This is a genomic window from Bacillus sp. JJ1566 (assembly GCF_036962685.1).
GTDB lineage: Bacteria > Bacillota > Bacilli > Bacillales > Bacillaceae_L > Ferdinandcohnia.
The window spans coordinates 65,177-113,986 of the sequence record NZ_JBALOP010000038.1 but is presented as its reverse complement, the minus strand read 5'-3'; the positions used below and the strand labels follow the sequence as shown (position 1 = coordinate 113,986).

35 protein-coding genes are annotated in these 48,810 nt (G+C 41.3%); 2 read left to right on the top strand and 33 right to left on the bottom strand.

The window, feature by feature from the left end:
• Nucleotides 1-75: 75 nt before the first annotated feature.
• Both V7112_RS14930 and V7112_RS14925 read right to left on the bottom strand, forming a co-directional pair.
• Nucleotides 76-1,278 carry a PDZ domain-containing protein gene (locus V7112_RS14930; RefSeq protein WP_335421151.1) on the bottom strand — a complete coding sequence of 401 codons (1,203 nt, stop codon included), beginning with the start codon at nucleotides 1,276-1,278 and terminating at the stop codon, nucleotides 76-78.
• 526 nt (nucleotides 1,279-1,804) lie between these two features.
• Complete coding sequence (locus V7112_RS14925) at nucleotides 1,805-3,250, bottom strand: S41 family peptidase (protein ID WP_335421145.1); 1,446 nt, start codon at nucleotides 3,248-3,250, stop codon at nucleotides 1,805-1,807.
• Nucleotides 3,251-3,612: 362 nt separating this feature from the next.
• Here V7112_RS14925 and V7112_RS14920 point away from each other — a divergent pair, with 362 nt between their 5' ends.
• Together V7112_RS14920 and V7112_RS14915 are read left to right on the top strand one after the other, a co-directional pair.
• A complete protein-coding gene (locus V7112_RS14920) occupies nucleotides 3,613-4,041 on the top strand; it encodes a GNAT family N-acetyltransferase (protein ID WP_335421144.1) in 429 nt (142 codons plus the stop codon).
• Nucleotides 4,042-4,715: 674 nt separating this feature from the next.
• Entirely contained in the window at nucleotides 4,716-5,033 is a 318-nt protein-coding gene (locus V7112_RS14915) for a hypothetical protein (protein ID WP_335421142.1), read from the top strand.
• A gap of 42 nt (nucleotides 5,034-5,075) precedes the next feature.
• Here V7112_RS14915 and ftsX read toward each other — a convergent pair whose 3' ends face one another.
• The 31 genes from ftsX to prfB all read right to left on the bottom strand — a co-directional run bounded on the left by ftsX (nucleotide 5,076) and on the right by prfB (nucleotide 48,759).
• Nucleotides 5,076-5,969 (bottom strand): permease-like cell division protein FtsX, encoded by an 894-nt coding sequence (gene ftsX, locus V7112_RS14910; protein ID WP_335421139.1) that lies wholly within the window; start codon nucleotides 5,967-5,969, stop codon nucleotides 5,076-5,078.
• The gene (gene ftsE, locus V7112_RS14905; RefSeq protein ID WP_335421137.1) at nucleotides 5,959-6,645 is read right to left on the bottom strand and encodes a cell division ATP-binding protein FtsE; all 687 of its coding nucleotides are present in this window, start codon (nucleotides 6,643-6,645) and stop codon (nucleotides 5,959-5,961) included. Before ftsE ends, ftsX begins: the two co-directional genes overlap by 11 nt.
• Nucleotides 6,646-7,078: 433 nt before the next feature.
• Nucleotides 7,079-8,059 carry a nuclease-related domain-containing protein gene (locus tag V7112_RS14900; RefSeq protein WP_335421134.1) on the bottom strand — a complete coding sequence of 327 codons (981 nt, stop codon included), beginning with the start codon at nucleotides 8,057-8,059 and terminating at the stop codon, nucleotides 7,079-7,081.
• Between the two features lie 259 nt (nucleotides 8,060-8,318).
• Nucleotides 8,319-8,660 carry a cytochrome c551 gene (gene cccB, locus V7112_RS14895; RefSeq protein ID WP_335421132.1) on the bottom strand — a complete coding sequence of 114 codons (342 nt, stop codon included), beginning with the start codon at nucleotides 8,658-8,660 and terminating at the stop codon, nucleotides 8,319-8,321.
• 55 nt (nucleotides 8,661-8,715) lie between these two features.
• On the bottom strand, nucleotides 8,716-9,582 hold the full coding sequence (locus V7112_RS14890) for a YitT family protein (protein ID WP_335421130.1): 867 nt from the start codon (nucleotides 9,580-9,582) through the stop codon (nucleotides 8,716-8,718).
• Between the two features lie 278 nt (nucleotides 9,583-9,860).
• The gene (locus V7112_RS14885; protein ID WP_335421148.1) at nucleotides 9,861-14,795 is read right to left on the bottom strand and encodes an Ig-like domain-containing protein; all 4,935 of its coding nucleotides are present in this window, start codon (nucleotides 14,793-14,795) and stop codon (nucleotides 9,861-9,863) included.
• A 5-nt stretch (nucleotides 14,796-14,800) separates the two neighbouring features.
• Entirely contained in the window at nucleotides 14,801-15,424 is a 624-nt protein-coding gene (locus tag V7112_RS14880) for a hypothetical protein (RefSeq protein WP_335421128.1), read from the bottom strand.
• Nucleotides 15,425-15,471: 47 nt separating this feature from the next.
• Complete coding sequence (locus V7112_RS14875; RefSeq protein WP_335421125.1) at nucleotides 15,472-17,412, bottom strand: protein kinase domain-containing protein; 1,941 nt, start codon at nucleotides 17,410-17,412, stop codon at nucleotides 15,472-15,474.
• 307 nt (nucleotides 17,413-17,719) lie between these two features.
• Nucleotides 17,720-18,487, bottom strand: a complete 768-nt coding sequence (locus V7112_RS14870; RefSeq protein ID WP_335421123.1) for a PP2C family protein-serine/threonine phosphatase — start codon at nucleotides 18,485-18,487, stop codon at nucleotides 17,720-17,722.
• Nucleotides 18,488-18,615: 128 nt separating this feature from the next.
• Complete coding sequence (locus V7112_RS14865; protein ID WP_335421121.1) at nucleotides 18,616-19,869, bottom strand: DUF6382 domain-containing protein; 1,254 nt, start codon at nucleotides 19,867-19,869, stop codon at nucleotides 18,616-18,618.
• A gap of 244 nt (nucleotides 19,870-20,113) precedes the next feature.
• Nucleotides 20,114-20,416: a pore-forming ESAT-6 family protein gene (locus tag V7112_RS14860; protein ID WP_010676860.1), complete on the bottom strand. Its 303-nt coding sequence runs from the start codon at nucleotides 20,414-20,416 to the stop codon at nucleotides 20,114-20,116.
• A 41-nt stretch (nucleotides 20,417-20,457) separates the two neighbouring features.
• On the bottom strand, nucleotides 20,458-20,760 hold the full coding sequence (locus V7112_RS14855) for a WXG100 family type VII secretion target (RefSeq protein WP_057997877.1): 303 nt from the start codon (nucleotides 20,758-20,760) through the stop codon (nucleotides 20,458-20,460).
• Between the two features lie 644 nt (nucleotides 20,761-21,404).
• A complete protein-coding gene (locus tag V7112_RS14850) occupies nucleotides 21,405-21,596 on the bottom strand; it encodes a hypothetical protein (protein ID WP_335421118.1) in 192 nt (63 codons plus the stop codon).
• A 25-nt stretch (nucleotides 21,597-21,621) separates the two neighbouring features.
• Nucleotides 21,622-23,025, bottom strand: a complete 1,404-nt coding sequence (locus V7112_RS14845) for an Mbeg1-like protein (RefSeq protein ID WP_335421116.1) — start codon at nucleotides 23,023-23,025, stop codon at nucleotides 21,622-21,624.
• A 4-nt stretch (nucleotides 23,026-23,029) separates the two neighbouring features.
• The gene (locus V7112_RS14840) at nucleotides 23,030-23,755 is read right to left on the bottom strand and encodes a hypothetical protein (protein ID WP_335421115.1); all 726 of its coding nucleotides are present in this window, start codon (nucleotides 23,753-23,755) and stop codon (nucleotides 23,030-23,032) included.
• A gap of 488 nt (nucleotides 23,756-24,243) precedes the next feature.
• On the bottom strand, nucleotides 24,244-24,495 hold the full coding sequence (locus V7112_RS14835) for a methyltransferase (RefSeq protein ID WP_335421113.1): 252 nt from the start codon (nucleotides 24,493-24,495) through the stop codon (nucleotides 24,244-24,246).
• On the bottom strand, nucleotides 24,488-29,098 hold the full coding sequence (gene essC, locus V7112_RS14830) for a type VII secretion protein EssC (protein ID WP_335421112.1): 4,611 nt from the start codon (nucleotides 29,096-29,098) through the stop codon (nucleotides 24,488-24,490). The genes V7112_RS14835 and essC overlap by 8 nt, the downstream gene beginning before the upstream one ends.
• 537 nt (nucleotides 29,099-29,635) lie before the next feature.
• Entirely contained in the window at nucleotides 29,636-29,989 is a 354-nt protein-coding gene (locus tag V7112_RS14825) for a hypothetical protein (RefSeq protein ID WP_335421109.1), read from the bottom strand.
• A gap of 764 nt (nucleotides 29,990-30,753) precedes the next feature.
• Nucleotides 30,754-31,734, bottom strand: coding sequence for a LacI family DNA-binding transcriptional regulator (locus V7112_RS14820; RefSeq protein ID WP_335421107.1), 981 nt, complete (start codon nucleotides 31,732-31,734; stop codon nucleotides 30,754-30,756).
• A gap of 303 nt (nucleotides 31,735-32,037) precedes the next feature.
• Entirely contained in the window at nucleotides 32,038-33,072 is a 1,035-nt protein-coding gene (locus V7112_RS14815; protein ID WP_335421105.1) for an aldose epimerase family protein, read from the bottom strand.
• A gap of 12 nt (nucleotides 33,073-33,084) precedes the next feature.
• Entirely contained in the window at nucleotides 33,085-34,566 is a 1,482-nt protein-coding gene (galT, locus tag V7112_RS14810; protein WP_335421102.1) for a UDP-glucose--hexose-1-phosphate uridylyltransferase, read from the bottom strand.
• 10 nt (nucleotides 34,567-34,576) lie between these two features.
• On the bottom strand, nucleotides 34,577-35,566 hold the full coding sequence (gene galE, locus V7112_RS14805) for a UDP-glucose 4-epimerase GalE (RefSeq protein ID WP_335421100.1): 990 nt from the start codon (nucleotides 35,564-35,566) through the stop codon (nucleotides 34,577-34,579).
• 15 nt (nucleotides 35,567-35,581) lie between these two features.
• Entirely contained in the window at nucleotides 35,582-36,745 is a 1,164-nt protein-coding gene (locus V7112_RS14800; RefSeq protein ID WP_335421098.1) for a galactokinase, read from the bottom strand.
• A 188-nt stretch (nucleotides 36,746-36,933) separates the two neighbouring features.
• Entirely contained in the window at nucleotides 36,934-40,086 is a 3,153-nt protein-coding gene (locus V7112_RS14795) for a glycoside hydrolase family 2 TIM barrel-domain containing protein (protein ID WP_335421096.1), read from the bottom strand.
• A 90-nt stretch (nucleotides 40,087-40,176) separates the two neighbouring features.
• Nucleotides 40,177-41,010, bottom strand: coding sequence for a carbohydrate ABC transporter permease (locus tag V7112_RS14790; protein ID WP_335421094.1), 834 nt, complete (start codon nucleotides 41,008-41,010; stop codon nucleotides 40,177-40,179).
• Nucleotides 41,010-41,876 (bottom strand): carbohydrate ABC transporter permease, encoded by an 867-nt coding sequence (locus V7112_RS14785; RefSeq protein ID WP_335421092.1) that lies wholly within the window; start codon nucleotides 41,874-41,876, stop codon nucleotides 41,010-41,012. The genes V7112_RS14790 and V7112_RS14785 overlap by 1 nt, the downstream gene beginning before the upstream one ends.
• A 64-nt stretch (nucleotides 41,877-41,940) precedes the next feature.
• A complete protein-coding gene (locus tag V7112_RS14780) occupies nucleotides 41,941-43,206 on the bottom strand; it encodes an ABC transporter substrate-binding protein (protein ID WP_335421089.1) in 1,266 nt (421 codons plus the stop codon).
• Between the two features lie 238 nt (nucleotides 43,207-43,444).
• Nucleotides 43,445-44,455 carry a LacI family DNA-binding transcriptional regulator gene (locus tag V7112_RS14775; protein WP_335421087.1) on the bottom strand — a complete coding sequence of 337 codons (1,011 nt, stop codon included), beginning with the start codon at nucleotides 44,453-44,455 and terminating at the stop codon, nucleotides 43,445-43,447.
• A 181-nt stretch (nucleotides 44,456-44,636) separates the two neighbouring features.
• Nucleotides 44,637-45,626: an L-glyceraldehyde 3-phosphate reductase gene (gene mgrA, locus V7112_RS14770; protein WP_335421085.1), complete on the bottom strand. Its 990-nt coding sequence runs from the start codon at nucleotides 45,624-45,626 to the stop codon at nucleotides 44,637-44,639.
• Between the two features lie 99 nt (nucleotides 45,627-45,725).
• Complete coding sequence (locus V7112_RS23840; RefSeq protein ID WP_438823894.1) at nucleotides 45,726-46,517, bottom strand: methyl-accepting chemotaxis protein; 792 nt, start codon at nucleotides 46,515-46,517, stop codon at nucleotides 45,726-45,728.
• A 1,140-nt stretch (nucleotides 46,518-47,657) separates the two neighbouring features.
• A protein-coding gene (gene prfB, locus V7112_RS14760) for a peptide chain release factor 2 (protein WP_335421080.1) occupies nucleotides 47,658-48,759 on the bottom strand; the annotation gives its coding sequence in 2 pieces (ribosomal slippage) (nucleotides 47,658-48,686 and nucleotides 48,688-48,759; 1,101 coding nt in all).
• Nucleotides 48,760-48,810 lie beyond the last annotated feature (51 nt).

Genomic DNA, 48,810 nt, shown 5'->3' with positions numbered 1-48,810 from the left:
ATTTTTAGGGGTCACTTCAATATATTAAATAATCTTAGGCTTTTACTATTTTATCTATTTTCTAGATTCCACCAGTTACACCGCTTTACCCTTCCATCCCTTGCCCTCGTTCACAAAAAGGATGCCGAGTTCATGGTGCTCACCCTCGTATAGCGCACGCTGCACGTATCGAACCTCACCGTTAATGTCTAGCACATCGAGCTTACATAGTGCACGATTTTTTTGAAGGGCCATGTAAAATTCTTGGACGGTTTTCACTTGAATGCCGTTGACCTTTGAAATCGTCTCACCAATTTTGATTTGCATTTTTTCGGCTGGCGATTGTGGAATAATCCCAAGAACGAGCAGACCCTGGTTTCGTTGTGAAAAAATTGATGGTTTCGATTCGTCCATGAAATAGTGCTGCAAGGAAATGAGTTCACGTCCAGCTAATGCAAAGCATGCTGCAATAATTGCTGTAATTGGAAACCAAATGCTTGTGATTGCTAAGACTGTAACGATGATGCTTAATAGGATTACGCGCTTTCCAACGACTGGAATACTTTGAGTCGGAAGCATACTTTTTACTTTGTGATAAAAACCGATTCCGAACGGTACCAAAATCAATGAATAAGCTTGGCCGTCTACCGTGAAAACCGGCCACCATTCATAATGTGTGGTAAGAACCTCTCCCGGCATTAGTAAAAATACCGGTGCAAGCCATAGTCTTTGTGAGATGTGCGCACCAACTGGAAGTCCGCGTTTGCTTTTTAAAAGGTCCGGAGATGTACCGATATGACCTTTTTTCAGAATCAGAATTCCTTCTGCAAGTAAAAGGGCTCCTAGTAGTATCGCAATCGATGCTAGGCTAGTGTTGCCCATGTCGTCTAGCAATCTCGTAATAAATTTATTTTCAACTGAAAGATTTGAGAGCAAAATGATTCCAAAAAACGAAACTCCTAAAATGTATGCAGGAGAAAGTAAGCGTGTTTTGATCGGCAAACTGAGTAATAATGTGACGAACGCGATTAGCACGATGCTGCCGAACGGAATGACAACACCTGCTGCGATGGTGAGAACCGATATAAGAAGCCCTGCGAGCCAACCACCTGGAAGGAGTGATCTTAGGTCGAAAAATCCGTCTTCAACTCTTATATGAAAGGCACGACGCTCACGTTTAACGCGAAAATATCCTAATAAAACGCAGTAACCCGCTAAATAGTAAAACAATGGGTGTAAAAAGAATCGCCCAATCCCTTTTACAAATTCTAGTAACCATGCCTCAATCAATCTTTTCACCACCTATGAATTTGACTTTATATGTAAAAATTTTCGCTCAATATACTAACTTTTATTGTACCAAATACTTGACATAAAGTGAAACTCAATCAGCGAGGGAGTTTCTTCCTCCCTCACTGATTGGTAGTTGAACCAATCGGGCTTTTACGGGCAGTTGACACCACCTGATTGGTGGGTCTTACTGCCCGTTAATGCGGGATAAAGCATGCTTTGATTTTTATGGAAAAGGATGTTGGGGGTTTCTGAGTCTCAAAATTTAGTTTTGTCCGTTATATGGTGGTTTCGGTCCGATATATTTAGTTTTTTGTCCGAAATATTTTGATCTTTGGCCGATATCGTGCTAAGTTTTTCGTTATTTTCGAATTTTGGGCCGATTTCCGCGGCGACGACGCATACCCGCACATGACGACGCATATCCGTGCGCAAACGATGCAAAACCCATTCGTTAGTCTGCCTTCCGGATCACCCGGAAGGCTTTTTCCCAATAAAAAAACACCCCTCCGCCTTGGAGAGGTGCAGCTATATCTTATTTAAACAATACTTCCATTGCCTTTTGGAGCTGTTGGTCATTCTTTTGGTCTCTAATGGATTCGATGACCTTTGCTTCGATGGCGCCGGCTGTTTTTTCGTTGATTGTGCCAGTTGCTTCTAAATCATTTGCATGTTGGAAGGCTTTTACTGCAATGACGGTTTCTCCACTGAAGTAGCCGTCCTCACGCCCCGGGTCGAATCCTAATCCCTTCAGCATGATTTGTGCATTTTTGATTTTATCATTGTTCATGTTTTGCGTAAGCTCTTTCTCAAACTGGATTGGGTTCGCGTAGAAGTACTCAGGTTGTTTCGCTTCTACAGTTGGCTCGATTCCTTTTTGGTGAATCCAATTTCCATCCGGAGTTAGCCATTTGAACATGGTTAATTTAAGGTTGCTGCCGTCACCCATGTCACGCGCTTGTTGAACAGTTCCCTTACCGAATGTTTTTTCACCGACGATGTCATACCCGCCAGCTTCTTTTAAGGCACCCGCTAAAATCTCAGACGCAGAAGCACTACCTTCATTTGTTAACACAACGATTGGATAGTCCTTCGGTTTTTCTAATGTGGAGAAGAAGCGTTGCTTTTCGCCATTTCTATTTTCAATTTGAACATATGGCTTTTCCTTGGTAACAAGCTGTTTTAAAATTTCCTCAACACTTTCGAGAAGGCCACCTGGATTTCCACGAACATCAATGATTAGGCCTTCCATGCCCTTGTCCTCTAACTCATTAAGTCCAACAACGAAATCCTCCGCTGTATCCTGGGCAAATGATGTGATTTCAATGTAGCCAAGCTTTTTATTGTTATATTCTTTTAAGTCTGTATAGACTGTTTCAATCGGAATGGTATCACGAGTTACTTTGATGTCCATTACATCTGTTACACCCGGTCTCATCACTTGCAGTGTAACAACGGTTCCTTTTTCACCGCGGATTTTTAAAACAGCCTCGTAAAGATCAAGACCCTCGATACTGTTCCCATCAATTTTAATGATTTGGTCATTTGGCTTTAGACCTGCTTTTTCAGCTGGTGAATCCTTGAATGGAGCGACAATTGTAACCTTGCCTTCCATCATGCTTACCTCCGCGCCAATTCCTTCAAAGGATGATTCCAGTGATTCGTTGAACTGGGCAGCAGTTTCTTCATCCATATATGCAGAATATGGGTCTTTCAGCGTGCTAACCATCCCCTGAATAGCGCCCTCAATTAATTGTTTTTCGTCAACCTTTTCAACATAGCTATCTAAAATCATGTTGTACGCTTGACTGATTTTAGATAGATTTTTTGTATCTTCTTCTGTAGTGCCTTCTTTGTTTTGGCTTGGCTGCTGAACGAGTGGCTGTTCGTTTTGATCGAGCAGCTGAACCACTAAAAATGTAACACTCGCTCCTAATAGTAAGGATAGTACCATATATAATGCGACAATTTTACGACTCAACTGTGTTCCTCCTCATCTCTAAATACAAATGCATACCGTTAATTTTTGTAGCTTTTATGTTCTTATTCATTTCTTGATAGTCGAAAAGTCATATTCGAAAAAAGCTTGGACCTTTTTGACTATCTGAGTGAACTTGCATGAAAAGGCACCACACCTGCGTTAGTGCGATGCCCTCTGTATAAAAATATGTAATGCTTGTACACTTTATGACAAAAAGAGGTAAGCCCCTCAATGTGTAATTGGTAAAAGTTTCACTACTTATCCATTATAAAAGTTTTTTCAGAATGAAGTAAAGAAAAATGTAGTAACTTGTGTACATCCGCTGTATGATAAAGGAAATATTTTCGCGAGGAGTGATTGTGTTGGCATATGAATTTCGTGAATTGAAGACGGTTGATGAGTGGAAAATGGCGTTTCCGGTAATGAAGCAATTAAGGACACATTTGGAAGTCGATGAATTTGTGGGGCTAGTGACTGAGATGCAGCCGCAGGGGTATCGATTGTTTGCATTAGTTGATGGAGGAAAGGTAGCGGCAGTTACTGGCGTTGCACAGCAACTCAATCTTTATTACGGGAAGAATATGTATGTGTATGATTTGGTGACGGACGAGGCGGGTCGCTCGAAAGGGTATGGTGAGGCACTTCTTTCTTACATACATGAACTTGCTCGGGAATTAGGCTGTAGCAAGGTGGCGTTGACATCAGGGCTACAACGTGTGGATGCGCACCGTTTTTATGAGGAAAAAATGGGGTATGAGCGGAAAAGCTATGCGTTTGTCAGGGAGTTGTAGGGTGGAAACGGGCTGTGGTCTCTTTATTTTGACTTAATACAATCCCTATGGCTGTTAGCACGCAGTCTATGGTCGTTATTTTATTTCTATGAGCGTTAGCAGTAGTTCTATGGTTGTTAGCCCGGCTTCAATGGCTTTTAGCCATTCTCAACGCTTTTTGAACCTAAGAAGCATCGATTTCAATCGAAACCGATGCTTTATTTATCAAATACGCATTAGCGTATTTGCCGACCGATTTTTAGGCCCACACGAAGTGGGTCACAAAGACGAAGACATCAGGAAGTGGCGTTCTTAGTCTTTGTTCTTATGCGAGATACAGTGAAACTTTAATCTGTGGATGCATTTTCCACAGATTGATAGTTGAACCAATCAGGCTTTTACTGGCAATTGCCCTCTCGAGGGGCTTAGTGCCAGTTAATGCTGAAAAGTTTCCATTGAAAAATCGTGGCATCCGCCGGAGGCTTTAACTTTATTCAGCCTTCTGCTGAATAAAGTTAATACCCGTCTGATTTTCGTCCCATGTTCTTCGATTTATCGACGGTTTTGGAAGCGGCTGCTGAGCTATTGTCTGTTTTTTTATTGCGAAAATAACAAGTTCCTAACAACCCTCTAAATATAACGTAACAGGTCAAGCGTTGGGTGAATAACCTAATGATGCAAAGGAGGGATGTCATATGCAAAACAATCCATATGGTATGCAAATGCCGTACGGGCACGATATTAAACATACTTGTCACAATTTAAGGAATTATTATGTGGTCGGACATATGCATGATGGCTCACAAATGGAAGGCATCATCGAGGATGTGGACGATGAAGGAGTAACGATGCTTGTACCTGAAGAAGTGGAAGAATTTGAAATGGAGCCTGGGCGTCAATTTGGCAGTTATGGTGGCTATGGACGCAGACGTTTTCGCCGCTTCCGCCGTCGACGTTTCCCATTTAACTATTTCGTATTCCCATTCTTCTTCCCTTTCCCATTCTATTATTAGTTTTAGGCGCGAAAAAGCACACCACGGTTGGTGTGCTTTTGCTTATACTTTTAGGAACTTTCGAACAGACATTAAGCTTCCCCATACTCCAATAAACGCACCAATTAGAAGCAGTAGCCCCGTTACTTGGAATGCAAATGGATTAAATGCTAATAGCTCTAGGAATGTTCCGTTTAATTGTGGTTGAATTAAATCATATAAGAAATTATAGAACCCAAGAATGATCCCAATTGGAATCATCGAGCCTAAAATTCCAAGGAATAAACCCTCTAGGAAAAATGGCCAGCGTATAAACGAATTTGTAGCTCCAACTAGCTTCATAATCTCAATTTCTCTTTGTCTTGCAAAAATCGTAATTTTAATCGTATTTGAAATTAAGAACATCGCGGTGAATAGAAGACCGACGATTAGCCCAATTCCAATGTTACGTGAAACACCAACAGTGCTAAAAATCTTTTCAACTTTACCTTTTCCATAGTTCACACTGTGAACATAGTCCATTTTTTCAACCTGCTCAGCAACCTTCATAATATCTTGAGGATCTTTTGTTTTCACGACGAACACATCATGAAGTGGGTTACCTTGCTCATACATTTCAAAAATCTTTCCATCCTCACCAAAGCTCTCGATCATTTTCTGGAGCTCTTCATCCTTTGATGAGAATGTAACATCTGCAACCTGCGGAATTTTTACAATTTCCGCTTTTAATGCGTCCTGCTGTTCCTTCGTTGACGTTAAGTCCGTGTGAACACTGATACGTACATCTTTTTCTAGTGAAGTCGCCATACTGTTTAAGTTCATCATGATGACTAAAAATACACCTACAAGGAGTAGTGTGACGGTCACGGCGCTGACAGATGCAAATGTCATCCAGCCATTACGCCCAAGGTTTTTTGAACTTTCTCGAAAATGACGGCGGAGTGTATTAAGCTTCATAGCCGTAATCACCCCTTACTTCATCGCGCGCAATTTTTCCACTTTCAATGGCAATTACACGCTTTTTAACGGTATTCACAATTTCACGGTTGTGCGTTGCCATGACAATGGTTGTACCACGGAAATTAATTTCTTCAAAAATGTTCATGATTTCCCAAGATGTTTCTGGGTCAAGGTTACCCGTAGGCTCGTCCGCAATAAGCGCACCCGGAGAGTTTACGATTGAACGTGCAATTGACACACGCTGCTGCTCCCCACCGGATAACTCATCTGGCAAAAATCGTGCTTTATGCTTCAGACGAACAAGGTCGAGCACATCCATTACACGCTTTTTAATATTCTTCGGGTTTTCTTCTATTACTTCAAGTGCGAATGCTACGTTTTCGTACACAGTAAGTCGCGGTAAAAGCTTGAAATCCTGGAACACGACCCCGATATTTCTTCGTAAAAGGGGGACCTTTTTTTCTTTTAATTTAGCAAGGTCAATGCCGTTTATCGTGATTGAACCCTTTGTTGGCTTCTCTTCGCGGTACATCATTTTAATGAAAGTCGACTTCCCCGCGCCACTTGGCCCAACGACATACACGAATTCACCTTGGTCGATTTTTACATTTATTCCATTAACGGCCATGACGCCGTTCGGATACTTTTTATAAACATCCTTCATTTCTATCATTACGAATCACCTATCATCGTTTTTTTATCCCTCGTCCACTGGCAGTATGACCCCACCGGATCAGTGGGAGAATTGTGTAGTAAAATTAGTAATCTATTAAATGAAAATAGAAGCGCCCATGCCCTTTTGGACATACTTGCGCCCCTATAGGCTATGCAACTAAAAATTATAAGACAAAATATTGAAATTAACGTTGTCACAGGATGTAACGTGACGATCTTAGTCTGAGTTCCTTAATTTCAGTCGAGGTTTGAACCTACCAATGAAATTATATACTCTTTTTACATTTTTGCGCCACTTATTTAAGTTAAGTTTAACCTGAATAAAGTTAAGTTTCATTGCTTTTTTCATTATAACATCATTATTCGGCAAAAAACGACTAAAAATATTACATTTTGATTTCATGGCAATTAAGGTTGCTAGGGAATAGGGTTCAGGTGGTGGTTTGTAAATAATGGAATTGGGGGAGGTGGTATATCTTGGATTTGGTGGTACCTTCGGTGGGGAGGTTCATAGCCTCCAAGATATTTCGCGCAACCTTACGAGATGAAATTTGCAGAAACTCCCTTACCTGTTGATTCGTTACCGTTGGATTAATGAGCATCGAATAATCCTTAAGTGCCTCTACGTGGGCATTTGCACATTTTTCATGACACTTCGGGCAATACCAAAAACCTTTTTTTCTGACCATCGAAAGTGTAAAACACTTTGGGCAACATACACCACTTCGTATATCGGATTGTAAGATTTGAAAACTTTTAAGGAGATCCAGTTCTCTAGGTCTATGTTGCTTTTCAATCGTCGCTGCTATTTTCCTCATTTCCTTCATCGTCAACATTTCTTTTGTATGTCTTTTTTCCATTTTCTCAAAAGTAAAAGGGAGATTTGCACTATGCATCACTTTTGTGAAAATACTTGGTCTTGAGGCTTTAATAATGGTTTTTGGGTCACTAATGATGACCAAAGATTCGATAGGCAGGATTGGAAGCTTCCGCTGTTTGAGCCAGTTTGTTAATTGCCGGGAATGACGTTTCGCCTGTAGGATCGGATTTGACATACCTTCTTCTTCATTGTTTAGTGTTCGAATCATTTGATTGGATTCATCTTCAAAGTAAAGGGTTCCAGATATATTTTTTATTTCAAGGATTAAGAAAAAATGTGGTGTAATGATGAGTGTGTCGATTTGGAAGCAAGATTTACCGTCTGAAAGTCTGATATCGTGTAAAATGAGGTATTCGGGTGTGTCGATGAGGTCCAAATAGTAATTTAATGAAAGCTCCCCGCGGTATCCTTTCTTTCTTTTGGCCAATTCGACCTGGATTTGAGGAATTTTCGGATGATCCGGCTTTAATCTCCTGATAAGTGCGGCAAGGATTAAAATTTCAATTGGGATTGTGCGAAATTTTCTTATCAAATGTATCTACTCCTTTCGTTTTATGGGTTATTCGACAAAATAATCAGCAATTCCTCCTCTTTTTTATAAAATTCTATTTCTATTTGATTGTCATTTTTGTGATTGTGACCAACGTTTTAATAATTGTTCCCTAAGCTAGAGTTATTGCGCCCTAACTTTTACTAATTGTGTCCATTATCCAAATAATTGTGCCCTATGCCCAATTCCAGCCCACATTAAAAGCCTTCCGGTTCACCCGGAAGGCCTACATACTGTTTTATTATTTTTTCTCAGCTAGCCATGCAGCAACTGCGTCTTTATCTTCACCTTTGATGATTCCACCAGGCATTGAGCCTTGACCATTTTCGATGATACCCGCAATTTCGTCTTGGCTGTATTTAGATCCGATTTTTGAAAGATCAGGTCCAGCACCGCCAGATAAATCTTGTCCATGACATGATGCACAGTTTTGTTGTGCAATTTTCTCAGCATTTACAGCAGTAGCTCCACCGTTATCGCCTGCTGGCTCATTAGCTGCATTGTTGTCGTCCCCACCACCACATGCTGCAAGAGCGAATACAAGCGCTGTTCCTAATAGAAATCCAAATAGCTTACGTTTCACAGAATTTACCCCCTGTAATAAATTTTTCCATTATACAATAATCATTATACCCCTTTTACGCTCTTTTAAAACCCTCTCCTAATACCTCTGCAGCGTCCATAACGACGACAAATGCAGATGTATCAACGCTTCGAACCACTTGTTTCAATTTTGTGAACTCTTTCTGATCAACCACACACATGAGCATGGGGCGCTCATCGTCCGTGTATCCCCCATATCCAGAGAGCTTAGTTACCCCTCTGTCCAGTTGGTCAAATATCTGCTGTCGTACTTCATTCTGATGGTTCGTAATAATGAGAGCCATTTTCGAATTACCAAGACCAACCTGTACCAAATCAATCGTTTTACTTGTTACGAAAAGTCCAATCAGTGCATAGAGTCCACTCTCAATATCGAACACGATTGCAGCGGTTAGGACGATTAGCCCGTCAATGAAAGCAACACACTTTCCAAGGGAAATCCCCGTATACTTATGAACAATTTGAGCAGCAAGATCTGTCCCGCCTGTCGACGCATTGCCCCGGAATGTGATGCCGAGCCCCAAACCGATTCCGATTCCGCCGAATAAAGCACCGAGCAATGGGTCGAGCGTTGCCGGTTCCAAATTCCTTGAAAGATAAACAACAAATGGTAGAAAAAGAGTGCCAATTAACGTCCTGGCACCATATACCTTTCCAAGAAAAATGACCCCTGCAATGAATAATGGGATATTAAAAGCCCATTGGACATAGGCTGCTTCCCATCCAAAAAGGGAGTTAAGGATTGTACTAATCCCACTTACGCCCCCGGATGCAACCTTGTTTGGTAACAAAAACAGATTAAATGAAAGAGCCACTGTGGCTGAACCAAGTAGTATGTATATGTATTCCTTTACCTGTTGAAGTGAGGGATTTACTTCGTGCTGACGTTTTCTTCTATTCATGAAAATACCTCCGATACAATCATGGCACGTTTAAAGCCTCTGGAAGTATATCATGGCTTCAAAAGCAAGTAAACGCCAGCATAATAACGTGGTAAAGCAACAAAACATACACCTACGAGATTAGTTTGTAACGAGTGATGAATAATTATTACAAAAAGGAGTATGAAAGTGAAAAACAGGCATCCGCTAAACAGCGAATGCCTGAGGCCCACACAATGCGGGTCATAAAAACCTTGCCACAGTACGTGGCGTTCTTAGTCTATAATCTTGCTCCAAAGTTACATATCCTTTGCGTCTCTTCTGCGGATGATGACTCTTCGTATCGCAACTGCACCTGCTGCCGCAGTACCGACAAGCCCAACCATTGTACCCGCAAATAACGTTTTATTTTCATAAAACTTAACAAGTACACTTTTTTCTACGATTTCGAATTCAATGACTTCCTTTTTCTCGTTCTCCGCTTCATCAAAGGCTAATACTTCAACCTTGTATTGGTTGATATCAGAAAGTGTAACAGTAACAACTTTCGTACCGTTCACTTCTTTTACATCACCGTTGAAAAGCTCTCCATTGATCATCACAGTCTTAAGTGTATCACTTGGATTATCAAGGCTAATTGAGAAGGTCACTGGATCACGATATGTTTCATTTTGCTTTACACCATCGAAATTAACTTTCGGAGCTGTTTTATCAATAATAAACTCTACGCTTAGCTGCTGGATATTACCTGCTTTATCCTTTACCTCGAAGAAGAGCACGTGCTTTCCTTCATCCTCGATTGGGTCACCTAAGTTATAAGGCTGACCATTTAAGGTAAGGGAGATAATGTCGTACGCATTTAAGTCTTCAATCAAAAGCTCAGGAATTAAAGTTTCATTAAAGTACTTATTAGAAATCGGTTCTTTAAATCGGATGACGGGTGATGTTTTATCAATCGTAAACACGATGGTCCGCGTTGATACATTGTTTGCCAGGTCATAAATTTCAGCCTTTAATGTGTAATCTCCCTCGTCACTTAATACCATTCCATTCACATATGGACGACCATTTAATGTTACTTTTGAACGACTAGTATCAAGGTATCGGTCCGAATAAGTGACATTTGGCGATTGATTTTGATTGAAGAACCCATCTAAGATTCCTGAGATATTTAAAGCCGGCTTTGTAGTGTCAAGAATAAAACTGATATCAATAGTTGATTCGTTACCTGCCTTATCTCTTGCAAGCACACTAAATTTGTACGTCATTTCCAGTGAAGCCGTTGGAACTCGGCCAGTCACATTTGAACCATTCATTGTTACTGAAACGATTGTGTCATTTGCTTGGTCAAGTGCAAATTCAGGTGTGAATACTTCATTAATATATTCGCCATCCTTAATGACTCGACTTTGACCTTTAAATTTCGGTGTGATGACCGGGGCTGTTTTATCGATTGTAAAAGCAATCTGGTTGCTAAACTGGTTGCCCGCTTTGTCAATCGCTTCGACGTTAATGACATAGTCACCTTCCTGGCTAAAATTATGGCTGAGTCGTGCTGTTTGATTCGCTACCGCAAATCCACCGGCATTATAGCCTCTGCCATTTCGTGTCACTGTGATGCGGTTCACATCAAGGTTCACATCACGAATCGCTACACTAACTGGCTTATCGACATTATAATGGGCCGCATTTTCAACACCAGTAATTTCGATTGTCGGCTTTGTAGTATCGATTGTGAATGTCTTGTTTGCTGCGATTGGACCGTTACCAGCCTTATCCTCTGCGCTAATGGCAATCGTGTACAATCCATCATCATTGAAATTGTAGCCTAAGCTTGAAAGCTTGTTGTTGTTTTGCCATGTTCCGATGTTAAATACCTTGCCATCCTTTGTTACAGAAAGCACGACATAATTCGTACCAAAATTCAATTCATCAACAGAAACAGTTACTCGCTTGCCAGTTGGGTTAAAGGACTGGTGGTCGACACCATCAATTTTTACAACTGGATTGGTTTTGTCGATGATGAACGCAATTTCATCATGCGTTGTTTTGTTGCCTGACTTGTCTGTTGCACTGAAGTATAGGACGTAGCTGCCTTCTTCCGTGAAATTATGTGTAAGGCTTGCCTTTGAACCTGATTTTGTTAACGTACCCGCATTATATGCCTGGCCATTTTTCGTCACGTACAACGAGATTTGACCAATATTCGTATCGGTGACATCAAATGTTACAGCCTTACTCACATTGTAATTAGTCATGTGCTCAACATCAGAAATATTGAGGGCAGGGAAAGTTTCATCGACTGTGAATGCAACCTCTTGTCTATCTGCAGGGTTTCCTGCAGCATCTGTTGCTGATACCTTAATTACATAGTCGCCGTCCTCATTAAATGGAATTTCTAGGCTTGAAACAACGTCTTGGTTTTTCCATTCATTAAAAGAATAAGGCTGATTGTTTCGTGTTACTTCAATATTGACATTATTGTTTGAAAAATTCAGCTCGTTTACCTTAATGGTAGCTGATTGTTTAGTGCTGTAATAGGTTCCATTTTTAACTTTCTCAACAGTAATTACTGGTTTAACAGTATCAACCGTAAAAGTATGGATTTTCTCAACTGACTTATTCCCCGCGAAGTCTTCGGAACGAACAGTTACTTCATAATTGCCATCATTAGGGAAGCTTTGTTTGAATTGAAAACCTGTTTCAGTTTCTTCCCAAACTGCATTCTCTACCTTTTTACCATTTACAAGCACTTCATTTTTTGTTGAATCAAAATGAAGGTCATTGACATTGACAATGAGCTCATTGTCCCCTTTGACAAAGTCTCCGTCGGCAATTCCACTGAAGTTAATTTCAGGTGGCGTATGGTCAATGGTAAATGTAAGTTCCTTTGTGCTTTCAACCCCGAAAAAGTCTCTCGCGGTAACAGTGACTGAATATACACCTTCATCCTGAAGGGAGATTGTCATTTGCTGTGAAATCAGCCAAATGACTTCCTCCATCCAGTCTCCTGTTTCAATTTCTTCTGTTTTTCCTCCGTACTCACGAATAACCGTAATTTCTGGAAGGAAAGGTGTGTAATCCATTACGGAAACTGTTAAATCAACGTTCGGATCCTTAAAATAGGTCCCGTTTTTGATGGAATATTGAATTTCCGGACCTGTTTTATCGATTGTAAAACGAAGTGTCTGAGAGTTTGAATTCCCTGACTTATCCTTCGCTTCAACCTCTATTTTGTAAACCCCATCTTCATTAAATACATGCTCAGTTGTTGCTTTTTGCCCATCTTTTGTGAGTGGAGCAATTTCATATGGATTTCCGTTATGTGTAACCTGAACAATGGCCTCAGCAAGATTTATATCACTGATAGTGATGGTCGCAGGTTGGTCTTCATTGTATCTCTCGTGGTTTTCCACATTATTGATCTCGATAGTAGGCTGTATTTTATCGATTGTAAAACCAACCTTTTTCTCTTGTGCAGCATTTCCTGCTTTATCGGTTGAATTGAATGTAATGATATATTCGCCGTCATTGGCAAATTTATAACTCGCTTCGGCAGTCGTTTCTGACTTTTTCTTGAACTCTACATTTGCACTGAATTCAGTGTCGCCAACCTTTTCAATGACTGCTTTTGTTTGGTTTTCGTCAAGATTTAGTTCATCAACTACTGTCATGACTACCTCTTGATCTGTATTATAAAACCCTTTATCCGAAACATTAGAGATGTTAAGAACTGGCGCTTGTTGGTCAATTGTAAAGGTGATCGGTTTAAAATCATCTTCATTTAATGCCAAGTCAACTGCTTTTACATCAATTTCATAGCGGCCGTCCTCAGTGATGTCTTGTGTCTTATATGCATCTTTCCCTTTGATTTCGCGATATTTTTGGCCATTTTGTTTCACGGTTAAGACTGTTTTATCTTGATCTTCATTGTCATCTGAAACATTCAATGTGAATTTCTGTGGCCCTTTATAAATGCTGCCATTTACTACATCAGACACAGACACAACAGGCTTAGTCTTATCAATCGTAAATGAATATGGCCCCATTACATATGGTTCTGATTGTTTACGGTCTTTAAAAGTAACCTTAATGGTGTAGGAGCCTGGATCAGATAGCTCTAAGGAAGCTGTTTTCCAACCTTTTTTGTACTTAGGGTCACCAGTATACTCTACCCCATCCTTTTCAATTGTTGCTACGAACTCATTCATTCTAATATCATTGATGACTTCAATTTCAACATTGCTGTTGTAAAATGAATTATCTCGCTTCGGTTTAAAATGAATATCTGCTGCTTTTTTATAAATCGAAAAATTCCTTACGGCAGTATCAGATACATTTCCCGCTTTATCTGTCGCTGTTACTGTAACGACATAGTCACCAGCCTGGGTAAAGTTCAGTGTTTCTTTCCCATCGCTCCAATCTGGTTTGTCTTCAATGACAAAACTTTTATCGTCCTGTTTGACTGTCAATGTAACCTGATTTGGATCATAGTTTTCATCCGCAATTTCGATGGAAAGGGATGCATTTTCATTAACAATCAAGGCGTTCTCTTCTACACCTGAAAGGGTAATTCCTGGTGCTGTTGTATCTCTTTGAATCTGGAAGGAGCCTAAAGTTTCATTTGGAATATTCCATGTATTCCCTGCAAAATCAAGAGAAACTGGTATTTCCTTATCGTCTAAGTCAGCATTTAGCGTAACGACAACCTCATATACACCGTTAAATCCATCTGCTGTATTTTTTTCCTTGATGACCGCTAAGCCGCCTTCCACAGCGACCGAAAATGGTTTTTCGACTACTTTTGGTGGGATATTATCCTCGACTGTTTGTGGTGCAGGATTTTCACCTTCAGCTGTGCCTTGTTCACCCGAGACATTCTGCTCACTTTTTTCTGAATTTCCTTCAATAGGTTCCTCTGGTGGTGTTCCCGGTTCCCCTTCACCTGGGTCCGGCTGTGGTGCTGGATCTTCTTCAGGAGGTTCTATGGACTTAAGGAAATTCTCATAGTCCTCAGTTAAATTCACGGTAAATGTGAAACTGTCTTCATTGGCGTACCATGTCCGGTCGAACTCTCCTGAGATGTCCCATTCGTCGCCTTCAAATGTAATTGTTCGTTTAATGTCGCCTTCGGAAAAAACATTCCCGCTATACAAGACAACTGACAGAACTAAAATGAACGCAACTGGTATCAAGAATATGGATTTGTTTTTCCGATAGCTCCTTGAAATCATTCCTATCACTTTACTACGCTCCTTTGTTCAATTACTTTATTTGTGTGGACAATCATGACATCCACCTCGATTTCGAAGTCGAAATCTTCTTCGACCTCGGTTAGAATCGAGGTTTCTCCATCACTTTCAAGAAGGATAGAGGTTTCGTCTTCCTCTACAAGCAATGTTGTTTCATCTTCATCCTGGAGAAGAGATGTTTCCTCAAGTTCGTTTGCCAGGAGTGTCGTCTCCTCAAGCTCGTCTTGTAAAAGTGAGGTTTCCTCCACTCCATCCTGAAGCAGGGTGGTCTCCTCTGGGGAATCGCCTTCCACCAAGAGAACAGTCGGTTCTTCGACCTTTCCTTTTGCTTCAAACATTGAGGCAGCCTCAAGTTCCTCGCTCATAAGGGCTGTATCCTCTATGGATACCGCAACTGGAACCTCCTTTTTCCGAAGTTTTATTTCACTCGTTGTTCGTTTTGTTTCTTGTGCCTCGAGAGAAATGCGATCGTTCTTCTTTCTCTTAAATCGATTTCCCGTAAGGTCCGCAAACACTTGAGAGATTTGTAGTTTCATATAAACGATAATCGAGATTATAAGCGTGATCAGCGCGCCCGCTAATCCTCCATAAAACATAATTTGATACTCCAATTGAGAGTCCCCCTTCCAAGAAATGCGCCAAGCACGCCTCCGTCCCACTAGATATTTAAATTCGCCATACGTCTAGCAAGCTTTTTATAGGCTTCGTTGGCCTGGGCATTATCGAGCTGCCCTGCCTTTTCAAAGACTTCCTTCGCCTTGCTGTAGTTGCGCTGGTCCTCCTGCTTTCCTTGCTCAATATCAAGCAACAGATTACCAAGCCTCACATACGCTTTTAGGCTTTTCGGATTGTCTTTAATGATCCTTTCAAATTGCTCGACCGCCTGGGAATGCTCCCCCATCTCCTGATAAATAATGCCGATATTGACCATAACCTCTTCCATATTTGGCACATTCAATTCGAGAAGCGAGTTGTAGTGCTCATTCGCCTGCTCGAAATCGTCACGAGCAGCAACCTGATCCTCTGAATTATTAACACCTCTACTATAAAAAGCCTGGGCGAGCTTTCGCTCAAACTCAATTTCGTATTTTAGCTGCAGCTGCTCATCAGGGGCCAACTCAAGAACATCTTGTGCCTTTTGAACTACGGTAATAGCCTTCGTATTGGCGTCTGCGATTTGCCCTTTATATGAAATGTAAATGTTGGCAAGCGAATTATAGTTATCTACCTTTTTTGCATTGTTCGGGAGGGTATCATTAAATGACTCAAACTCGATGAGATTCGTAGAGAACTCTTCATAGTCAATATTCATCCCGCCCAATGTTGTCGCAAGCGTAATATAGTAAGCTGCGTCTGGAATTTCTTTTTCATTCACCTGCTTAAAATATTTCAATGCTACAGGATAATCACGTTTCAGGTCGAAATACGTCATTCCTAGTTTAAAAAGGACCTCACTGTTTTTATGAATATTCCCGTATTCGTCATTCACATAGGACTCGATTTTTGATAGACCAGTATCAACATCATTTCGATTAATATACACATCGAGCAGATTGTTATAGGCAGATCCGCGCCCCTTGTCAACCTTGATTGCTTGTTCTAGCAGTTTTATTGCTTCGGTATCATTTCCCTCGATTAACGAAATGCTAGATTCATTGACAAGCCCCATGTAGTCCTGGAACTGCACATTTTTCATACCTTGATAGCCCATCACTGACGTCGTTGAAAAACCAACGCATAAGACGGCCGGTATTAAAAACAGGTAGAGTCTCTTGAACATTTTTTTCCGGTAGCCTGCAGTGAGCTTATTGATATTTTCGAGATCGTATAAAAGCTCCTCACAGGTTTGATAGCGATTTTCCGGCTCAGCCTGTGTACATTTTAAAATGATATGCTCGAGCCCTTCCGGTAAAGTTGGATCCCACTGCCGAATTGGCCTTACCTCATACGGTGGGTCTGCAAGACTTTTACCGGTGATCAATTGATACAACGTCAAACCCAAGCTATAAATATCGGTTCGGGCATCGGTGCGTTTGCCAGATAACTGCTCCGGTGCAGCATAGGTCTTCGTTCCAAGATTTGTCGTATCCGTCAGACTCTCATCCTTAAATTCGCGCGCAATCCCGAAGTCAATCAGCTTGATTTTTCCTTCCGGAGTGAGCATGATATTGTCTGGCTTCATATCGCGGTAAATAATCGGATGCGGCTTTCTCGTATGTAAATAATGGAGCACCTCAGCAAGCTGCTTCGCCCAATTAATTACAAGCTTTGCAGAAATTATTTTCTCCCGCTTCAGCTTTTGCTTGAGCGATTCACCCTCGACATAATCCATCACGACATAAATGTCGCCCTCCGATTCGATAATGTCGTATATCTTTGGAAGCGCGCCGTGGTCCAGTTTTTTCAGCATGTTCGCCTCGACAACTAAGCTGTTGATAAGAAGCTCGTTGTTGCTGTTGTCACGTTTACGGATATCCTTGACGACGAGAGACTTGTTGAGCCGGTTGTCCATCGCCAAATAGACAATACTCATCCCACCGCGCCCAATTTCCTTCAATATTTCGTATCTATCATCTATAAAACTTCCGATTTTAATCAAAGTAATTCCTCCAAAATTGAAAAGCGCAAGGCGCCCTGATAGAGGAACATCGACTAACTACCGCCACGTCCTGTGGCAAACGTCGATGTCAGCACTTCCTCTAAAATGCCGTGCATTTCTTCGTGCGATGTTTATGCTGTCGATGCCTTCCTTGTCCTGTGCAAGTCTGACAAGCATAAGAAAAGCCTGCTAGAAGGTGCCTTTGACCTTCGAAGCAATTGGCTTAGACCAGAGAGCCGATGGTGCCGGAGCTAGACGCGGAAAACTATATTCAAACTCCAATATTCAAAGCCATAAAATCAGCCCTTCACACTACATGCGCAAGAACGATAGAAATATTATCAACCTCTTTTCGTTCCTTCACGGCATCGATTAGTTTAATCGCCTTGTATTTTAACTGCTTTTCGTTTAAAAATGGATTCGGTCGGAGTTCCTCGAGCAGCTCCGCGTCTGTGATTTTATGGTAAAAACCATCTGTACAAAGTAAAAACACCGTTCCTGGCTCTGCCTCACCGGTGAGGATGACGACTTCCAGTTCCTTCGTTGCACCGACACATTGTAAAAGCACATTGCGTCTAGGGTCCTTCAAGGCTTGCTCAGGTGTAATGTTTCCGCGTTCCACTTCACGTGCCACCAAGGTTTGATCCCTCGTCAGCCTCGTCACTTGATTTTGAATTTGATAGGCCCGGCTGTCGCCAATATGTACGATATAGTAACGAGAATGAATGATAAGAAGTGCGGTTACCGTTGTTCCTACTTGGGTATTTGTTTCGTCCCCGTAATCTAGGATTTTTTCATTTTGCGAAAGGATGCAGGCTTCGAGTGCTTCGCGGATGTCAACATCTTGTTGACTTGAATGCAACAGGTCTGGCAGTTCTTGTTCGAACCAATCCGAGAGACCGCGAACGACCGTGGCACTTGCCAACTCCCCGTGATCGAGCCCGCCCATTCCGTCGCAAACAACGAACATTCCGACATACCCATTCGGCGTTTTCGCCGTCTTGACGAGCATGGCATCCTGGTTTGTTTTTTTCTTAATTCCAACATCTGTGTGGTATGCATGTATGAACGCCACTTTTTTCACCTCATTTGAAATGCGTAAGACGCCCGCTTATCGGCGACAAGCGCTGACAGAAGGTGTTTTTTCCTTCCGAAGCGATTGGATTGTGACCTCGAGCCGATGGCGCCTGAAGCTAGACATTTTTAAAAAAGCCGGAAGACAAATTCTTCGTTCGCTAATTTGATTTTGTCTTCATGCTTGATTTTCACCTTGTTTTTTGGGTCAAGCTTGACGCCATTTACAAAGCTGCCGTTTCGTGATTCTTGATCTACGATAAAATATTCCCCGTTCTCAGTAACTATCTCTGCGTGTACGCGACCGACCACTTTATTTTTCGATGTGTAATCGGTAGCTTGTGGGTCACGGCCGATTTTAAACACTTGCTTTGATACCATGATTTTTTCTTGAGTCGCTGTTAGCAGGAATGGCTGCTGTTGGAAGCTTGTGCCTACGCCAAGTGTAGTTGTTCCTTCTTCCTCTTCCGGTTCCTTGTAAGCAGTAAGGACGGTTGTTCCTTCTTCCTCCTCAGGCTCATCTGTGTCAAACGAAATCGGACTACCTATATTCGGCTTAATGTTGATTGAGGTTCCACCGGCTAACAGAGAGTTCCCTTCACCAAGCTCGGTGCGAGTAATTCGCTTGTACTGAACCTCTTCCTCAATCTCAAGCTGTTGCCTTTTCTTTTTATCAGACCTTTTACTACTGTATTCTGATGTGATGACGCCATTTTCTTCAGATGCCTTGATTTCACTACCTGGGCTATAGTAATTCGGAGTCTGCGGTTCCTCATCTTGAATTGGCAGCTTCTTAAAACTTTGTGGTGAAGCCGGCTTGTTTACCAACAGCTCGTGCAGCTTTTTTTGAAGCGCATATAAATTGATTTCCTCTGCGGTAGCGAAATAGTTATGTAATCTCACAAAATAAGTCAGGTCATCATTTTCATCATAGGAGTGGGAGTGTAAGAAGCGGGTGAAGAATTCCCGGATTGATACCTTTTCAAAAATATTATTTTTAATCGGCATGTACAGTAGAATTAATCTGTTTGAAAAATTATCAATAAAGATGTAGTTCTCATCAATAACAAAGTTGTTCACATTCAACCCAAGCCGCTCAGCCTCAATCAATGTTTCGACGATATTAGTGAAAAATGAGTGGATCTGTTCTTTGGTGAGTTGGTTTGTTGAAGCTTGCGCAATCGTCACCTCAGACACCAGGTCGTAGCGAAAATATGCCTCATCGTCCTTATTAATCACAACACATGGTAAAAGCCCTGGAACCTTGTTGTTTTTAAGCTTATCGGCTTCTGTAAAATCAACACGGATCTGAGATGGCACTCTATAAAAGATGAATTTCGAAACACCGTAGTTTTCAATATGTAAATCAACATGTTTGATCATTTTTCTTGCACTCCCATTGTTTATCAAATGCACCTTGGCGTATTTGCGCCCAGAATTTTTAGCCCCACACAAAGTGGGTCACAAAGACGTTGCCACAGGAGGTGGCGCTCTTAGTCTGAGTTCTTTAATTTAGTCTGGGTTGAACCCAACTGAATTGAATAGTATTAGCATGCCTAGATAAGAACTTCGCTGAATAAAGTTGTGAGTGAGGACAATCAGCGAGGCCAATTGCCCTCCTCATGGATTATTTAAATGCGCTAGCGTTATTGTTAATTGCTGTTTCAGCCGCGTTGTAGTTTGTAACTGTGTTGTCAAGGAATTTGGCGTAGCTATCAATGACTTGGCGATACTCCTCGAAGCGTGGAGCCAATGCATTGAAGTTTCCGCGAATTGTATTAGAAGCGTCAGAGTTCCATGTAGCGGCTAAGCCGTTCATTTCCTTCTTGATGTCTTCTAATGCAGTCGAAAGCTGTTGGTTTAGGGTACGGATTTGCCCAGCGGTTTTACTAACCTCTCCAAGGGAAATCTTGATTCCATCAACTGACATAGTAGCACCTCCTTTTTTTGTTAGATTAGTAGGTATCGAGATTAGTTAGTTAAGCGACGCGCTTGGTTTACTACCTCGTTTTGTGTTTCACGATATGTTTTTGAGCTAAGCTTTAAGAATTCGGAGTATTGTCTCATCAAGTTCGTCATTTTTTGGAAGTCATCCATGAAGCCCTTGATTTGAGAAACATATGCCATATTATCAGTACCTTGCCATGCTGCACCCATACCTTCAACCTCTGTGTAAAGAGCCTTATAGAGTCTCTCGTAGTCAGCAGATTGTTGGTCAATGCGGGTAGCCGCAGTGTCTAGTTTCGCTGGATCAACTGTAATTGAACGTGCCATTGTTTTTTCACCTCCTTAACATGGGATATGTATGAGTTAACTCGACTTTGGGCCGAGAGAACTTTTGGATTAGCGTTGGTGTACGGTTTTTTGGGGCCGCGCTTGGTTTTTCGGTATATCGAGCCTGCGTTTTGGCTAGGTTGGTATACCAATTATGGCGTTTGCAGTATACCACGGTAATGAATCGGACCTCCGATATACCGATAATCGTTTTTGCGATATACCACTTTGATAAAATTAACACTTTGATATATCGCAAATCTGTATTTATTCCGTTTTTTAAAAGGACAATCTAAAAGAGTTCTTCAGGTTGTAATGCATTCCCTATTTTTCTAGAAGTCTATTGAATCGGGCACGCAAACGCGTGTTGCGTTACCTTTCTTACTAGAATCTAGTTCAATTGGGGAAGGAAACCAGTGTTGCGTTACTCTTTTTATACAAACCCTAACGAATTGGGCACGCATGACCTTGTTGCGTTACCCTTTTCAATTAAATCTCACTCAATCGGGTATGCATGACTGCAATGCGTTACCATTCCCATCCAAACCGCAATCAATCGGGTACACAAGCCCATGATTCGTACCTATTCTCCAAAACACTTCCACAAAACGGGTACGATTTTTTGAGTTTGCTAGCTTACTCGCTTAAATCCTTCTGAGGTTGTAGCCGACTCTTCGGTACTTGTCAGCTGCACTTTGCAAGCTAGATGCACTTTTGGTAGAGCCAATCCCTTTGAATTCTCGATTAAGACCATTTGAGATTTCATCGAGTTCCCTTGAGATGGCATTAATTTCATTAATTATGCTATTAATCTTCCGTCTAACATGAGGTTTCACCTGAGGTCCCTCCTTTAGTTCTCTCCTATCGGATAATCCTTGCCTTTCCAACTAACTTCACTTCATTGGACTCAAGCAATCGTGCGGCAGTATTTAGGTAGTTAATGTTTTGATTGAGCCTGTGTGGGAATGTCGTTAAAATGTCGGCGTTCAACACATGACGGATATCTAACAGGTCAACCTCCCAGTACAGGGAATCAATCCTGTCATTCAGTACGCTAATTCTCCGTTTTATCGCTTCTAGTCTTTGCGCATAGTAGTAAAGCCTTTCAACATTGACTTTTATATATGGTTCAACTGGAAAGTACCCACCAAGTTTAGCTACTATTTTTACGAAAAGGATTGCTGCTTTTTGAGCTAAGTCATTAAAGAACTGGGTAACCTGAGCTTTGATTTTTTGGGATAAATCCTTTACCTTCGCGATAAGCTTTGTTACTTGATCTTTTACAAATTCTACTGTTTTTCTTATCCCCCGAACGGCCGCTTCTAACATTTGCATCGTGGCTTCACGAATATAGACAGACGCTTTATATATTTGCACCTTAGGTAAATTGGACACTAAATAAAAGATAGTAGCGGCTCCTGCATTGGCGTAGGTTCGCGTATCCGATTGACCATCAAAATACTTTTCAAAATCTCCAGTAGATGTAAAATTCACACTATCTAATCCATGTGGGTACATAAGCCCTTCATCTGGATTATTAATATAAACCGTTTTATCTACGTATTGTGCATACCCTAAGGAGGAGACAAAATCGCCTTCATGGACAATGAATGTGTTTCGGTCTCCTTTAAGTGCTTCTTGCTGTTCCTTTGTTAAATTCCACCAATACAAAGGTGCTCCATTCACGATGTAAGAACTTAACCGTTCGTCTAGATTATTGACAAGAACGTATGCAGCAAGATTTCCTCCCTTCGAATGACCGAATACATATTGCTCACCATCGAGACCAGCAATATATTTTTGATAAAAGGCATCTGCTTCTCTTTGTTGGCGAATCTCAACGCCTAATCCTGCATCTACATTTGATACCCAATCCGTTGCGATATGAGATGGATTTGTTAAGTCTTCACTTCCCCTATATAAAGCAGTTCCATTTCCTTTTCCATCCGTAAAGGCATATCCGACGAAACCACTATGAGACCTACCATCCGAGTTATTACCGCCATTCGGATTATTGTTTTGGTAACCCACTAATTTAATTTCATTAAGAGGGGAAGACTTGTAATCATCTCTTCCCATATAAGACTTAATCTCATCGAATTTTTTCTGAGTACCTTCATCTAAAGACTTCTTACTCAGTTCTTCCATAATTCGATCGATTGTGACTGGCTTTTTTTCACTTGGGCGAAGATTATCAGGAATGTCTAAATAAGATAACTGCAACAAAATATATTTTTCTTCTTCAGTTAAATTAGTTAGTGACATCTAATCACTCCCCAAACGCTTCGTAGTTCTCGATTACATTTTCAGGACTATGAAGAATTACACTAGGATGAACAATATCACTAGGGTTTTCAGGATCTAGCCTATCATCCACATTCACTTCTCCGTAAACCTTCGCATCTAAGTTAGACCATGGAAGATTATTGACAAAAGATGATCTGATGTATTCTGTAATTTCCTCTGATTCATCAACAAATCCAACCGAAATGACATAAAGTTCAACATCTAATCCCTTTATTAATTGAAAAAGATTGTAGATTCCCTCACTGTATTGATTGATATCTGGTTCACCTTTTGTTTTTACCCCTGCAGTGAGAGAAACTTTAACATCTTTATTTTCACTAAGGAATTCATCGACTGACATGTCAGCCATGGTTTCGTCATATTGGTCATTACCCGCGGATAAATTCACTTTAAATTCGGTTCCCTCTGGGAGTTCCTTCGCAATATCTGATTCTAGTTGTTGATGAAGCTCATAACCCCATTTTGCGGGTAAATAATCATCAATCCAATCACCCTCATCGTTATATTCCTTCACAATAAAGACGATATTCGGTTCGTTCTTTGGATGAACAGTAATCATATCTCCACCATATAAATCCTGAAAAAGCTTACTGCCCTCTTTAGACCACATGACCTCAAATTCTTTTCCATACTTTTCTTCTAAATATTTAATTGCTTTTTCCTCTGTTCCTGCGCTACTTGAGCTCATACACCCTGTTCCTCCTATTATTAGAATGAATAGAAGAAGGAATAAGACTACCCTCTTTTGTAACCTCATATGGCACCTTCCTAACTTGATCAATGACTTTGAATGCATATAAAAGTGTTACCACTTGGTTGTTTCGGTATAACCCGGGCTGGGTCACATATGCGATGTGGCCCCGGGCCTTTTTAAACATATCGGACAAAGTTTTGAATATATCGGCCAGAAATTTGAATATATCGGACAAAAAAACGATTATATCGGACCATTTCGGCCAGATATCGCCCAAACTTTTCAATTTATCGGACAAAGCTGGAATTTCCGCTATTTCACGAATCGAGTCGGAGCGGAATTAGTTCCTCTTTCCAGGTATTTGTGACCTAAGTTGAGTGAATTGTTCCCTAACTTGCAGGAATTGTCCCCTATCCGGCTGGAATTGTTCCCTAACTCCAAATAATTGTTCCCTAAGCCAAATTTGCTCCCCCGAGGCCCACCTACACCAACATCAATTTCTTCCCATTCAGAAATCCTAACTCTTCCACGGTTTGGTTGATGTTAAAGATTGTGCCGGTTTCGCGGTCGCAAACGACGGTGGTGTCCGTTGCGACGAAGTAGCCGCCCGAGAGCTCTGTCATGGTGTTTGCGAGTAAAAATGTAACTTCATAGAGCTTGCTCCCGGCCGGGATGAAGACGTCGTAGGATTCACCGGCGGCTGGAATGAATACTTCGACTAACACTTTATCCATGGTAGACCGCCTCCTCTTCACGAACTGCCGAACCCGTCAAAAGTTTGACTAACTTTGGTTTTCCTTTTACGAGCACGTATCCGAAGTCCTCAGGGATTTCTTGATACATGCCATTTGTAACCTTTGAAACTTTCATTAAGTACTGATCGGTAATTCCGTTGCCGACCCAGATTCCGTCACTTAGCGAAACCTGCTTTTTAAACCATGGCTCGAATGCGACTGAATTCAAGGCGTCAGCACGGTCGGAGATGACCATAAATACATTGAGTCCATCGATCCGTTCAAGGAATACCTTCAGCTTATCCTGACCGTCCTCTGATAAAAGCATCATCATGTCGTTGAACGAATGAACGATACAGAAAATCGGGTCAAAAACTGGTGGCGTTGCACCCTCGGCAAGAGCGTCCTTCGTTGTGTTGTTGCGGAACACCAATGTGTTAAACAGATAAACAATTGTCTCTTCCATCTCTGCCGCACCAATCACATGCTTTCCGCCAAGCCCAATAAGCTCCTCATTCGGGTCAAGCAAGATGACTTCATTTTTCTCATTCGCATGAACGATTTCAGAAATCCCTTGCATCACGCCCATGCATGATTCGCTACTACTAGCCAACACAAGATTGACAAACGACTGTCCGAAATCAAAATAAGAGATCGAAAGCGAATCTTTATCTACACCAACTGGTAGTCTATTTGTCTTGTTGTAACGAATTTCGTCATGTAGATACTCGATATCAACTTTTTCAGGCAAGACTGGAATTCGCTTTGCAGCACCCTTGCCCCAATTGTCGCGCAAACGACGACAGTAATCGGTGATGTATTGGTACATGTCCTCGACACCCTCCGTAATCAGGGCAACCTGGAATTCATACACATCATCAGCCTTGAAAATACCTCGGCCTTTATGCTTCGATGGAAAGACACCATCGACATTTCCAAGCACCGCTGAATATTCAGTCGTGTCATTAAGCTGCAACACGTACAGCTGCTTGAAGTTTTGCATCAAACGGTAGCGAACCGCACCGGTATGTGCAGCCGTCAAGATAAAATAAATCCCGTACTTCGTTCCTTCACGAGTGAGGTAGGAAATCGCCTCTTCGTACGCCTCATACATTTCAGAAAACGCCGCATAGTTGTGGATCACAATCACAATCGAAGGCAGGCCATCCTCTGATAAACGGTTGTATGTTTGAAGATCTCCACCGTAATTAGATAACTGCTTTTTACGTCTCTCAATCTCGCTATTCAACATTTTAAAGAGATTATCAATCTTCTCACTATCATGCGATAACAGAACATCCCCGACATGTGGCGCTTCACGGAACCAGCTTAGCGTCTCTGAGCTAAAATCTAGTAAATACGCATTCAGCTCATCAGGCGTATGAGATTCCATGAGTGAGTACATAATCGACGCAACAAATGTTGTTTTCCCACTGCCCGCAACCCCATAAATAATAGTATTGCCATCCTGTGTAATTGGCAGTCTCATTACATTTTGACGTTGGTTTGCCGGATCGTCATATTCTCCAATCACTGGGTTCAGCACAAAGCGTTTCGTTGTCGCTTCACGATATTTTTCAGCTAATTGATCTAAATAAATCTTTGCAGGTATCGGATCAAGCCATAGCTGCTTCACCGTGATATTTTCCTGTTTTGCTAGACTTTCTAAGTACTTTGTCACTTCATCAATTTGCTTCGGTGGGTTTTTCACCATGTTTCTACGATCAATCTTCGCACTCTTGATAACGCGACCTAAGTGGTCAATGACGCTTATGCTTTCGTCCACGTATTTCTCCACTTTTTCAGTTGGATAATATGGAGCTCCTGCCCATGCTGATTGACCGAGCTCAAATAACTCGTTATAGCCAACCTGGAGGTAAAAACGGCCTGTCTGGGATAGCTCAGCGGCATCTGGTCGCTTGATAACCTCCATACTGTCTGCTTTTTCTTGTACCTTCAGACTGATTCTAAATTTCGAGTTACTCCAAATTTGATCGTCTACGACACCGGACGGCTTCTGTGTCGCTAAAATTAAGTGGACACCTAGGCTTCGTCCGATACGAGCCGCACTCACTAGCTGCTCCATGAACTCTGGCTGCTGGGTTTTAAGCTCGGCGAACTCATCTGAAATCATAAACAAATGCTGCAGCGGTTCTGATACTTGCCCCTCGCGATACAGCTTTTGGTATTTATAAATGTCAATATTACTTACATTCATACGTCGACTCGTCTCACTAAATATCGACTGACGACGCTTCAGCTCACTTTGAATCGAAATCAATGAGCGCTTCACAGCTGCCCCGTCCAGGTTCGTAATCGTTCCTGCAAGATGCGGCAGATTTAAAAAGGCATTCGCCATTCCGCCACCCTTATAGTCGATTAAAATAAACGCAACCTCATCTGGGTGATAATTCACCGCAAGTGACAAAATGAAGGTCATGATGAACTCAGACTTACCAGACCCTGTCATACCCGCAATCAACCCGTGTGGACCGTGGTATTTTTCATGGAGGTCTAATTTAAAACTCTCACCCATTGTGTCGACCCCAATCGGCGTTTCAATGGAGAGCACTGGGTTATTTTCCTTCCAGCGTGTCAGTGCGTTCAAGTGCTCAATTTTACTAACACCAAACATTTCAAGGAAGGTAATCATATCGGGCAACGTGTATGCCTCAACAGAGGAAGCAAGCTGGATATTGGCTAAACGAATCGCAACCTCCTCAGCATCATCGCGCTCGTAAAATTCTGCATCAAATGCTGTGTACGAGCCGGAAATGTCGTCCTTGTCGTAAATTTTAGACATGTCGTCCGCTAGCTCGACAACCATCGTACATTCCTTCGGCAAATTTTTAAGCTCATCATACAAGGTCACAAGGCCAATCCCGATGTCCTTATTCTCTTCTAAAAGGAGGTTGATCATCTCAGCCCTTGACGCTAGTGACTTACTCATTGAGAAAATCAAATAATGCTGGTCAAGATCCTTTAACTGCTCCTCATCTAGGCTGGCACGATGTGCGATTTCTTTTTCAAAATAAGCGGACAGTTCCTTTACTTCAGTCGCATCTGTCGCGATAAAGCGAATCTGCATCCCCTCATCCCACACATGCGGAAGCCATTTCACAAACTTCCAATACTCTTCTTCACTCTGATCGTATAGGAACACAAGCTTGAGCTCGTCATAGCTGTGAAGGGCAGTTAATTGAAAAATAAGTCCCTTCACAAAATCCTGGACACGACTGCGGCGTCCAATCACACCGCTGACATATTCCTCAACAAAGCTTAAGGTGACAGGCACCTGTTTTAAAATGTGCGGAGTCTCTACCAACTTATAAAGCTCATCCTGAAGATTGTCGTCCTCAAGTGTGAATTTTTTCTCAGGGTATTTCAGTTCAGCGTTTAATGGGAGATCGCCAATCCCAAGGCGGACCTTGAGGAAGTCGTTTTGACCAATGGCACGCTCCCATAGATTTCTTTTTCGCATCGTGATTCGTGAAGTTAAATTCTGTAGGGCGACATGGTTTTCATGAAGAATTTCACTTTGTCTTACACATTCTTCTTCAATGACCTGCGCCATTTCTTCAATGTATTTTGAGTATTTTTCCTGGCGTTTTTTTTCGTGCTTAATACGCTGCTTTTTTTCGTGACGCTTTGTTAAAATTGGCCAAAGCACCGTTCCAATTAACATACTGAACGACATTATCAAGGTCGGCATTGCTTGCGTGAAATCCCCGCCTCGAGCCATCACGTTGTTTAGTGTGAACAACCCCATGAAGAGGGAGCCCATCCCCATCGTGATGGACGGTCCTAGCATGAACATCAGTGGCGTTTCATCAAGTTCCCGCTGTTGTGGTGGTGGGTCGATTCTGATTTCCGTCCTCTTAATGTCTCGCTTAAAACGGGGCGAGCGATAAAAAAGGTCATCATTTTTTTCTTCTGTTTGAAAGTCGTCGAGCGGCTCCTCGTCCTCTATGATTGGCTTTTGCACCTCAAACGGACGAAAGGCATTACGGTCTAAAAATACCAATTGATGTGGGTTATTCAGTGAAAGTAGCTTGCCATTGTAGATAATTTTTAACCCCATGATGTAAACGACATCACCGGTTGATAGTATTCTTTCCTTCACACGCTCTCCGTTGACATAGGTTCCATTCGAGCTGTTGTTGTCACGGATAATTGCATGACCCTGTGAATCGTACTGAATCACACAGTGGGAGCTAGATACGAGCTTATTCGAGAACCGGATGTGGCTGTCATTCCCACGGCCAACCCGAATGCTGTGTCCCGTCACCTCATGCTTTGTATACTCATTCCGGCCATTTGTCGGTGGCTCCACATATAAAAGAGCAGATGCGTCATGATTGCGGGAAATTGTGTACGTTTTAAATGGCTCAATTTCCTGTTTAACAAGCGTTTCCTGCTTGTCATTCGTTAGAAACGCTGATTTGTTGGACTTCAAAAACCATTTTCCGTCCTCCGCCTCAATCGCCATCATATCCGCTGCTTTTCCATTCGCATCCTCAGACGTTAAAATATAACGCCCCGTAATACGCTCTGGCAGCACAAATGTAAAAGCCTTTTCCCGATCAAATAGAGTTAGTATCAAAGCAAATCTCTCCTTCAAATAAGTGTTTAAAAAGACGATTACATTCGCCGATTTTTAAACGACTTCTTCTGCAACCTTTGAGGCATTCCCTTTTTCCTTTTTTTCTTGCGTACTACTTCTAAAATATTAAAATTCCACCAAAACGCGGTTGAAAGTAGACCAAGTAGAAGGATGAAGTAATCTACACCTTCACCAAAAGTACGTCTACCAGTTATGAAAATTAGCATGTATATGATAAAAATAAGACTAATGGGAGTTAACAATCCGTTCAGAATATACATGCCTGGGTACGAGACGGGATACTTACTCATCCATCTTAAAATCCAATAGTTTAATAGAAACAAAATGATAAGTGTAATAAGATCACCCGTCTTGTTCCCAACATAAATACTCTCCAATGCTTCAATATAAAAAATCATGAAAAAAACATTGAAACATATTGAAAGAGCTTAATGATGAAGATCAAGGCTTATGACCGACTTTCGTTGCTTTCCCTTTTTCATTCAAAATCCCTCTGATTATGTAAAACCTATCATCCTACCAATATGAGCGTGGATATGGTCCATTTATCTCAGCTCTTTTTCGCGCTTCCTCTTCGGCTTTCCTTCTTGCCTCAGCTTCCGCACGAGCAGCTGCCTCTTCTTCACGTTTGATTTGGTTTGCAACTGAGATGATGTCTGGAGCAACTGAGTCAAGCTTTGAGGCAATCTGGTTTAATTCACGATTGATCTCGGCGATTGCTTGATTGATATACTGAACCTCCGTCGCTTTCCAGGCTGAGTTGAGATTCCCCTTAAACCCATTTAGAGAGCTTTTGAGATTACGAAGTTGTGAGGCATAGTTGCGAAGTTGGTTTGCTTGTGAAATGGCAGCAGAAACGTTAATTCCCATAAAAGTCACCTACTTATCTTAAATAAGTTATATATAGTGAAATACCCATATACGGGGCAAAAATTATATAGTACGTTCACACTTTTTCCAAATATATACTAAAAATTACCTGATATTTTGAATTAGGTCAATTTTTCCGGAATATTCACACATCATCAAAACCAATACGAAAGGCCTGTTTTATCTACATTTTTCTACAAACTGTCGGTTCTGTCGGACCTGCCTACTACCTAAGGTGTACTATCCCACTAGTACTTATAGACATTTTGAAAACAGAAGAATGTTGATAATCCTAGACATAATATCTCGAATTCAGACCTCTTGAAGCCCTTTATTACAATTCATAGGAATTTAGTCCTTTTCTTATTAAAGTTTGTAATATAAATGTAACTTGACATTAGCTCGGACAATTCTATTTATCTGTAAGCATTTTCATATTTGTGGAGTCGAAAAAGTAGAGTACTTTAAAAAATTAGTAATAGATTTGTAAAAGAGCGCCCATTTTTTGTCATTTACACATTTTAAGAGTAAAAATCGAAGGAGGTTTCGGCAGAAAAATGAGAGGATTGTACTAAGGTTTCCCTGATTTTCGCGGTCACTATGGGGATTTTCGTACTCTTTCTTTCCTACTATATAGGGTGTGTTTTTTTGAGAGCGGATGATGTTTGAGGCACAGCAATTTAGTGTTATATAGGTCCATACATCATTTATCGATAAACACGTGCGTGGTATATCTAAGACGAAGAAAAACCTAGTCGGGTGGACTAGGTTTCACGTATAACTAATTTAGTTGTGATGAATATCTTTTTCGCAATTTGCCTTCCAGTGATTCGTTCGAGGATGGTGTCGACGGCGGTTTCGCCCATGACTTCGGTATGAACCTTGATCGTTGACAGCGGCGGAAAGACGTATTTAGATACACTTATGTCATTGACACCAATGAGGCTCACCCGCTTAGGCACATCAATTTTTTCTTCGTTAAGTGCACGCAATGCACCGATTGCAATCAGGTCATTGGCTGCGAAGAAGGCTGTTGGAAGTGCTACGCCTTTATCTTCAATTGCTTGCTTCATCAGCTTGTAGCCATCCTCAACCGTAAAGCTTCCTATATATAGGTTGTTTTCATCAAATAGATTTGCTTCGCCAAGAAACGTTTTGAATGTTTTCTCCCGGGTTTCTTCGATTTCTGCAGAGTGGTCCTTGAATTCCTCACGACCGCCTAAATAACCAATGCTCGTATGACCCTTCTCGATAAAATGCTTTAACACCGTTCGCGTTGCTTTTTCAAAATCAATCACGACTGCATCATATTTATCTTCGTCCGGGTTTGAATCGACAAACACGAGGTGCTCCACCATTTTCGATAGTTCTTCGACTTGGCTTATGCTGAACTTACCAACCGCAATAATCCCCTGAAGCTCCTCCTGCTTCATGCTCTCAATGCTATTGTAAAAATTGACCACCTGGATACCGTGATGCTCACAGCGCTGCTCAACCCCAAGCCGAATTGACATGTAATACAGGTCATTGAGCTCCTCTTTTTCTGTGTACCAAAGGAGAATCCCAATCCGAGCAGCAGGAGACTTTTTGGTGGGACGTTTTTTATAGGAAAGTGCCTCGGCAACCTCGAATATTTTCTTCTTCGTGTCATCGCTGACGGATAAACTGGCATCATAGTTGAGAACCCGCGATACCGTCGCTATCGAGACACCCGCTTTTTCCGCTATATCTTTGATCGTTGCCATGGTTCATCTCCTTTCTTAGGAATTGTTTATTTGATTTGTGTGTTATACACGGGGAATTGCGTCGGTAGCAAATGATATTTGCATCGTTGTGAACAAATTTGCGTCTCCCACTGAATATTTGCGTCGTCTGCCTGATATATGCGTCGTTTTTGCCATATTTGCGTCATCTGTTCGATATTTGCGTCTCCCACAGAATATTTGCGTCGTCTGCGTGATATTTGCATCTTCACCAAATTCGAGTCATTAACGCAATCTTCCAACATACAGTTTTCCTGGGGACCAGGAGAACCGTCCCCCTGGTCCCTATTTTGTCAGAAACGTATACTTCGTTTTCCATTGGTATTCTTCGCCTTTTTTGACGATTGTGGATGGGAGGTGTGGGTGATGAATGGCGTCAGGTGGTGCTTGTGTTTCTAGGCAAATGCCTAAGTATGGTCGTGCTTCGCCACCGCGCATTTCAAACCCTTCCATCGTGTTGCTTGTGTAGACAACAACTGCCTGCTGGTTTGTCTCAACTATTAGTTTGCGTCCAGATGCCTCATCGTAAAGCTGAACTACTTTTTCATCTAGTAAAAATGGATGGTCGTAGCCTCCACCGACAAGCACAATCTGTTCATGATTTGATTTCGGACCGTCTGCGATTTTACGGCCATTACGAAAATCAAATACCGTTCCGGTAACATCCAGGAGTTCACCGGTAGGTAGAAACTCATGGTCCAACTCGAGAAACTTGCTACTTTTAATCGTCAGTTCATGGTCGAGGACATTACTTTTCATATTACCGGACAGGTTAAAATACGCGTGATTTGTGATGTTTAAAATGGTGTCCGCATCAGGTGTGCCTTTACCCGATATCACAAATTCGTTATCGTTATTAAGTGTGTAAGTCACTGTCATTTCAACAGTTCCGGGATAGCCCCCCTCGCCGTCTTCACTTACATACTTGAACTCAACACCGACCCTATCTTCTTCCTTTATAAGAGTAGAGTCCCACACAACTTTGCTGAACCCTTGTATCCCGCCATGGATATGGTTATTGTTTTCATTTTGATCAAGGAAAAAGGGTTGACCGTTCAGCTTAAAATGTCCGCCTCTGATACGACCTGCGATACGGCCAACGATAGCGCCTTGATAGGTCTGGTCGCTAAGATAGCCTTCAAGATTATCGAATCCAAGCACAACATTCTCCACTTTGCCACTTTGGTCAGGTGCAAGGATTTCCGTGATAATACAGCCATAATCAATACAGGTCACGCTTAGCCCGTTGTCATTTTTTAACGTAAACGCCTGAACTTCTTGGTTATCGAACATTCCGTACGGATGGGTTTGGATTTCCATTTTCATAATCTCCTATTTTGTAAAATGGTCTATAAATCTCTTAAAAGCTGCTTGGCCCGCTTCATCACGCTTATACACACCGGCATCCTCAAGGACACGCATAAATTTCTTCCCGACTTCACGCTTCACAAGCTCTTGAACATTTTCTTTTGTTGGATTATAAGCTTTAAGATCGTCCGCCCATTCCTGGTGAATCGGGTTGACTGAGTTGGCTTCACCAATTAAGTAGCTTTCAACCTCTTGTAGCTCGGTTTTGAGTCGAGCCGGAAGCACCGCTAATCCCATCACCTCAATGAGACCGATGTTTTCCTTTTTAATATGATGCACATCAGCATGTGGATGAAAAATGCCATGTGGATGCTCGTCGTTTGTGCGATTATTGCGAAGCACAAGGTCAAGCTCGTACATGCCATCTCGCTTCCGAGCAATTGGTGTTATCGTGTTATGTGGTGTTTCGCCGGTGAACGCAATGATGTCGACTTCTGAGTCGCTATAGTGGCGCCATGCTTGTAAAATGTGGTCGCCCGCTTCCCCCAAAGCTTCCTTATCAGCACTTCGTAAACGAAGGACAGACATCGGCCATTTTACAGTTGAGAATTCGATATTATCATAGCGATCACAATTGAATTTCAACTCATCCTCGGCTTTTGCCATTGCAAACTCATAGTTTCCACCCTGATAGTGATCATGGGATAAAATCGAGCCGCCCACAATAGGGATGTCTGCATTTGAGCCAATGAAATAGTGCGGAAATTTCTCGATAAAACCTAGTAAGCGCTCGAATGTCGCCTTGCTGATTTTCATATCGCGATGGTCTTCACAAAGCAAAATGCAATGCTCGTTGTAGTACACATATGGCGAGTACTGCAAATACCAATTTTCACCCTCGAGTGGCACCGGAATGATGCGATGGTTGGTGCGAGCCGGATGTCCGATGCGACCCGCATACCCTTCATTTTCCACACAAAGTAAGCATTTCGGATATTTCTCGCCAGTTGTTTTGGCCTCTTTTTCAAGTGCAATTTGCTTTGGATCCTTTTCAGGCTTTGACAGGTTAATCGTAATATCTAGTTCCCCGTACTTTGTTTCTACCTTATATTCAATGTTTTTTTCTATCCGCTTCATTTGAATGTAATTGCTGTTTTTACTTAGCTTATAAAAATAGTTCGTCGCAGCAACCGGTTCATTTTCATGAAGTTCGTAAAAATGACGTGTGACCGCGGATGGATGTGGAATCATCGTGTTCATGATTCTACTCGCAAGTATTTCCTTTGCGTCAAAATAGTCCTCGATGACTTTTTGTCCGCACGCATACTCCACTAGGTCTTCAACCAAAGTCGGAATGTCTTTTTCTGCTGAGGCAGTTGGTACGAAGTCCTCTAGATTAAGCAAAGAAAGAACCTGGTTGCGAACGTAAATCCTATCTTCTTTTTCAATGAGGCCAACCTTGATTGCTTGCTCGGTTAGCTGTTGTACGGTTCCATAAATATTCATGTTGCTCCCCTCAGCTTTCATACCCATTTGGGTGGTTGACATGCCAGTTCCACGCATCCTTGATGATTTCATTGATTGACGTACGCTTTGGCTCCCAGCCGAGCACTTCTTTCGCTTTTCCAGATGATGCGATGAGGATGCTTGGGTCGCCCGCGCGGCGATCGCCTAGCTTCACAGGAATATCACGCTGCGTAACCTCTTTTGCCGCCTCAACCATTTCCTTAACAGAAAAACCACTGTTGCTTCCAAGGTTAAAATAATTGCTCTCTCCACCATTTTGCAGATATTTCAATGCTAAAATATGTGCATTAATAAGGTCCTCAACATGGATGTAGTCGCGGATACATGTGCCGTCTGGAGTGTCGTAGTCCTCACCGAAAATGGTGATGTACTCTCGAGTTCCTAACGCCGCTTGTAAAATAACTGGGATTAGATGCGTTTCCGGATCATGGTCCTCCCCGATTTCACTAGTCGAGCGCGCACCTGCCACGTTGAAATAGCGAAGTGAGACGAATTTAATGTCATGCGCCATCTCGGACCACTTCATCATTTTTTCCATCGCAAGCTTTGTTTCGCCGTACGTATTCGTTGGAACAGTTGGCATGTCCTCTGTAATTGGCACCTGCTTTGGCTCACCATAGGTTGCAGCAGTTGATGAGAACACGATGTATTTCACGTTATTGTTTTTCATTGTTTCAAGCACTATCTGTGTTCCGTATACATTATTGTCGTAGTATTTTAACGGGTCCACCATCGACTCACCGACAAGTGAATTTGCCGCAAAGTGGATCACCGCGTCAATGCTTTCTTTTTCAAAAACGGATTGTAAAAATGCACGATCACGAATGTCGCCTTGGTAAAACTTCGCTTTCGGGTGAACCGCCTCTTTATGGCCAGTTTGAAGATTGTCAACAACGACAACATCTTCGTTCGCGTCAATTAATTGATAAACGGCATGAGAACCGATATAACCTGCTCCACCTAAAACTAAAATACTCATATAAGATTCACTCCTTTATAGTTCTTTCGCGCCATCGCCAATGCTTACTTCATAGAAGGAAGCCTGATAGCCGATGGTTTCTTCGTAGATTTTTCCGATAGTTTCAATGATTGCCTGCGCTTTGTCTTTTTCGACGAGGGCAATTGCACAGCCACCGAAGCCAGCGCCTGTCATTCGTGCGCCAAGCACTCCATCCTGTACCCATGCGACTTCCGCTAACGTATCTAATTCTTTTCCAGTTACTTCATAATCATCACGCAATGATGTGTGGGATGCGTTGAGTAAGCGGCCGAATTCTGTGAGATCACCAGCTTTTAGAGCCTTGAGTGCATCCAGTGTACGTTCGTTTTCATATACCGCATGTTTCGCACGCTTTTGTAATGTCTCGTTTTCGATTAAATGCTTGTGCTGTTCAAATTGTTCACTCGTAATGTTACCAAGTGCTTGAACGTTAAGTTCTTTTTGAAGCTGTGCAAGTGCTTGTTCACACTCACTGCGGCGCTCATTGTATTTTGAATCCGCAAGCTCACGGCGTTTGTTCGTGTTCATGATTAAAATGAGATGCTCATCAAGATCCAGTGGTGCGTATTCATATTTTAATGTATCACAATCTAGTAAAATTCCTGCATTTCTTTTACCCATTCCAATAGCAAATTGGTCCATAATGCCACTGTTGACACCAATGAACTTATTTTCCACAAGTTGTCCGATTTTTACTAACTCCACACGGTCAATGTCGAGATTAAATAAATTTTCAAGCATCACACCTGATGCGAGTTCGATGGATGCAGAAGATGAAAGACCTGCACCGTTTGGAATGTTTCCGTAAAACAGGACATCCACACCTGTTGGAATTTCATAGCCTTTTTCGCGTAGGTAACGGAGCATCCCCTTCGGATAATTCGCCCAGTCGTGAGCTTTATTGTAGTCAAGGTTGTTTAGGTCAAACTCAATCACACCAAGGTCTTCAAAGTTCATTGAGTACATTCTAATTTTGGCGTCTTGGCGTTTTCTTGCTAACGCATAAGTTCCTTTTGTGATAGATGCTGGGAAAACGTGGCCACCGTTATAGTCAGTGTGCTCTCCAATGAGGTTAATTCGCCCAGGCGCGAAGAAGTTTCTGTAATCGGTTTCGTTAAATACTGCTGTAAACTTATCTGAAAGTTGCTTGAGATCCATGGCGATTTGCCTCCAATACTTTTGTTTCTACTTTTATTGTAGAGCGATAGGTAAAAAACTTCAATAGTTTTACTTAATTTTTACTAAAAATTAAAACTTCCGTTATCTCTTGATTTCATTGTCGCTGTGTCACACTAAAAATGCCTATCACCATCGGAATAATCCAATGGCAACAGGCATTAAAATAATTACATCATTTTACTTAATTCAATTGGTGAATGCTCGCTTTTTGAAAAAGCACGGAAGCTTACTGTAAAATGGAAGTCCTCATTTTTCAATTGATATGGTTCGAGAACCCCTGGTCCGCAGCTTGCTGATCCTAAACCTAGTTGCTTGTAATCAACATTAAAAGTGATATAGTCATCTTTCACTAAATCATAGGTATGGCTTGCTTTTTCAAGTGTTTCAGTCGAATAATAGCTTGCACTAAAATCAAAGCTTGGTTGGCCAGCAACAAGTAAACCAACTCCGGAAAGGTCTGTTAACGAAGCCCATCTCACGTCATGTCGATTCCCGTTTTCCTGAGGAACGACATATGGCGTGTACAGCTCATCTACCGTCTTTGCCCAAACCCCAAAGCGATTCGCTAGCTTGCTATCGGAGTAAGACTCTCCAGGTCCTCTTCCATACCAATCGACTTGATTCAACTGAGGCTTCAATTTCATTTGTAGGCCAATTTTCGGTAATGTAGATGAGGATTTCCCTTGTTTCTTTCCATGTACCTCAATCTTACATGACCCATTTTTTGAAATTGTATACGTCATAGTTGTCTCAAAGCCCCATGCATGTGTAGAAGGAGCGAATCGAGATTTCACATCAACTTTTACCTGATCAGCAGTTGGCGAAACCTCATACTCAACCGTTAATACGCGATTTTGCATATGATGGAGTCCGAATTTTCTCCACTCTGCTTCTTCTTTTTTCACACTAAATTCCTCTAAGCCTAGCTTGTCATTTTCTGTTGGCGCTCTCCAAATGTTAATCTTCGGACCTTGTTCTAACAATTCGATCCCTTGGTGCTTCCACGACTCGAGGACGCCGTAAATTTTATCGAATCTATACTCGAAAGATTCTCCGCTCACCGCAAGCTTCTGCTCAGTTTCCTTTATAACTAAAAGACGATATACCCGATTATCATTCACTTCCAAGGTTTCATTTACAGGCAGCTCAAATTGAGCCCATGCAACCTCATGACCCGCTTTTGCCCATTTCGTATCAGAAGACTGATTGAATTGGATGTTTAGCCAGTAATCGGTATTTGTTTTTATTATGTTCGGTAACGCAAATGGAATTTTAATTTCACCTGACTCACCAGGTTCAATCGTAGGCATCTCTATCATTCCACCATCTAATACGTTTCCATCGGAAACAAGAGACCAAGCAATCGTTAGGTGATTTAATGTACTAAAATTATAAAGGTTTTGAATGCGAACCGTTCCACTTTTGAGATCAATCGCTTCAACTCTCACCGGTTCAATCACCTTTTTATATTCAATAAGCGCTGGCGATGGTGTACGATCTGGCATGACAAGTCCATCAATAACAAATGTGCCGTCATGAGGCGTTTCCCCGAAATCGCCGCCATAAGCAAAATATTCCTCGCCGTCTTCTGTATATTGGCGAACACCATGGTCTAGCCATTCCCATACGAATCCACCTTGAAGGCGTTCATATTTATAAAATAAATCAAAATACTCCTTGAACCCACCTGGTCCATTTCCCATCGCATGTGCAAATTCACATAAAATATGTGGTTGAGCTAAATCCGTTCGGCTACCTAATTTCTCCATAAGGGCATGAGGCGTATACATCGTTGAAAACATATCAGCCGCTTCATGCAGACGTGTTGGGTTATTATTTTCCCCGGTCATAATGAAACGAGTTTCCCCTTCATAATGAACAAGTCTGGTCGGATCCTTTTGCTTTACCCACTCGGCCATTTCGATATGGTTTTGCCCAAATCCAGATTCATTTCCTAACGACCAAATAATGATAGAAGGATGGTTTTTATCACGTTCTACCATTCTCTTCATTCGGTCAAGATACGCGTCCTTCCATTCCGGATCCTGACTTAATTGGTGTTGCTTCCCGATAAAGTCAAACCCGTGACATTCTAGGTCTGCCTCATTTATGACATACAACCCATACTCATCACATAAATCGTAAAAACGAGGATCATTCGGATAATGCGCTGAACGTACTGCGTTAATGTTATGTTGCTTCATAAGCTCAATATCTTTTATCATCCAGTCTAGCGGAACTGCACGGCCTAAGTCTGGATGATGATCGTGACGGTTTACACCCTTAAAAAGAACCGGTACCCCATTTACCTGGATTAAGCCATCCTTTAATTCTACCTGCCTAAATCCGACTTTTGTTGATATAACCTCTATCACATTACCTTTGTCATCCTTCAATGTCATAAGTAAGTAGTATAAATAAGGGGTTTCCGCCGTCCATTTAAAAGGGTTACTTATTGGTATACTAGTATCCAGTTTTGTTTCACTTGACCCACTCATTTGGAATGTTACTTCCCGTATTGCTTCTTCAACTTCTCGATCATTTTCATCAAAAAGCTGAATATCTAACTGGTATTCTTTTGGATTATCAATCTGTGAATGTATCACAGATTCAAGCTGTAATTCTGCATCTTTGTACGCTTCATCCAATGTTGTTTTCACAAAGAAGTCGTGTGTATATACTTTTGGTTTTGCTAGTAAATACACATCTCTGAAAATACCACTTAACCACCACATGTCTTGGTCTTCTATATAGCTACCGTCTGACCATTGATAGACTCGGACAGCAATGGTATTATTCCCTTCCTGAACAAAAGATGTCACATCAAATTCCGAAGCCATTCGACTTCCTTGACTATAGCCAACAAACTGACCATTGATCCACACGTGAAATGCACTATCTACCCCTTCAAAGCGTAAAAAAACTAACTCTTTTAGCATTTCAGCGGTTACATAAAAATCGCGTCGATAGGAACCAGTTGGATTTTCAGTTGGAACATAGGGAGGATCGACCGGAAACGGGTAGCGGTAATTTGTATAATGAGGGTTACCATACCCATGTAACTGCCAGCTTGATGGAACCTGCAAATCATCCCAATTACTAGTATCATAATTATTTTCGTAAAAAGAAGATGGGGCATGTTCGGGAGTTTCCGCATAATGAAACTTCCACATCCCATTTAATAGAATAAATCCATGCGCACGACCTCTATCAAAGCTAAGTGCATCCTCTACATTCCGATAAGACATAAAATAAGAACGATCCTTTATTCGATTCTTTTGAAGTACATGTAAGTTCTCGTAATCTTGTAGTTGCTTCATTTTGACCTCCAAAAGTTGGGACAGAGGGACAGGTCCCTCGTCCCAGTTATTTAAGTAAGTGGGACAGGGAACCTGTCCCCGTGTCCCACACTATTTAATCGCACTTCCCAGCATTCCTTGGATAAAGTGTTTTTGTAAAGCTAGGAAGAAGATGATAATTGGGATTGTAGCGATTAAAATCCCGACGTTGATTTGACCGTAGTCAATGATTGAAACACCTTTTAGACTTGATAATGCAACTGGAAATGTATACATATCCGTTGATGTCGTAACGACTAATGGCCAGAGAAAGTTATTCCATTGTGATAAGAATAGGAAGATTGAAGTTGCTGCAAGCGCAGGCTTCATCGATGGGATGACAATCCGAAAGAAAATTTTCATTTCTCCTGCTCCATCCATACGAGCTGCTTCTATCAATTCTGTTGGAAATGCCATAAAGTTTTGCCTCATTAAAAAGATGGCAAAAGGTGTACAAACCGTTGGCAATATAAGGGCAACATACGTATTTAACAATCCGTAATCGGCCATCATCCTAAACTGAGGAATAAGAAGCGCCTGATACGGTATCATCATCGATAAGAGAAACATCATAAAAATAAATTTATTCCCTTTAAAATGAAATTTCGCTAAGGCATATGCGGCCATCGTTGAAACCATCAGTGCTAAAATCACATAAACACCGGAAACAAATAAAGAATTAAATAATACTCGCCAAATATTGATGCTTTCATTTAAGTTCGCAAAATTCGTTAAAAATTGATCTCCAAATGACAGGGTTGGTGGATTTGAAAACATTTTACTCGTATGATTCGTTGCACCCACTAGCATCCAATAAAATGGGAAAATTGAAATCACGATACCGATTAGCAAAAGAAGATAAATAACTGCTTTTCTCGAGAATCTTGATGCTTTATTTTCCTGCATTATTTACCATCTCCCGTTACTTTTGATTGAATTAGTGATAAGACCGCAACAACAACTACTACGACATATGCAATGGCCGAAGCATAGCTAAAGTCATAGTATTCGAATCCATTTTTATAAATCATTAATCCTAGTGTTGCCGTTGAATCCCCAGGTCCACCTTTTGTAAGGTTAAATGGTTCATCAAATAATTGTAATGTCGCAATCGTTGAGATAATTGAAGTGAATAAAATAATCGGTTTCAATTGTGGAATGGTAATGGAGAAGAATTGTCGAACTTTTCCTGCACCATCCATGGAAGCAGCTTCATAGGTTTCCTCTGAAATATTTTGCATCGCAGCAAGATAGATAACCATGTTATAACCTGTCCATCTCCATGTCATGGCAATAATAATTGAAACCTTTGCCCAAAATGGGTCATTCAACCAAGGTATAGCATCAATCCCAATTAACATCAAAAATTGATTCAGTATACCTTTATCCATCAAAATGATTGAGAACAAAATAGAGTATGCAACTAATGAAGTTACAGCCGGAAGAAAGAACCCTGTACGGAATAAACCCTTAAATTTTAATAGTTTACTATTTAATAGCGCTGCTAAAACAAGCGCGAAAAAAATCATAATTGGTACTTGAACAATGAATATGATAAATGTGTTATATAGGGCTTGATGGAATGTTGAGTCATTGATTAATCGTACATAGTTATCAAGTCCAGTAAATACGTATACTCCACCTTCAGAGGTCTGAAAGCTCAATATAAAGGAAGAGATAATCGGGTACACCGTGAAGATAAGAAATAAAATGAGCGCTGGGGCTAAAAATAAATACGGTGTCAATTTTGATTTGCTGATTCGATTCGTCATGTTGTTAACCCCCTTATTCATGGGAGAGGTAATGAAAGAATCCCTTTCATTACCTCTATCTTTCCTATTTCATTCGATTTTCTATATTTTTCTTTGCCTGCTGCATGGCTTCATCTGCACTTTTACCATTCATTGCATCACCTTGTGCTTTTACAATTTCATCACGAGCGATTGGATCATTTTTGGTATAAATGATCGTTGGGATCTTGTCCATCTCGTCAGCTAAGAAACGCCAAATTTTTTGATTTCCGAAGAATGGCTCTTCTGCATCAAAAATCTTCGATTCAAACACAGGTGCATAGGTAGGGAATAATCCACCTTCCATTGCAATTTCTTGTGCCTCAACACTTGTGGTAAACCATGAAAGGAAATCGTATGTTTCTTGAACTTTATTACCAGTTGAAGGAATGACAAATGAACTTCCACCCTGAACAGATGAGCGTGTTCCGCCTTCCTCATGTGCTGGTAATGGCATTAGGCCCCAATTACCTTCTGTTTCGATTGCTTGTTGCTTAATTGTTCCAACTAACCAACCACCTGCAATCACGGATGCCGTCTCTGAGTTTGCGATGGTCGTTACCCATCCATCCCAACCTGTAGCACCTAAAAGAGCGTCTCGATCTTTCAAACCTTTTAACACAGTAAGAGCATTAACAGAAGCTTCACTACCAACGATTAAGTTATTATCCTCATCATAATAACCTTCACCTTGCTGATTGAGGATAATGGTGTATACGTTCGCATCGGCTTGGTCATAGCTTAGCATTGCTTTACCGGTAGCTTCTTTAATTTTTCCACCAGCTTCAATATAGTCATCCCATGTTTTGATGTCATCCGGATTTACACCAGCTTCTTCAAAGATATCTGTGCGATAGAAGACAGCAGCTGGACCTGTATCAAATGGCATTGCATAGATATTCCCATCCTTTGAAACAGCGTCTAGTTTGAACTCTGGAAAATCCTTTTTATTTTCATCAAATCCCAGTTCACTTAGATTTGCAAATGCATTAGGGAAAGCTTCTAATTTACCTTGAAGCTCATCGTCTGATTGAAGTAATCCGTCTGGTAGTCCTTTCCCGCCAGCCTGTAATCCCGTTGTTGTTTTACTTTTAATATCCTTACCACCTGTTTCAATAATTTTCACTTTGAAATCAGGGTGATCCTGTTTATAGATTTCTGCCGCTTTTTCTAATACCGGGACGTTAATGTTATTTGCCCAGATAGTAACGACATCGTCGTCAGCCCCACCTTGACTACTTGAACTACCACAAGCAGCCAGTAAGACAGTTAATACTATTACTACAATAAAAAAGCTGAATTTATTTTTCATAAAATCCATTCCCCTTTTTAGTAATTTGTTTACTAATAAAATAATATCACCTTGAAGTAAAAATGTAAACGTTTAATTATTATTATTTTACTAAAATTATTATCTGTGTTTACTGTTTTTTCACTATTTTCCAGTCTTTAGCATATACATATCCTTACTTTCTCCAGGTTGGTGGTGTTCATGCGCCCGGTAATGTGTGACAATATGCGATTAGGGCAAAAAAAAGAGAGCCCGCAGCTCACTTTTTTCCTTCTATGGATGGTGTACTTTTTCGAAAAATCGGTTTTCCTTGTATATATACCGTTTTCGCGGTTGTTCTATTTTTTGTTAACCTTTCCTCTACGAGATCCAAACCAGTTTCACAAAGGGTAGGAATATCAATATGAAAGGTTGTTAATGGTGGAGAAACATATTTTGTTACACTGATATTATTGATACTAAAGAATGCAACTCGTTGGGGGATCGGAATTTGCATTTCATTAAATGCTTGAAGCGCCCCAATTGCAAGTGGATCAGTCGCAACAACAAATGCTTCCGGAAGGTCATCCCCCATCTCCTCAATCGCCTTCATTGCAGCTTTATAGCCATTTTTCACAGTACTTGCAGGTACGATTAAAATATCCTCTTCCTTTAAATTATTTTGTTCTCTTTGATAGTTTCTGAACGTGATCTCCCGTAACTGAGGAATAGGTTCATGTGTCTCTACATCATAATCATCCGCACCAATAAACCCTATACGTTCGTACCCTAGCCCTTCAAAGAACTGAATCATGTATTCTGTCATAAGCTTCAAATCAGGTAGGACAGAATCAAGATTATGCGGGTCTCTTCTTGTATTTAAAAACACGCCATGAGGAGTGATTTCCTCTAGGTATTTGATTTCCCGTTCAGTTAACTTTCCAATCGCAATAAATGCCGTTGAATTCTTATCTACCTTTTCTATTCCATCATCTATGTGATAACGAACCAATTCGATTTTCCGTTGTTTCGCTTGCTTTTCAAGCTCCGTTCGAATCCCCTTAAAAAAAACATCTTCAAGCTCTTCTTCATTGGAGATCCAATATAGAAAAGCAACATTGTTTAATTGCGTAACCCCTTGCTTCTTTTTATACCCTAAACTTTCAGCAACCGCTTTAATTTTATCTCTTGTATCTTCACTAACAGATAAATTCACATCATTATTAAGCACTCTAGAAACCGTTGCAATTGAAAAGCCAGATTTCTGGGCTATATCACGAATCGTGGCCATAACTTCTCATCCCTTCTGTCTTCCTTCTACTTATATAGTATACATGAATTGACGCAAAGTAAACAATTTTAGTAAACAAAAAATTATTTTAGTAGTCTCCCCGTGTTCACAACAAATAGAAGAGGAGCAACCTAATCTAGGCTACTCCCCTTCTATTATGCGCCTTACTAGTATGACTAATTTATTTTAAAATATCCTCAATTTTTGTTAATTCTTCTTCAGTGAAATTGAGATTTTTTAAGGCCGCTATACTGTCCTCAATCTGACTTACTTTGCTCGCTCCAACTAAGGCGGACATGACTCGACCTTCACGCAAAACCCATGCCAGTGCCATTTGCGCAAGGCTTTGTCCTCTTTCTACGGCAAGTTCATTTAGCTTTTGGATTTTTTGTAAAACATCCTCTGTAATTTGATCTTTTTGAAGGAATGTATTTACCTTCGCTGCCCTTGAATCGTTCGGAATGCCGCCTAGATACTTATTCGTTAACAATCCTTGGGCCATCGGGGAAAACACGATGGAGCCCACGCCATTTTCAGTTAACACATCCTGCAGACCGTCCTCAATCCAGCGGTCGAACATCGAATATCTTGGTTGGTGAATGAGCAATGGTGTACCCAACTCTTTTAAAATACGAATCGCTTCCAATGTTTGAGTAGGACTGTAATTAGAAATTCCAACATACAGTGCTTTGCCTTGTCGAACAATTTGGTCAAGGGCGCCCATTGTTTCCTCAAGTGGTGTGTTCGAGTCTGGACGGTGTGAATAAAAAATATCCACATATTCAAGGCCCATTCGTTTTAAGCTTTGGTCAAGGCTTGATATCAAATACTTTCTAGAACCCCAGTCGCCATATGGACCTTCCCACATGTGGTAGCCTGCCTTCGTGGAAATGACCATCTCATCACGATATGACGCAAAATCCTCCTTCATCATCTTCCCGAACATTTCTTCAGCACTACCAGGTGGTGGTCCATAGTTGTTCGCCAAATCAAAATGGGTAATTCCAAGATCAAATGCCTTTCGTAAAATGTTCCGCCCATTTTCAAACGAGTCGACTCCCCCGAAATTATGCCACAATCCTAAGGAAATCGCAGGTAACAATAAACCAGATTTCCCAACACGATTATACTTCATTTCACTATAACGACTTTTACTAGCTTGATAGACCATATGTATTTCACTCCTTTAATGAGATAGATGTCCCTTTGCCCACTTTTAAGCGAATTGGGACAGAAGACCTGTCCCCGCTACCCTGAGACTAGATACCAACTATTTTTCTTTAAAAATCTCCATTAGTTCTGCTGTAGCGTCGTCTGTGTTTTGAACATAGGAGACGAGGTGCTGCATCTGGCCGTTTTGGTTTTCGATGGATGCCGTGATTTCCTCGAGCGATGCAGTTGTTTCTTCAATGATGGATGCAAATTCATTGACTGAGATTTCCATCGAAAGTGATGAATTTCCAATTTCGTTCGCAATTTTCTCGAAATGCTTAACAGTCTCGTTGAGCTCAGAAACGGTGTCGTCGATAACTGTGAATACACCTTTAGTATCCTTTGTAAGCTTGACACTCTCGTCCATTTTTTCAGCGTTTTCCGCCATTTGTTTTTGCGTTAATGTGGTGCTTTCATTTACTTCTTTAAGATTCTCAGCGATGAGGTTTGCTGTATTTGATGTGACCTCTGAAAGCTTCCGAATTTCGGATGCAACAACAGCAAAGCCTTTCCCGCTTTCACCTGCGCGTGCTGCTTCGATCGAGGCGTTCAACGCGAGTAAATTCGTTTGCGACGCAATCTCCTGAATACGATCCGTGAAACCATTTGTCTCATGTATTTTTTTAACTAATAAATTCATTGTTTCAGACATTGAATTTACGGATGCTTGGAAGTCCGTGATTTTTGTGAGTAATAGGTCGATGGTCTCGTTACCATTGTCAGCCGCTTGATTCGCATTTTCCGTCTGAATGCTAAGGTGGTTAGAACCTTTTACAAGCGACTGAACGACCTTGTTGAGTTCCTCAATGGTTTCGGTAATAGTTGACGCTGCTTCGTTTTGCGTATTCATCCCTGATGAGATTTCCGAAACGGCAAATGTCATTTCATTGAAGGAATGCATTTGCTCCTCACCTTGACGGCGGATATTTGTAATGTTTTCGCTAATGGTTTGTGAACTTGCCTCAAGCTGGGCCGCATGCTGCTTTCTCATTTCTAGCAGTTGCTCGGTATGCTTATGCGTCTCCTGAATATCCTGAGTCAACCTTCCTGTAACGATACTCTGGAAAAACAGAGTCGCAATGATAACCGTGAAAATTAAATAGTAGATAATAAGTTCCTTCGGGGTATAGCCAAATTCCTGCCCCTTTGTCACGAAAAATAGAACTGTTATTAAGATGGCACAAGCCACACCAAAGATTAGTGTTTTTCGCATGTTGTAGATTGCAACCGTTGTCAGAAGATAGAATGGTAAAAGGATAATCGGCGCCGATTGCGAGCTAGACATAATGATAAACAGAACCACCGAAATCCCTATAACTGAAAAATAAGGTACTTGCTTTAAAAATAGGTTCTTGTAAATCAGTAAAAATAAGATTGATAGAACAATAGCCCCGCCGATTCCGATCGTAAGAATCATTTGCAGCGGCTGTCCAATCGAAATTTCAACAACAACTGCTAGAATGACAGAAATAAGTGAAACAAGGCCGACCAATTTGTTTTTTCGAATAAGATCCTCTCGTTTTAACTCTTCGATTGATAAAATCTTTTCAGTCATAAGGTTATCCCCCAATTTATATTTCTCCCTCTATTTTACATTTTTTTCATAGATTTGAACATAGGTGTGCTGGGGAAAAATGGTTTAAACATCGTTTGTTTGCAGTTAAGCTAAGGGGGGCCGGAGATTATGAATTTCTTTGGCCTTGCGCCATGAATATTTTATGTCGCTTACGGATATTTGCGTCGTCTCATGGATTTTTGCGTCGTTCCAAAGGTTTTTGCGTCGTCCCATGGACTTTTGCGTTGTTCCATGGATATTTGCGTCTTTCCAAAGGTTTTTGCGTCGTCCCTAAGATATTTGGCGTCGTCCCAAAGATTTTTGCGTCGTATCACAGATATTGCATCTACTTTAATAATTGCATGTACCACAGGTTCTCTGCCCTCACAAAAACATACCAAAAGGGGCAGCCACATGGCTGCCCCCCTCAAAACATTAATTCAATTTCGAACGTAAATACGCATCAATAAAGATATCAATATCGCCGTCCATAACGCTTCCAGTGTTACCAACCTCAACATTTGTGCGGTGGTCTTTAACCATGGAATATGGGTGGAAAACATAGGAGCGGATTTGACTGCCCCAGCCGATTTCTTTTTGTTCACCGCGGATTTCGTCTAATTCGGCTTGCTGTTTTTCAATTTCAAGCTGGTACAACTTTGACTTCAACATTTTCATCGCTTGTTCACGGTTCTTGATTTGGGAACGCTCAGTTTGACACGTTACAACTGTATTCGTTGGTGTGTGTGTAATACGAACAGCTGAGTCCGTGGTGTTAATGTGTTGACCACCCGCTCCACTAGCACGGTACGTATCAATTTTTAAATCTTCACTGCGGATGTCGATTTCGATCTCATCGTTGAACTCCGGCATAACTTCACAAGACACAAATGAAGTGTGACGACGACCTGATGAGTCGAACGGTGAAATCCTTACTAAACGGTGTACCCCTTTTTCAGCCTTCAAATAGCCGTAGGCGTTGTGGCCTTTGATTAAAAGGGTAACACTCTTAATCCCGGCTTCGTCACCAGGTAGATAGTCCAACGTTTCAACCTTGAAGCCTTTTTTCTCAGCCCAACGAGTGTACATACGAAGAAGCAAGGAGCCCCAGTCCTGTGACTCTGTACCACCCGCACCTGGGTGAAGCTCTAAGATTGCATTATTTTTATCATGCGGCTCGCTTAAAAGTAGCTGCAGCTCAAAATCACTTAGACTCTTAGATAGTTCTTGAATTTCCTCATCTAGCTCTGCCTGTAAATCTGCATCTGGCTCTTCCTTAACAAGCTGATAGGTAAGCTCTAGATTTTCATAAGCATCATTTAGGTTATTGAATTCAACTACCTGATCCTTTAGTGCATTTGCTTCGTTAATCACGGTTTGAGCTGCATTCTGGTCATTCCAGAAATCTGGCATTGACATCATTTCATCAAGCTCGGTGATTCGCGCTTGTTTGGCCTCTAAGTCAAAGAGACCCCCTGAAGCCCGCTAATTTCTTAGCCATTTTATCCAGTTCATGCTTAATATCTACTAATTCCATAAAATTTCCTCCAAGATGTAGTCTCGTTAATTAAATGCGCCTTGGCGTATT

Excerpts from the sequence above, each read along its gene's own strand:
- V7112_RS14915 (WP_335421142.1), top strand. The coding sequence starts at position 4,716 with ATGCAAAACAATCCATATGGTATGCAAATGCCGTACGGGCACGATATT.
- ftsX (WP_335421139.1), bottom strand. The coding sequence starts at position 5,969 with ATGAAGCTTAATACACTCCGCCGTCATTTTCGAGAAAGTTCAAAAAAC.
- ftsE (WP_335421137.1), bottom strand. The coding sequence starts at position 6,645 with ATGATAGAAATGAAGGATGTTTATAAAAAGTATCCGAACGGCGTCATG.
- V7112_RS14890 (WP_335421130.1), bottom strand. The coding sequence starts at position 9,582 with ATGAATAGAAGAAAACGTCAGCACGAAGTAAATCCCTCACTTCAACAG.
- V7112_RS14885 (WP_335421148.1), bottom strand. The coding sequence starts at position 14,795 with ATGATTTCAAGGAGCTATCGGAAAAACAAATCCATATTCTTGATACCA.
- V7112_RS14865 (WP_335421121.1), bottom strand. The coding sequence starts at position 19,869 with ATGATCAAACATGTTGATTTACATATTGAAAACTACGGTGTTTCGAAA.
- V7112_RS14860 (WP_010676860.1), bottom strand. The coding sequence starts at position 20,416 with ATGTCAGTTGATGGAATCAAGATTTCCCTTGGAGAGGTTAGTAAAACC.
- V7112_RS14855 (WP_057997877.1), bottom strand. The coding sequence starts at position 20,760 with ATGGCACGTTCAATTACAGTTGATCCAGCGAAACTAGACACTGCGGCT.
- V7112_RS14845 (WP_335421116.1), bottom strand. The coding sequence starts at position 23,025 with ATGTCACTAACTAATTTAACTGAAGAAGAAAAATATATTTTGTTGCAG.
- V7112_RS14840 (WP_335421115.1), bottom strand. The coding sequence starts at position 23,755 with ATGAGCTCAAGTAGCGCAGGAACAGAGGAAAAAGCAATTAAATATTTA.
- V7112_RS14835 (WP_335421113.1), bottom strand. The coding sequence starts at position 24,495 with ATGGATAAAGTGTTAGTCGAAGTATTCATTCCAGCCGCCGGTGAATCC.
- V7112_RS14825 (WP_335421109.1), bottom strand. The coding sequence starts at position 29,989 with ATGGGAATTAACGTTTCTGCTGCCATTTCACAAGCAAACCAACTTCGC.
- V7112_RS14820 (WP_335421107.1), bottom strand. The coding sequence starts at position 31,734 with ATGGCAACGATCAAAGATATAGCGGAAAAAGCGGGTGTCTCGATAGCG.
- V7112_RS14815 (WP_335421105.1), bottom strand. The coding sequence starts at position 33,072 with ATGGAAATCCAAACCCATCCGTACGGAATGTTCGATAACCAAGAAGTT.
- galT (WP_335421102.1), bottom strand. The coding sequence starts at position 34,566 with ATGAATATTTATGGAACCGTACAACAGCTAACCGAGCAAGCAATCAAG.
- galE (WP_335421100.1), bottom strand. The coding sequence starts at position 35,566 with ATGAGTATTTTAGTTTTAGGTGGAGCAGGTTATATCGGTTCTCATGCC.
- V7112_RS14800 (WP_335421098.1), bottom strand. The coding sequence starts at position 36,745 with ATGGATCTCAAGCAACTTTCAGATAAGTTTACAGCAGTATTTAACGAA.
- V7112_RS14795 (WP_335421096.1), bottom strand. The coding sequence starts at position 40,086 with ATGAAGCAACTACAAGATTACGAGAACTTACATGTACTTCAAAAGAAT.
- V7112_RS14790 (WP_335421094.1), bottom strand. The coding sequence starts at position 41,010 with ATGCAGGAAAATAAAGCATCAAGATTCTCGAGAAAAGCAGTTATTTAT.
- V7112_RS14785 (WP_335421092.1), bottom strand. The coding sequence starts at position 41,876 with ATGACGAATCGAATCAGCAAATCAAAATTGACACCGTATTTATTTTTA.
- V7112_RS14780 (WP_335421089.1), bottom strand. The coding sequence starts at position 43,206 with ATGAAAAATAAATTCAGCTTTTTTATTGTAGTAATAGTATTAACTGTC.
- V7112_RS14775 (WP_335421087.1), bottom strand. The coding sequence starts at position 44,455 with ATGGCCACGATTCGTGATATAGCCCAGAAATCTGGCTTTTCAATTGCA.
- mgrA (WP_335421085.1), bottom strand. The coding sequence starts at position 45,626 with ATGGTCTATCAAGCTAGTAAAAGTCGTTATAGTGAAATGAAGTATAAT.
- V7112_RS23840 (WP_438823894.1), bottom strand. The coding sequence starts at position 46,517 with ATGAATACGCAAAACGAAGCAGCGTCAACTATTACCGAAACCATTGAG.